This window comes from Roseomonas marmotae (genome assembly GCF_017654485.1).
GTDB lineage: Bacteria > Pseudomonadota > Alphaproteobacteria > Acetobacterales > Acetobacteraceae > Pseudoroseomonas > Pseudoroseomonas marmotae.
In genome coordinates this window covers 1,596,454-1,650,780 of record NZ_CP061091.1, presented here as the reverse complement: position 1 = coordinate 1,650,780, position 54,327 = coordinate 1,596,454, and the positions used below count along the sequence as shown (strand labels likewise).

Below are 54,327 nucleotides of genomic sequence, written 5' to 3'. Positions count from 1 at the left end.
TGCCGGCGCAGAAGGGCAGCCGGGAATGAGCGGCGCTCCCTCCCCCCTCGCGGCCCTGCTGGCGCGCGAGGAAGGGCTGCGCCTGACCGTCTATGACGACGCCACCGGCAAGCCCCTGGTCCCCGGCATGGCGCTGCGGGGCCACCCCACCATCGGCATCGGCCGCTGCCTGGACCGCAAGGGCATCACCCGGGCCGAAGCCCTGGGCCTGCTGGAGAACGACCTGTCGGAGGTGCGCGCCCAGGTGGCAGGGGCGCTGCCCTGGGCCGGCGGGCTAAGCGAGGCGCGGCAGGTGGTGCTGCAGGCCATGGCCTTCCAGCTCGGCCTCGCCGGGCTGCTGGGCTTCAAGGGCACGCTGGCCGCCATGCGGCGCGGCGACTGGCCTGCGGCGGCGGAGGGGATGCTGGCCTCACTCTGGGCCCGCCAGACCCCGGCGCGGGCCGCGCGCATGGCGGCGATGATGCGCGCGGGCTGAGCCACTGCGTGGAGCAGGGCCGCGGCGGGGAGTATGCCAAGCCACCTCTCACCGAGGCACGGGCGGCGCTGGAGGAGCGGATGATCGCCCTCTCCCGCACCCCCTGCACCTTGCTGGACCCGCAGTTCAAGACGCCGGGATTCACGAGGTGGTCGGCCGGACTCTGCTGCCGCATGACAATGGCAGGCAGTTCCAGATTGGCAGCCCGCCGCTGCACCTTTCCTCCCGCTGCATTCTGGCCCTGATCCTGGCGCTGGACGAGTTGGCGACCAATGCCGCCAAACACGGCGCCCTGTCCGCCGATCCCGGCCGCGCGGAACTCACCTGCCGCATCCTGCCAGCGGTAGAAGGAGAGGAAGCGAGCTTCCGCCTGTCCCGGCGGGAAACCGGCGGCTCGGCGACCAGCCGCCGCAGCACACGGACTTCGGCAGCTCATGGTTCAGCGCGCCCTGCCCGGCTATTTCGACGGCAGCGCCCATATCGAATACCGGCCGGGCGGGCGGGCTGTTCTATGAGCTGGCGGGTGCGAGCGGCACCAGGGCTGACTGCCCCGCACGGAACCCTCCCCCACCGCCCCGCGTTCTCCTCCCACAGCAGAGGAGGCGATGCGCCATGTCCGAATCCGACAAGCAGAAGCAGGGCGGCCAGAACCAGCAGCCCGCGCCCGCCGAGAAGCCGGTGGACGAGAAAGCCCAGGAAGACGCGGCGAAGGAGCGGGAGAAGACGGGCGGCTACCAGTAACGGCTCAGCCTGATCTGCCCCGGGGGCGGGCGTGGCACGACGCGGCGCTTACACCAGCACGGTGTCGGAGCCGCCCTCCCCCAAAATGAAGAAGGGCACGCCTTCGCCGGGACCAAAATCGGTAACGGGAACCAAGACAGTACCGCCGGGTACGGCGACGCCCCGCCCCGGTCCGCTGTTGGCGCTGGTGACTTGGAGGAGTCCGAACCCTGCTGCAGGGTCCTCTGCAGGGAGAGGATCGGCGCCCTCACCGGCAAGGGCGAATGACGCAGGCTGATTCGGAGCGGAGCCAGCGGCCGCCAGATCGGCCAGGCCGGTGCCTCCCACGATCAAGTCGAGTTCAGCGCAGCTGAGAGACTTCAGGGTCGGCATGGCGCTCCCGATCGCGTGATGTTGCGGCGCCATAACAGCTTATCCTCCTTCTGGCGAGGTTCAGGGCGCTTCCGGGTTATTTCCAGACCCCTGCTGCTCGCCGGCCCCGCTCTCCCAGGCGGGGACCTGGCGGCAGGACCGGTCGGGGTTCAGCCTTGCCGAAGCTCAAGATGGAGAAGGGATAGCCGGGCATGGCTCCGGCTGAGCCGCCCTGCCCCCGATGCCTGCGGCGCACCCTGACGAGAGCTGGCAGCCATGCTGGCTCCGGCCCGTCCCACTTACGGTAAGGCAGGTATCATGACCGCAGGTCCGCTGGATGGCAGAAATCGGCTCGCCCGCCCCCCTCCCGGCGCGTTTTCGTTCAGAATGGGTCTTGCGCGGCGCCGCGCCGCCCCCTAGGAACCGCCTCGCTTTCGCGGCGTAAGCTGCTGTAGCTCAGCGGTAGAGCACTCCCTTGGTAAGGGAGAGGTCCAGGGTTCGATTCCCTGCAGCAGCACCATCACCAACGGCCTTTCCGTGCATCGGCAAGATCCATCGCCCGGATGACCAAGTCTTCAGGTTCAGCCCCCCCGGCTACCCCCGCACAGCGTCGCGCCGCTGAGGCGCAGGCGCGCCTCGCCGCCGCGCTGCGCGAGAACCTGCGTCGCCGCAAGGCCCAGTCCCGCGCCCGCGAGGCCGTCCAGCCCCCCGCCCCCGGAGACGTCCCTCCAGGCGAGACTGAGCAGGGCTAGCCCTATCCCGCCATCAGTTGCGGCTACGGCGGCGCTGCGGTAGACCCCGGCGCCCCTCCGCGTGCGCTCCCTTGCCGGCGCGCGCCCTCTCCTGCACAGACGCCACGGAAGAGCCTGCCCATGTCCATCATGCCCGATCACTGGATCCGTCGGATGGCCACCGAGCAAGGCATGATCGAACCCTTCGTGGAGAACCAGCGGCGGGAGGGCGTGATCTCCTACGGCCTCTCCTCCTACGGCTACGACGCCCGGCTGGCCGACGAGTTCAAGATCTTCACCAATGTCGACAACGCGCTGGTGGATCCCAAAAATTTCGCCGAGGGCAGCTTCGTCACCCGCCGGGGCGATACCTGCATCATCCCGCCCAATTCCTTCGCGCTGGCCCATACGGTCGAATATTTCCGCGTGCCGCGCGACGTGCTGGTCATCTGCCTGGGCAAGTCCACCTACGCCCGCTGCGGCCTGATCGTGAATGTCACGCCCCTGGAGCCGGAATGGGAGGGACAGGTGACGATCGAGATCAGCAACACCACCCCCCTGCCCGCCCGCATCTACGCGAATGAGGGCATCTGCCAGTTCCTCTTCCTCCAGGGCTCGGCGCCGCCGGATGTCTCCTATGCTGACCGCAAGGGGAAGTACATGGGGCAGCGCGGCGTCGCCTTGCCGCGGCTGTAAGGGGGAGACGAGTCCATGGATCGCATCCGCATCCGGGGTGGCCGCACCCTGAAGGGCAGCATCGCCATCGGGGGGGCCAAGAACGCCGCCCTGCCGCTGATGGCGACCGCCCTGCTCACCGGGGAGGGCGTGACCCTCACCAATGCTCCGGCCCTGTCCGACGTGGTGACCATGGCGGCCCTGCTGGCCCAGCACGGGCTGCGGGTGGAGCATGACCGGGCCGGCCGCCACATCCGCCTGGAAGGCGAGGCCACCAATCTCGAGGCCCCCTACGACCTCGTGCGCAAGATGCGCGCCTCCATCCTGGTGCTGGGCCCGCTGCTGGCCCGCTACCGCGAGGCCCGCGTCTCCCTGCCCGGCGGCTGCGCCATCGGCACCCGCCCAGTGGACCTCCACCTGAAGGGGCTGGAGGCCATGGGCGCGCGCATCGACCTCGAGGGCGGCTATGTCCATGCCAGCGCGCCGGAAGGGCTGAAGGGCGCCCGCATCCTCTTCCCGCAGGTCTCCGTCGGCGCCACCGAGAATCTGCTGATGGCCGCGACCCTGGCGCGCGGCACCACCACCCTGGTCAATGCGGCGCGCGAGCCGGAGATCTGCGACCTCGCCACCTGCCTGGTGGCCATGGGCGCCAATATCGAGGGCATCGGCAGTGACCGCCTCGTGATCGAGGGGGTGGAGAGCCTGCACGGCACCACCCACCCCATCCTGCCCGACCGCATCGAGGCCGGCACCTTCGCCTGCGCCGCCGCCATCACGGGCGGCGAGGTGCTGCTGAAAGGCGTGCGGCAGGAGATCTTCGGCGCCTGCGCCGCCAATCTGCGCGAGGCCGGCGTGGAGCTGACGCAGGAGGATGCCGGGCTGCGCGTCGCCCGCGTCGACGGGCTGCGCGGCGTGGATGCCATCACCGAGCCCTTCCCCGGCTTCGCCACGGACATGCAGGCCCAGTTCATGGCGCTGATGGCGGTGGCCGAGGGCGCCTCGATGATCACCGAGACGATCTTCGAGAACCGCTTCATGCATGTGCCGGAGCTGACCCGGATGGGCGCGCGCATCAACGCCCATGGCTCCTCCGCCATCGTGCGCGGCGTCTCCCGCCTGACCGGCGCGCCGGTCATGGCGACCGACCTTCGCGCCTCCGTCTCCCTCATCATCGCGGGCCTCGCGGCGCAGGGGGACACGGTGGTCAACCGCGTCTATCACCTGGACCGCGGCTATGAGCAGGTGGAGCAGAAGCTGGCGGGCGTCGGCGCCGACATCGAACGTCTGCGTGAGTGACATGACTCCGCAATCTGCCGGGTGGTAAAATTCCCCATGGACCTGCCCATCAACGAAAAAACCGGCCTCGACCAGGCCGCCCAGCCCCTCGTCCTGGCGCTGCCCAAGGGGCGGATCCTGAAGGAACTGGGGCCGGTGCTGGCCCGCAGCGGCATCGTCCCCGCCGCCGACTTCAACGACGAGGGCAGCCGACGCCTGCGTTTCGAGACCAACAACCCCGCGCTGGACGTGGTGCGGGTGCGGAGCTTCGACGTCGCCACCTTCGTGGCCTTCGGCGCGGCGCAGATCGGCATCTGCGGCGCCGATGTGCTGATGGAATTCGACTATCCCGAGATCTACGCGCCACTCGACCTCGGCATCGGCAGGTGCCGCGTCAGCGTGGCCGAGCCCGTCGGCCAGCGGGCGGCCGACCGCGCCCGCCTCTCCCGCGTCGCCGTCGCCACCAAATACCCCAATATCGCCCGCCGCCACTTCGCGGCGCGCGGCATCCAGGCGGAAGTGGTGCACTTGAACGGGGCGATGGAACTGGCGCCCGCCATGGGCCTGTCCAACCTCATCGTCGACCTCGTGCAGACCGGCTCCACCCTGAAGGCCAATGGGCTGGTGGAGACGGAGGTGATCGCCCAGGTCACCTCCCGCCTGATCGTCAACCGCACGGCGCTGAAGACCCAGCCGGAGGCCATCGGCGCCTGGCTGGCCCGCTTCCGCGCGGCGCTGGAGGCCGCATGATCCGCCTGGATACCCGCGAGGCCGGTTTCGAGGCCGGCTTTGCCGCGCTGCTGGACATGGCGCGGGACACCACCGCGCGGGTCGATGCCGCCGTCGCCGGGATCATTGCCCAGGTGCGGCGGGAGGGCGATGCCGCCCTGCTGGAGCTGACCGCGCGCTTCGACCGCTGGACCCCCGCCGGCCCCGCCGCCTTGAAGGTGACGGCGGCCGAGATCGAGGCGGCCGTGGCGGCCTGCGACCCCGCCCTGATCGCGGCGCTGGACCATGCCGCCACGCGCATCGAGGCCTTTCACCGCGCGCAGCTGCCGCGGGACCTGGAGCTGGACGATCCGGCCGGGCTCACGCTGGGCATGCGCTGGAACGCCATCGACGCCGTCGGCATCTATGTCCCCGGCGGCAAGGCGGCCTATCCCTCCTCCGTGCTCATGAACGCCATCCCGGCGCGGGTGGCAGGTGTCGCGCGGGTCGCCATGTGCGTCCCCACCCCCGACGGCGTGCTGAACCCGCTGGTGCTGGCCGCCGCCCGCCGTGCCGGCGTGACCGAGATCTGGCGCATCGGCGGCGCCCAGGCCATCGCCGCCCTGGCCTGGGGTACCGCCTCCATCGCGCCCGTGGACCGCGTGGCCGGCCCCGGCAATGCCTATGTGGCCGAGGCCAAGCGGCAGGTCTTCGGCCGCGTCGGCATCGATTCCATCGCCGGCCCCTCCGAGGTCGTCGTCATCGCCGATGCGGCGCAGGACCCGGCGCGGGTCGCCATGGACCTGCTGGCCCAGGCCGAGCATGACGAGAGCGCCCAGTCCATCCTGATCACCGACAGCCCCACCCTGGCCGATGCCGTGGCCCTGGCCGTGGAGGATGCGCTGAGAAGCCTGCCCCGCGCCGCCATCGCCGGGGAAAGCTGGGCCCGCAACGGCGCCATCATCGTCACCCGCGACCTTGAGGAGGCGGCAAGCCTCTCCGACCGCCTGGCGCCGGAGCATCTGGAACTGCTGGTGGCCGAGCCCCGCGCGCTCTTCGCCCGCATCCGCCATGCCGGCGCCGCCTTCCTGGGCGGCTTCTGCCCGGAGGCGCTGGGCGACTACATCGCCGGTCCCAACCACGTCCTGCCCACCGGCCGCACGGCGCGCTTCGCCTCCGGCCTCTCGGTCTTCGACTTCCTCAAGCGCACCACCTGGATCGAGCCGCAGGAGCGTGGATTGCGCGCCATCGGCCCCGACGCGGTGCGCCTGGCCGAGGCCGAGGGCCTGGATGCCCATGCCCGCAGCATCGCCATGCGGTTGTGAGGAAGAGCCTGTCCTTGACCGGCGCCTTTCGCGCCATCATGTTCCGGCGGTGAATCTCCGGCACCTGCCAGCGGCGGGCGCCACCGCATGCCTGAATGGCCTGCACAACTCCAATGCCCCGCTTCCGGCGATAATAGAGGTCTGATGTCGAAAGAAGATATGATCGAGTTCAGCGGCCAAGTCGTTGAACTGCTGCCCAACGCGATGTTCCGCGTCAAGCTGGACAACGAGCACATGGTCCTGGCCCATACCAGCGGGAAGATGCGGAAGAACCGCATCCGCGTGCTGGCCGGCGACCGCGTGAATGTCGAGATGACGCCATACGACCTCACCAAGGGCCGCATCACCTTCCGGTTCAAGTAATTGTCCGGACGGACTGAAGTAAGGACGTAAGGTGGCTGCTGCGACCCGCCCGCCCCTGGTGCTGGCCAGTGGTAGCCCGCGCCGTGTGGACCTGTTGGCGCGGATCGGCATCACGCCCGACCGCATCCTGGTCTCCGAGATCGACGAAACGCCGCTGAAGGACGAGCTGCCGCGTCAGTTGGCCGCCCGCCTTTCCCGTGCCAAGGCCGCGGCGGTGGCGCCGCAGGTCCCCGACTGCCTGGTGCTGGCCGCCGATACGGTGGTGGGCGTCGGGCGCCGCATCCTGCCCAAGGCGGAGACCGAGCGGGAGGCGCGTGACTGCCTCGGCCTGCTCTCCGGCCGCCGGCACCGCGTCACCACGGGGGTGGCGCTGGCGCTGCCCGATGGCCGCGTGCTGACCCGGCTGGTGGAGAGCATCGTCACCTTTCAGCGGCTGACCCAGCAGCAGGTCGATGCCTACATCGCCTCGGGCGAATGGAAGGGTAAAGCCGGCGGCTATACCATCCAGGAATCGGCCGAGATGTTCGTGCGCTTCCTCGCCGGCAGCCATTCCAACGTGATCGGCCTGCCGTTGTTCGAAACGGCGCAGCTGCTGCGGGGCATTGGCTGGCTGCGCCCATGACGGGCCCGGTGCTGATCTTCGTCAGCACCTCCCCCGGCGAGCAGCGCACGGCACTGCTGCGGAATGACCGGCTGGAGGCCGCCTTCATCGAGCGCCCGGCCCGGCCGGACGGCATCGGCGACCTGCATGTCGGGCGCCTCGCCGCCCGCGCGCCCGCCATGGCCGGGGCCTTCGTGGCCCTGGCGGGCGGCGAGACCGGCTTCCTGCCGGATTCGGAGGGCGCCAGAGGCCGCACGGAGGGCGAATGGCTGCGCGTGGCCATCACCCGCGCCGCCCAAGGCGGCAAGGGCCCGCGCCTCGCCCTGCGCCCGCCGCCGGAGCCGGTGACAGGACCGCTTCGCCTGCTCGCCCGCGGGCCGGACGCACCGCTGCGGCTGGCGGCGCAATACCCCGATGCCCCGCTGCGCGCCGACAGCGCCGCCACCGTCGCGCGGCTGCGCGCGGCGCTGGGCGCGGCGCGCGTCACCCTCTCCCCCACCCCGGCCTTCGACGATGCGCTGGAGGGCGAGTTCGAGGAACTCTCCGGCCCCGATGTGGCGCTGCCCGGCGGCGGCCGGCTGCGCATCCATCCCACCCCCGCCCTGGTCGCCATCGATGTCGATGCCGGCACCCAGGCCGGCAGCCGGGACGCGGGGGCCCATCTGGCCCTGAACCGCGCCGCCCTGGCCGAGGTGGCGCGGCAGATCCGCCTGCGCCACCTGGCCGGCGCCATCCTGGTGGATATGGCCGGGCTGCCCATGGCCCGTCGCAAGGCGCTGCTGCCGGCGATGCAGGAGGCCGCGGGTGCCGACCCGGACCTGCGCGTGGTCGGCGTCACCGGCCTCGGGCTGATCGAGCTGCAACGCCGGCGGGTGCTGCCCCCCTTGCACGAGGTCCTCGGCCATCCACCTTCTGCCCTGACACGCGGACTGGCGGCGCTGCGGCGCGGCCTGCGGCAGGCGGCGGCGCGGCCAGGGGCCAGGCTGGTGCTGACCGCACAGCCCGCCATCTGCGCCGCCCTGCGGGACTGGCCGGGCGCGTTGCAGGACTTCGCCACGCAGGCTGGCCCGCTGAGCCTGCGCCCCGACCCTCTCTGCCCCCCGGGACAGGAAGACATCCATGCCGAATAAGCCCAAACCCTCCCTGGCCCGCTGCCCCATCTGCGGCAAGCCTTCCGACCCGCAGCAGCGCCCCTTCTGCTCCGCCCGCTGCCGGCAGGTCGATCTCGGCCGCTGGCTGAACGAGGCCTATGTCATCCCCGGCCCGCCGGTGCCACAGGAAGACGAGACGCGGGATTAATTGGCGGCGCGGCCGAAATATCCGGCAGAGGTGGCTGGACAGCCCCCCGGCCATCGTCTATTTCGGGCGCACTCTACAGACGGTGACGGCAACGCCACCGCCGCTATGGGCCCAGATAGCTCAGTTGGTAGAGCATGCGACTGAAAATCGCAGTGTCGGTGGTTCGATTCCACTTCTGGGCACCATCCTCTCTCATCCCCGATACCGACAGCGCCGCCGGCATCACGCGCGGCCCATGGCCGTGGCTGCCCCGGGCAGTCCGCGCCTTACCACCGTGTCATCCCCTCCCCACTTGCATGCCCTCATGATCCACGCCAGCCTGCGGTAGCCGGACGAGCCGCCCCAGGCGGCCGCAGCCAGGTCAAAGCCAAAGCCGCAAAGGCGGGCAGGAAACGATCGAGAGGGTGAATCCCATGGCCGCGCCGCGCCTGTGGACCGGTTGCCTGCCGGCATGAACTACGCCTTCGAATTCGGCCAGGTTTTCGCCTCCTGGGATGAACTCATGGCCGGGGCCTTGCGCACCCTCTGGCTATCGGCGGCCGCCATGGCCATCGGCATGGTCGTGGCCGTGCTGGGGGCACTGGGCAAGACCGGCGGGCCGAGGCCGCTGCGCTGGATCATCGACGCCTATATCGAGCTGATCCGCAACACGCCCTTCCTGATCCAGATCTTCATCATCTTCTTCGGCCTGCCTGCGATCGGCATCCGGCTGGAGGCCGACCAGGCCTCCCTGCTGGCCCTGGTGGTCAATGTCGGCGCCTACGGCATCGAGATCATCCGGGCCGGCATTGAGAGCATCGCCAAAGGCCAGATCGAGGCCGGGCGGGCGCTGGGCCTGAAGCCGCTGCAGATCTTCCGCCTGATCGTGCTGAAGCCCGCCATCCAGGCCATCTACCCGGCGCTGACCAGCCAGTTCATCCTGCTGATGCTGAATTCCAGCGTCTGCTCCGCCATCGCGGCCAATGAGCTGACGGGCGCGGCCAATGACATCCAGGCGCGGACCTTCCGCAGTTTCGAGGTCTATTTCGTCGTCACCGGCATCTACTTCGTCCTTTCCCTGACATTCTGGGGCATTTTCGCACTGATCGAACGCGCCTTCCTGCGCCAGCCCGCCACACGCTGAGGAGGACGGCAGCATGCGTAGCCTCGGCCCCAACGAGATCCTCTTCATCCTGGCGGCGGTGCGCTGGACCATCCTGCTCTCGGTCTGCGCCTTCATTGGCGGCAGCATCGGCGGCCTGGCCATCGCGCTGATGCGCAGCGGCAAAATCCGGGTGCTGCGCTGGTTCGCCTTCGGCTACATCAAGGTCTTCCAGGGAACGCCGCTGTTGATGCAGCTGTTCCTGGCCTTCTTCGTGCCGGGCCTCTTCGGCTTCGATGTCGATCCCTGGGGCGCTGCCACGCTTGGCCTGTCGCTGCATGCCAGCGCCTTCCTGGGCGAGATCTGGCGCGGCAGCATCGAGGTCGTGCCGCGCGGCCAGTGGGAGGCATCCAGCGCGCTGGGCCTGCGCTACTGGCACCAGATGCGGCTGATCGTGCTGCCGCAGGCCGTACGCATCGCCCTCCCGCCCACGGTCGGCTTCCTCGTGCAGCTGATCAAGGCGACCTCGCTGACCTCGATGATCGGCTTCGTGGAGCTGACCCGCGCGGCGCAGGTGATCAACAACGCGGTCTTCCATCCCTTCACCATCTTCGGGCTGGTGGGACTGGTCTATTTCATCCTCTGCTGGCCGCTCTCCATCTACAGCCGGCGCATGGAGCAGAAACTGGCCCTCGCCAGCCGCTGAGGCGGCGGCGCATGGTCCGGGAAACGAACACCAGGGAGAAGACTGACATGACAGCCTATCCGATCGGACGCCGGGCCCTGGGGGCGCTGGCCATCGGCGCCTCGGCCGCCATGCTGCCGGGCCTGACGCGCCCCGCCGCGGCGGCCACGCCGGATGAGATCAAGAAGGCCGGGAAGATCTCCATCGGCATCCTGACCGACTACCCGCCCTTCGGCGGCATCGACGAGAATCAGAAGCCCGCCGGCTATGACGCGGATGTCTCGGCCCTGCTGGCCAAGGCGCTGGGCGTGCAGCTGCAGCTGGTGCCCGTCACCGGCCCCAACCGCATCCCCTTCCTGCTGACCAACAAGGTGGACATGCTGGTCGCCACCTTCGGCATCACGGAGGAGCGGTCGAAGCAGGTGCTCTTCTCCAACCCCTACAGCGCCTTCACGACCTATATCCTGGCGCCGAAGAGCACCAAAATCAGCGGGCCGGACGACCTGAAGGGCGTGCGCGTCGGCGTTGCCCGCGCCAGCACGCAGGATTCGGCGGTCATGGCCGTGGCGCCGAAGGAGATCCGCATCATGCGCTTCGACGATGATGCGACGACCACGCAGTCCATCATCTCGGGCCAGGTGCAGGCCATCGGCGCCAGCAGCACCGTGCTGGCGCAGCTGACCACCAATTATCCCAAGCTGGAGATCGAGCCGAAATTCACGCTGCGCGCGCAGGCCAATGGCATGGCCTTCCGGAAGCAGGACGCGGCACTGCGAGACTGGTGCAACAGCTTCATCGCCGAGCTTGTGCAGAACGGGGAGCTGGACCGCATCCACCAGCGCTGGTTCAAGACGCCGATGGAGCCGCTGCCGCCGATGCCGGCCTTCGCGGCCGGCTGAGGCCATCGCCTTCCGCGCGGGCTGGCCCCGCGCGGAAGGCCGGGCCGCTTAGCGCGAAACCGCGCCGATCACCGCACCGCCGGCGCCACCCACCAGCGCGCCGGTCAGCAGCGAGCCACCGGCGATGGCCGATACCGCCGTGCCGGCCGCCGCGCCGATGGCGCCGCCGGAAAGCGCGCGCTGCTGCGACCGCGACATGTTGTCGCAGCCCATCAGCGCCAGCGCCATGGTGCCGACCACCGCGATGCGGGACAGAGTCTTCATGACAGTCTCATCTCCTGTAATTGCCACAACCTCGACCTTAGTAGTTTCCCGAACGTGGCGGCGCTGTGGCAGTTCCGTGGTTGATGAAGCCGCTGACATATAATTGATCTGTCAGTAAATGGCCGGGCGGCAGGAGCCGAGACACGGCGCCGCCTGCGCCCGCCACCCAGCGCTCAGTCACCGAAGCGCAGGTCCAGGCCCTTTTCCTTCCATCCGGCCTCGACCGCGGCACGGTCGATGGTGCCGGAGGGATTGGCCTTGCGCGGCCCCGTCGCCAGCCCCGGCGCGCGCGTGACGCGCCAGAGGCCCAGCAGCCGCCGCAGCTCCACCAGCGGCTCTGCATGGTCGTCGACACGCAGGTCGAGGTCGGGGAAGTCCTCGGTCGTCACCACCTGCATGGCGGCGGACTGCCGGCCCCGGCGGTCGCCGCCCGCGGCCTCTCCGGCATCCATGGCCAGCAGCATCCGCTCCGGCAGCGGCAGGTCGGACGGCGCGCGCAGGCTGGCCAGGGTCTGCCCCACCACCTCCGGCCCGGCCAGCATGTTGCCGGCCACGCTGAGATGCGGCGCGGAGGCCGAACCCGCCCAGATCACGCAGCTGCTTCCTGTCCAGGCGGCGCTGCGGCCGTGGCGGTCCAGGGCATGGACCTGCCGATAGGCGCGGTTGGCATCTCCCGCCAGGGCAGCCTCGATGGCGTCCTGCGGCGGAAGGCCGCGCTCCATGGCATCCAGCACCGCCGGGCCCAGATAGCGGTTGGTGAAGGACTGCGTGGATACCGCGCCCACCCCGGCACGGAGAAAGGGGCAGGAGGCGCCGACGGCGAAGGCGCAGGTCGCCACCGCCACGCCGAAGGCGCCGCTCTCGGGGTCATGGGCCAGGATCGACCAGGTCATCAGAGGTTCCTCGTGCTTGCCGACCCATGCTCGCGATGAAGGGGCCGGCGCACAAGCCAACGCTCAGGCGCGCACCTTCTCCCGCAGCAGCGCGGCGGCGTGGGTGGCCAGTTCATCCGCCGGGATCGGCTTGCGGAGCAGCATGAAGGGTCCGCCCTGCTCGGCCTCCTGCAAGGCACCGCTGCTGTCCTCGTCCATATAACCGGTCACCAGCATGGCGGGCAGGCCGGGGCGGCGGCGCCGCGCCTCGGCCAGCAGGGCCAGGCCATTCATGCCGGGCATGGCGAGGTCGGTCACCAGCAGGTCCAGCGGCGCGGCGCCGATCCGCTCCAGGGCAGCCAGGGCATCCGCCGCCTCGGTGACATGCCAGCCGCGCGCGGCCAGGTCGGCGGCGATGGCGGCGCGCACCGCGGGCTCGTCATCCACCACCAGCACCGCGGGCATCCCGCCTCCCTCGCCCGGCCGGACCTGGAGCGCCTGGGAATGGGGCAGCGGACGGGAGGCACGCATCTCCTCCATCCTGCCACGCGGCAGCCAGAGCGTGACGCAGGTGCCCTCCCCCGGCCAGCTCTCGATGCCGAAGCCGCCGCCGGACTGCTCGGCGAAGCCCTTGGCCATCGCCAGCCCCAGCCCGGTGCCCTTGCCCAGCGGCTTGGTGGTGAAGAAGGGCTCGGTGGCCCGCGCCAGCACCGCCGCATCCATCCCGCCGCCGGTGTCCCGGACGGACAGCCGCAGATAGGTGCCGGGCGCCAGCTCCACCGGGCCCGGCGCATCCTCCGTCACCTCCTCGGCCGAGGCGGAAAGCTGCAGCCGCCCGCCGCCGGCCATGGCATCGCGCGCATTGGTGGCGAGGTTGACGAGCACCGCCTCCAGCTGCCCGCGGTCGACCAGCAGCGGCGGCAGCTCGGGCGAGGCCTCGATCCGCACCTCGATGCCCGGGCCGAGCGTGTGCTTGAAGACGGCGGCCAGGTCGTCCAGCAGCGCCGCCGCGTCCACCGGCTCCACCCGCAGCTCGCCGCGCCGGGCGAAGGTCAGCAGCCGCCGGGTGATGGAGGCGCCTCGCTCGGCGGCCTCGGTGGCCATGCCCGCCAGCTTGCGGACCCGGGCGGCGTCCTCGGCGCGCTGGCTGATCAGGGCCAGCCCGCTAGTGATGGCCTGCAGCACGTTGTTGAAGTCATGCGCGATGCCGCCGGCAAGCTGCCCCAGCGCCTCCATCTTCTGCGCCTGGGAGAGGCGGGACTGTGCTTCCTCGCGCGCCACAACCTCCGCCCGCAGCCGGGCATTCGCATCCTCCAGCTCCTGCGTGCGCTCGGCGACGCGGCGTTCCAGCGCCTCGGTGGCGCGGCTGGCCTCGCGGAACAGCCGGGCATTGTCGACGGCGATGGCCGCCTGCGCCGCCACGCCCGCCACCAACCGCTCCGACCGCGCGGTGAAGACGCCGGGCTCGGGATGGCCGAAGAAAAGGCCGCCGATCACCTCGCCGGAGCGGGAGACCACAGGCACCGCCAGATAGGAACGCAGCGGCGGCTGGCCTTCCGGCCCTCCATCCCCCCGGCCCCAGCGGTAGCGCGGGTGCTGCGTCAGATCGGCGATCCGCAGGATGCCATCCCCCCGGAAGGTGGGGGCGAAGAGTGCCGTGAAGCGCGACAGCGGGAAGCGGGAGAAGAGGTCCTGCTCGCTGCCGGAAAGGGCGTAGTGGGTGGAGGATCCGGCCTGCGGGTCCGGCCCGCTATAGAAGAAGGCGCCCATCCGCGCGCCGCTCAGTTCGGTGGCCGCATCGGTCACGGCCTGGATCAGGCGGTCGAGGTCCAGCTCCGCCGCCAGCAGGGAGCCGATGCGGTTCAGCGTCTCCAGCGACCGGCTCTCTTCCCGCAGCGCCTCCTCCGCCCGGTCGCGGCCCAGGGCGCGTTCCCGCAGGTCATGGGCGGCGGCGCCGATGGCCTCGCTCACCGAGTCAACTTCGCGGATGCCGCTGGCGGGGGGCGAGACTTCCCCGGCCTGGCCGATGCGGCGCGCGGCATTGGCCAGCTGGTGGATGCCCCCGGAGATGCTGCGCCCGACCCAGAAGGCCAGCAGCGCCGAAACCAGGAGTGCGCTGGCCGAGAGCAGACCCAGCGCCAGCAGGGAATTCCGCAGCGGCTCGCGCATCACCGCCACCGGGACCCCCACCGCCGCGCGCCAGCCGGAGAGCTGGGAGCGTCGATAGGCCGCCACCACCGGCTCCCCCATCGCCGTGGTGCCGGTCCAGACGCCGGATTCGCCCACGGCATTGCGGCGCAGATCCTCAGTGGCCAGACTGCCGCGGAACTGCACGCTGCGGTCGGAGCGGGCGATGATCCGCCCGTCGCCGCCGACATAGGAGGAGGTCCAACCTTCCGGCAGCGGCTCGGCCTTCAGGACCCACTGCGCCGTCTCGGCCGGCAGCACCAGGCTGAGCAGGAAGGGCGGATCGGCATCCGGCAGCCGCACGGGCATGACGATGTTAAAGGTGCTCGCCTTGCCATCCTGGCTCACGCGCAGGTCGGAGACGGCCGGCCTTCCGGCCGCCAGGGCCCGCCGGTCGGTTTCGGTCAGCTGCGCGTGGGTCGGCTGGAGGATACCCCAGGGGCGGCTGGTATCGATGACCGGATTGCCGGAGGCGTCGCGCAACAGGACGTAGAAGCCTTCTGCCCGGCCAAGCTCTGCGGCCTGTGCGTGGAAGCCACGCAGATCCCCGCTCCGCAGATAGGGCGAGAGCGAGAGCGCGCGCAGGGCGAGGAACTGCCCCTCCAGCTTGCGGTCCAGCGTCTCCGCCAGATAGGCGGCGCTCCCCCGCACCTCGTTCTCCAGGCGAAGCTGCTCGGACTCCGCGAAGCGCCAGAGCAGGATGCCGCTCAGAAGCAGGGTGGGAAGCAGGAGCGCGGCGGCAAAGATCAGTAACCGCTGGGCGAGCGACAGACCGGGCCGGCGCCGCTCGGCCGGACTACCCGACAAGGAGGCCGAGGGCGAAGAGGCATGCATGCCTCCTCTCTTCCTGCTCAGAGGCGCCGGGTCAAGAATAGTTGACTTCGCGGAACCGGCCCCGTCCGCGCCGGGGCAGCACGCTCAGGCCTTGCGAAGCCCCGGCTGACGCGGGGCACGCTGCCGCCGGGCCGTGGCCAGATCTTCCCGCAGCAATTCGTTGTTGATGGCGAATGCTGCCTGGCTGCCCTGGGCCGAGGCGATCAACACCATCTGCAGCCCCGCCCCATTGTCCCCGGCGACATAGAGGCCGGGGATGCTGGTAGCGCCATGGTGGTCGGCGCGGATGCCGCCATGGCGGGTCAGCCCACAGCCCAGTTGCTGCGCCAGATCCGAACGCTGCCGGCGCGGCATGGCCAGGAAGAGGCCATCCGTTGGCAAGAAGCCGCCATCAGCGAAGTTCAGGCCACGCATCTGCGTCCCCTCACGCGCCAGACCGCTCACCGGCTCCTCCCGCAGGCCGATATCCAGCGCGACCAGTTGCCCGCGCTCCCGCCCCGTCAGGCGTGCGCCGCCGGTGCAGACGGTCAGCTGGCGGCTCCAGCCTGTCAGCTCCTTTGCTAGCCGCACCACCTCCATGCCCGCGCCATGGACAGCCAGGGGGCGGCCGGCATTCTCGAAGCCGTCGCAATAGGGGCAGTGCCAGGCGGAATGGCCGTAGATCTCCCGAAGCCCCGGCAGGTCCGGCAGCTCGTCCTCCAGCCCGGTGGCCAGCAGCAGCTTGCGTGCCTGGAGGTCACGTGGCTGCTGCTTCCCCTCCGGCAGCAGGGAGAGGGTGAAGCCCTGCTCCGTCCGGCCCGCCTCCCGCGCCCGCCCGGCGAGGAACTGCACGGTTGGATAGGCCGACAGCTCGGCCCGGGCGATCTCACGGAATTCGGCGGGGCTGGTGCCGTCCCGCGTCGGGAAGCCATGCATGGCGGGGGATGGGGCATTGCGGTACTCGCCGGAATCGCAGACCAGCACCCGCCGCCGCGCCCGCCCCAGCAGCAGCGCGGCCGCCAGGCCGGCCGCCCCGCCGCCGACGATGATCACGTCCCAAGGCTCGGCCATGGCGCCTCCGGCGTTTCGGAAGAGGGGTCGCCGTCCGGCCTGGACGGCTCCGGCACAACGGGTGGCCCCGGCTGGAGTTCCAGGCCCCAGCGGTTGCCCCTGCCCCTTTCCCGCAGCTACACCCCCGCCTTCGACTGGGTGCGGAGCAGCACAGGATGGATGAATACGATGCCGTCGTGCTGGGGGCCGGCGCGGCGGGACTGATGGCGGCCATGGCGGCCGGCCGGGGCGGCCGCCGCGTGCTGGTGCTGGACCATGCGCCACATGCGGGCGCCAAGATCCTGATTTCCGGCGGCGGGCGCTGCAACTTCACCAATACCGGCACGGTTCCGGAACGCTTCCTCTCCGCCAATCCGCATTTCGCCCGCTCCGCTCTGGCGCGCTTCACGCCGCGCCATTTCCTCGACCTGGTCGAGAAGCACCGCATTCCCTGGCACGAGAAGACGCTTGGGCAGTTGTTCTGCGACCGCTCGGCCCGCGACATCGTCGCCATGCTGCTGGATGAATGCGCGGCGGCGGGAGTGGAGCTGCGCACGGGCACCCGCGTGATCGAGGTGACGAAGTCCGACCGCTTCCGGGTGGAGACCTCGCGCGGCACCGTCCTGGCGCGGGCGCTGGTGCTGGCCACCGGCGGGCTCTCCATCCCGAAGATGGGCGCCACCGGCTTCTCGCTGGATCTGGCGCGCCGCTTCGGGCTGCGGCTGACCGAGACGCGCCCGGGGCTGGTGCCACTGACCTTCGAGGGCGAGGCCCTGGCGCTGATGCGCCCCCTCTCCGGCGTGGCGCTGCCGGCGGTGGCGCGGACGGGAAAGGCGGCATTCCCGGAAGCCGTGCTCTTCACCCATCGCGGCCTCTCCGGCCCGGCCATCCTGCAGATCTCCTCCTACTGGCGGCCCGGCGAGGCCATCAGCCTGGACCTGCTGCCCGGCCAGGACCCCGCCGCCCTGCTGCTGGAGCGCAAGAAGGCCCGCCCCCGCGCCGAGCCGCGCACCGTGCTGGCCGAGTTCCTGCCGCAGCGCCTGGCCCAGGCCCTGGCCGAGGCCTGGCTGCCGGACGCCGAGATGGCCAACCAGACCGACAAGGCCTTGCGCGGCGTGGCGGAGCGGCTGAGAGCGCTCCCTCTCACCCCCTCCGGCACCGAGGGCTATGCCAAGGCCGAGGTGATGCTGGGGGGCGTGGATACGCGCGACCTCTCCTCCCGCAGCCTGGAGGCCAAGGCGGTGCCAGGGCTGTTCGTGGTGGGCGAGGCGGTGGACGTGACGGGCTGGCTGGGCGGCTATAACTTCCAATGGGCCTGGGCCAGCGGCTGGTGCGCGGGAGAGGCGATCGCAACGCGGGACTGAGCCGTGGCAACTCCCGCCCGGTCTCCACACTTTATTTTTCAGTGATGTTTTCGGCCGAACATTCCCTCGCTGGGGAGGCACGGGCCCGTTACCTTGACCCCGGCGGCAGGATTGTGGCCCAAAGCTTGGTAGTTTTCCCGTGCCGGGTGGCGCGGGGCAGAGGGTGGCCCAGGCCGCTCAGAAAGGCTTCGGTGGATGTACTATCAGTTTTACCAGAACCAGGCCGATCTCATGGCTCCGCTTCGCGCCGCCGCGCGCGGGATGGGAGGTGTGCTGCGTCAGTTCGACAATGGCAGGCCCGAGACCTTCGGCATCCGGCAATGGACGGCGGCGCTGGAACTGCTGGCCGGCACCAGCATCACCCATCTGCGCCCGCCTTTCGGCTTCACCACCGTCCAGGTCGGCAACCAGGAAGTGAAGGTCGAGGAGGAGGTCGTCGCCTCCACCCCCTTCGGCCAGCTGCTGCATTTCAAGAAGGATACGGCGCTACCGCAGCCCAAGGTGATGGTGGTGGCGCCCATGTCCGGCCACTTCGCCACCCTGCTGCGCGGCACGGTGCAGGTGCTGCTGCCGGAGAATGACGTCTATATCACCGACTGGGCCAATGCCCGGGACGTCCCGGTCTCCGCCGGCCGTTTCGGGATGGATGAGTTCATCGACCACGTCATCGCCTATCAGCGGCACCTGGGGCCGGGCGGGCACGTGCTGGCGGTCTGCCAGCCTGCGGTGCCGGTGTTGGCCGCCGTGGCCCTGATGGCCGAGGACAAGGACCCCGCCACCCCCGCCAGCATGACGCTGATGGCCGGGCCCATAGACACCCGCATCCGCCCGACCGAGGTCAACCGGCTGGCGATGGAACACGACATCGGCTGGTTCGAGCGGCACCTGATCGACACCGTCCCCTGGCGGTTCCAGGGCGCCGGGCGGCGGGTCTATCCCGGCATCGCCCAGCTCAGTGCCTTCGTCTCCATGAACCTGGACCGGCATGTGAAGGCGCATGTCGACTACTACCGCAACGTGATGGGCGGCGATTCCATCCGCGCCAACGCGCACCGGAAGTTCTACGACGAATACCTGGCCGTGATGGACCTGCCGGCGGAATTCTACCTGGAGACGGTCAAGGGAGTCTTCCAGGACCATGAGCTGGCGCTGGGCACCATGACCTGGCGGGGACGCCCGGTGCGGCCGGGGGCCATCACCAATACGCATCTGCTGACGGTGGAGGCCGGGCGCGATGATATCTGCTCCGTCGGGCAGACGGAGGCCGCGGCCACCCTCTGCACCGGCCTGCCGGCGGCGATGAAGCATCACCACCTGCAAGCCGATGTCGGCCATTACGGCGTCTTCAACGGCCGCCGCTGGGCCAATGAGATCTATCCGCTGGTGCGGAGCGTGATCATGGGGGAAGAGGCCACCGCGACGGCGGCCTGACCCCCGCCACCCTCAGGCCGTGGCGCCCAGCATGTGGTAGCCGCGGCCCCAGTACATCAGGGCGGAGCCGGGCTCGGCCACCCGCAGCGCGCTGATATGCGCGAAGAACACGCTGTGCGTGCCCTTCTCCAGCACCTCATCCACCACGCAGTCCAGCACGACGGCCGCGCCGACCAGGGTGGGGCAGCCGGTTTCCATCGTATCCCAGGTGCCGGTCTTGAAGCGTTCCTCCGTCGTGCAGCCGGTGGAGCCGGCGAAGACGTTGGAAACCTCCTGCTGCCCGGCCGAGAGGACGTTCACGCAGAGCACGCCATTGGCCTTGATGATGGCGTTGTTGTCGCTGTTGCGGTTGACGCAGACCAGAACGGTCGCGGGCTCATCTGTCACGCTGCAGACGGCGCTGGCGGTCATGCCCGCCAGGCCACCGGGGCCGGCGCTGGTGATGACGTTCACAGCGGCGCCGAGGCGAGCCATGGCTTCGCGGAACTGCTGGCGGGTAACAGTCATGGACATCGGCCTCCGGCGACTCTGCACCCGACATAGACCGGGATGACTTTCTTGAAAACCGGCGGAGGGAATGGGCTGGCGACGGCGCCGGGCCGGCCTATCCTGCGTCGCCCCGAGGGGAGGAGAGCCCGATCCATGCCTGAGATCACCATCCCCGCCACCGATGGCAGCGGCAGCTTCAGCGCCTATCTGGCCATGCCCCGCCAGGTGCCGGCCGGCGCCGTGGTCATGATCCAGGAGATCTTCGGCGTGAACCACGCCATGCGCGCCCTATCCGACTGGGTCGCCGACATGGGCTTCATCGCCATCTCCCCCGACCTGTTCTGGCGGCTGGAGCCTGGGGTGCAGCTGACCGACTCGAGCGAGGCTGAGTGGCAGCGCGCCTTCGACCTGATGAACCGCTTCGACCAAGCCAAGGGGGTCGAGGACCTGAAGGCCACGCTGCAGACGGCGCGCGGCCTGCCGGGCTGCAACGGCAAGGCAGGCACCATGGGCTTCTGCCTGGGCGGACGGCTGGCCTTCATGATGGCCACCCAGTCCGATGCCGATGTGAATATCTCCTATTACGGGGTCGGTATTGATGGCCTCCTGGGGGATGCAGGGAAGATCCGCGCGCCGCTGCTGCTGCATATCGCCGAGCGCGACCGCTTCGTGCCGGCCGAGGCGCGCGAGAAGATCGTCGCCGGCCTGGCCGACAAGCCGGATGTGGCGGTGCATGTCTATCCGGGCGTGGACCATGCCTTCGCGCGGATGGGCGGCCATTCCTGGGACGGCCGCGCCGCCACCATCGCCAATGGCCGCACGGCCGAGCTGCTGGCGCGCGTGCTGGGCTGAGGCCCCGGAAGACCGGCTGCGGGGCTAGTGCCTCGCAGCCGGCCTGCTGGCCACGAAGAGCGAGATGAGGATCGCCAGATCCTGCGGCTGCCGCCCCTGGAAACGGTGGTTCAGCGGCAGGTGGCACAGGTCCCGCAGGCATTGCTCATCCGGCGTGCCCTGGGCTGTATCGATGGTGAAGCCCGCCTGCTGCATCAGCGTGATATAATCCTGGTGCCGCAGCCGGTTCTGGAAACCCTGAGGATTCAGCTGGCTGATCTTCCAGAAGATCCCCTTGTCGTCGAAGCGGAGGAAATTGACGCGGCTGAGCGCCCTGTCCTTGTGCTGCCAGTGGTCGGAGTTGTCCACCAGATGGCTCATCGCCCCGCCCGGCCGCAGGATGCGGAAGAACTGACCGAAGAAGAATTCCAGCTGCTGAAGGGGAACATGCTCCAGCGTCGCCCGGGAGAAGATGAGGTCGGCGCTTCCGGCCGGGTGGGAGGCCGCGTCCCAGGGCACCAGATAGTCGAAGCGCAGTGGCTGTTCGAGCTGCGCCAGCAGCGTGCTCTCCGGCTGCAGCAGCGCCCCGGCAATGTCCTGGATACGGGTGCGGAGGATGACGCGCGCGCGCTCGATCGTCTGCTCGTCCATCAACCGGTCGATATCTGTCAGGATCAGGCGCCCAGCCCCGGCGAGCTGGAACAGCCAGGGGATCAGCGGCAGCCAGCCCGAGCCGAATTCCAGCACCGTCTTGCCGCGCACCTCGAATCCTGACTCGCGGAAGGCGACGATCTGCTCCAGCCCGTTGGTGATGCAGTAGCCGGAATTACCGGGGTCGTCCTGATAGGGACGAATCATCCGTTTGACCCGCCGTAGCGTCCTGCGGAAAGGCACCACATGGCGCCCCGCCGTCTTCAGCACATCGGTCACTTTGACGCCGCCAATCTGCATCACCTGCCTCGAACGGGACTTCCTCACATATTATTGCGCATAATTATCATTATGATATCGGAATATTTTGATCCGGGAGTTCACAGATCCGTGATCATCTCCTAAACGTGACGCATTCGCAGCCGGGCCCATCCCCGCGCGTCTTCTGGCCGGTCAGGGCCCTTGGCAGGCCCCTCAGTCCCCGCCCAGGCGCGCGTCGATCCAGTCACGCCGGCCGATGCGGTAGAGCAGCTGCCGCCGCATCGGGTGGCCTTCGGGCAGGCGCGGATGCTCGAAGCTGCCATCCCGCGTCATACCCAGCCGCTCCATCAGGCCCCAGGAGCGAGTATTGGCTGAGACAGTGAAGGCGACGATCTCCGGTAGCGCCAGCGGGCCAAAGCCATGGGCCAGGGCGATGCGCGCCGCTTCCTCGGCATAGCCCTGGCGCTGATGGGCCGTGGCAAAGCGCCAGCCGATTTCCACCGCCGGGGTGAAACGCGCCTCCCAGGGGATGCGGGACAAGCCGCAAAGGCCGATGGCCCCTGGCGTGTCATGCCGCTCCACCGCCCAGAAGCCGAATCCTTCCGCCGCCATATGGGCCGTGATGCGGTCCATGAAGGCGTCGGACCCCGCCCGGTCCAGCGGATTCGGGAAATACCGCATCACCTCGGGGTCCGCATTCATGGCGGCGAAGGCATCGCGGTCCTCCTCCCGCCAGGGGCGGAGGCGGATGCGGGGACCTTGCAGGACGGGGGGTTCAGCACTCATCCCCCCATGGATACCGATAATCGCCGCCGGTTCAATCACGCTGCGTGGGGAACGAATGGCCATCCCCCCCTCGCCTGCACGGCAGATGGCACTATGCTGGCGGCAGGAGGACCCAGACCAATGCCCGATACCCCGCTGCCATCCCACGCCGCCGAAGGAAAGGGCCTTGCCCGCTCACCTGGGGCGCTGGCGGGGCTGAAGGTTGTCGATCTGACCCGCGTTCTGGGCGGCCCCTATTGCACCATGATCCTGGCCGACCACGGCGCCGAGGTCATCAAGATCGAGCCGCCGCAGGGCGACGAGGTGCGGGAATGGGGCCCGCCCTTCCTGCCGCATGAGGGCGAGCGCGGCGACGCCAGCTACTTCATCGGCGTCAACCGCAACAAGCAGTCCATCGCCCTCGATCTCTCCCAGCCCGCAGGCCGCGAGGTGCTGCTGCGGCTGCTGGAAGATGCCGACGTGCTGGTGGAAAACTTCAAGCCCGGCGCCATGGAGAAATGGGGCCTGGGTTATGAGGAGGTTCTACGCCACCGCTTCCCGACCCTGGTGCATTGCCGCGTCTCCGGCTTCGGCGCCACCGGGCCGCGCGGCGGGTTGCCGGGCTATGACGCCATCATCCAAGCCATGGTCGGGCTGATGTCCATCAATGGCACGCCGGAAAGCGGGCCCACCCGCATGGCGACGCCGATCGTCGATCTCGCCACCGGGCTTTATTCCGTCATCGGCATCCTGATGGCCTTGCAGGAGCGCGCGCGATCCGGCCAAGGGCAGTATGTCGACATGACGCTGCATGACTGCGGCATGGCGCTGCTGCACCCGCAGGCCGCCAACTTCCTGCTGAACAACAAGCGCCCCAAGGCCACGGGCAACCCGCACCCGAATATCTCGCCCTATTCCGCCTTCCGCACCGCCACCTGCCAGATTTTTGTCGCCTGCGGCAATGACCCGGCCTTCCGCAAGTTCTGCGCCTATCTGGACCTCCCGGACCTGCCCGTTGACCCGCGCTTCCGCAGCAATGGCGACCGCGTCACCAACCGCGACGCGCTGACCGCCATCCTGGAGGAGAAGCTGGTGACGCGGGATGGGCATGCGCTCTGCGACGAGCTGCTGGCCATCGGCCTGCCTGCCGGACCGGTGCTGCATGTGGATGAGGCTCTGGCCGAGCCGCATACCGCGCACCGCGAGATGGTGACGGAACTGGGGGAGTTCCGCGCGCTCGGCACGCCGATCAAACTCTCCCGCACTCCCGGCGGCACCCGCTCGGCGCCGCCGCGCTTCAACCAGCATGGCGACGAGGTGCTGGCCCGGCACGGCTACACGCCCGAGCAGATCGAGGCGCTGAAGCATGAGGGCGTTCTGGTGGAAAAGCGGCGCTGAGGCGAAGCCTGGCCGGGTGGAACAGCCCGGCCAAGTGACGATGCCCGCCGCAATCCTCTAGGCCGCGCGTACCAAGTTCAGGAAGCGGTCCACCCGTGCGCGCAGGCCATTGGCCTGATCGTTCAACTCTCGGGATGCTTCCCGCACCTCCCGCGCGGCATCCCCGCTGGCGCCGGCGGAATCCCGCACCACCGCCGTCTCCCGCGAGACGGTGGAGGCGGCCTCCGCCGTGCCGGCGATATTGCGGGCGATTTCCTGCGTCGCGGCACCCTGCTGCTCCACTGCGGCTGCAATGGCGGCGGCGGTCTGGTCGATCTCGGCCACCACCAGCCCGATGCTGCGGATGGCCTCCACCGCCTGCCCCGTTGCGCCCTGGATGGCGCCCACCTGCTGGCCGATCTCCTCCGTCGCGCGCGCTGTCTGGCTGGCGAGAGATTTCACCTCGCTGGCGACGACGGCGAAGCCCTTGCCTGCCTCGCCCGCCCGCGCCGCCTCGATGGTGGCGTTCAGGGCCAGCAGATTGGTCTGCCCGGCGATATCGGCGATCAGCCGCACCACATCGCCGATCTTGCTGGCGGTCTCAGCCAGGTCGCGCACCGTGCGATCCGTGCGCTCGGCCTCCGCCACGGCACGGCGTGACACCTCGGCCGAGCGGCCGACCTGCCGGGTGATCTCGCCAATCGAGGATGCGAGTTCCTCCGTCGCCGCGGCGGCGGTCTGCGCATTGCCCGACGCGCCTTCGGACGCGGTGGAGAGTGCCTCGGTCAGCCGTGCGCCTTCCTCCGCCGCCTGGCCCATGCGGCTGGCGGTGCCGTTCAGCCGCTCGGCGGCCTGGCGCACGCCATCCAGCATGCCGCGCGTCTCCTCACCGAAGGCGCATACCAGCTCATCCAGCTTCTGCGCTCGCTGGGACTGGGCGACGTCCATCTCCGCCTGCTCTCGTGCCAGCCGCTCGCCATCCCGCACCCTGGCGCGGAAGACTTCCAGCGCGCGCGCCATGCTGCCGATCTCGTCGGCGCGCTCCTGATCCGTCACTACCGCTTCCAGCTCTCCACGCGTCATGCGGTCCATGACGCCGGCCAGGCGCAGCAGCGGCGAGGTCACGCTGGCGGCCAGGTTCAACGCGATGCCCAGGGAGAGCAGGGCGCCGAGCAGCACGGCACCCAGGATCAGCCAGTAAGCCGTGTCGTAGGTCCGGTGAGAATGCTGCACCACCGCCTGCATGGCCGACAGCATATGCTTGCTCAGCTGGTCCCGCGCCCGTTCAAAACGCGCGAAGGCCTCCCGTTCCTCATTGTTCAGTTGCTCCCGCGTGCTGGCCGGGCGGCCCGGCGGTTGGGCGGCGGGCATCAGGCCGATATAGGCACGCCAGGCCTGGGCAAGCTGCACGAAGCCCCGGCTCTCCATCTCATCCGCGCCAACCGGCCTGTAGCTGTCGAGGAGGCGCGTGACCTCCGCCCGCTGACTGGCGATGGTGGCCTCATCCTGCGCGCGCAAGCTGTCATCCTGCCGCATTCCTGCCAGCAGCACTGCGTTGCGATAGCGATGGGAGCCATCGGCCAGTTCCGACAGCAGGTGCATGCTGCCACTGGCATGCGCGGCGATGCCATCCGATGCCTGCCGCACCTTGCCCAGCCGATCCAGCGCGAAGCCGCCGAGGCCGAGGAAGCTGAGGAACAGAATGGCAAGGGACGCGACGATGCGGCGGCGCAGGGTCATGGTTCGGCATTCTCCGGCTAGGACCTGTTCGCGACATCCTCGCCCAGACCCGTGAAGATTCCGTTTCGCGCGCCACGGACACCGCCGTGAGGCACCGCGCGTCACCCTTTCTTCACGTCACTCCGCTGAAATGCCCAGGCGACGGCAAAAGGACGTGGCAATGGCCAATCCGGTGGCAACGGGCGTGGTGCCCGGCACTATCCTGGAGAACAACCGCCCGGGAGACTGGGTGGCCAGCCTGACGCTGACCGGCGCAGAGGGCGTGACGGCGGTTGCGCTGACAGGCGCCGGCGCGGCGCATTTCACCGCCGTGCTGGACGCGGCGCGGGGCATCGTGACCATCGTGCCCGCCACGGCCTTCGACCGGGAGGCATATCCCGCAGAGAGCGACCCGGTCTTCACCTTCGGTCTCTCTCTGCACTTCGCCAGCGGATGGCGAGATACCGGCCAATCCTGGCCGGTGGTGCTGCAGGGGGTGGACGATACGCCGCCACAGAGTCTCGGCTTCTCCTCCGGCGGCGTGGTGCTGGAGAACGATGTCGGCGCCACGATCGGCGTGTTGCAGGCCACCGATCCGGACACGCCGGCGAACGCGCTGGAATACAGCGTGGCCTGGCCGGATTCCGCCTGGTTCGAGGTGGTGGATCGCACCCTGAAGCTGCGCGACGGCGTGGACCTGCTGCGGGAAGGTGGCACCGACCGCAGCGTGATGATCGAGGTCTCGGACGGCCGGCAAAGCGCCGCCTTCGCCGTGACGGTGAAGGTGCTGAACGTGACGAGCGAGGACGATCTGCCCGCGCCACCACCGGTCTCGCCACCGCCACCGCCACCGGTCTCGCCACCGCCGCCACCACCGGTCTCGCCACCGCCGCCACCACCGGTCTCGCCGCCGCCGCCACCACCGGTCTCGCCACCGCCGCCACCACCGGTCTCGCCGCCGCCGCCACCGCCGGTCTCGCCACCGCCGGTCTCGCCACCGCCGCCACCACCGGTCTCGCCGCCGCCGCCACCGCCGGTCTCGCCGCCGCCGCCACCGCCGGTCTCGCCACCGCCGCCACCACCGGTCTCGCCGCCACCGCCGGTCTCACCACCACCACCACCGGTCTCGCCGCCGCCGCCACCACCGGTCTCGCCGCCGCCGCCACCGCCGGTCTCGCCGCCGCCGCCACCGCCGGTCTCGCCACCGCCGGTCTCGCCACCGCCGCCACCACCGGTCTCGCCGCCACCGCCGGTCTCACCACCACCCACCACCGGTCTCGCCGCCGCCGCCACCACCGGTCTCGCCGCCGCCGCCACCGCCGGTCTCGCCGCCGCCGCCACCGGCGGTCTCGCCACCGCCGGTCTCGCCACCGCCGCCACCACCGGTCTCGCCGCCACCGCCGGTCTCACCACCACCACCACCGGTCTCGCCACCGCCGCCACCGCCGGTCTCGCCGCCGCCGCCACCGCCGCCACCGCCGGTCTCGCCACCGCCGCCACCGCCGGTCTCGCCGCCGCCACCGGTCTCGCCGCCACCGCCGCCAGTCTCGCCACCGTCGCCACCACCGCTCACGCTGGGCGAAACGCACCATGGCTTCACCAAGGTCTCGCCGGATCTCGTCACCTCACTGCGCCTGGTCTGGGAGGCGGAGCGCATTGTCACGGGCCCTGACCACGTCACGCAGATCGTGTTGAACACGGGCGACATCGTCCGGATCGGACCGGTTTCCCGCATCGCCTTCGCCAATGGCGTGATCGACTTCTCCGGTGCCTCGCACGCGGCCGAGGTGGTGCGTCTCTACGCCACCATCCTGGGGCGGGAGCCGGATGAGGCCGGCATGATCAACTGGAACGACCACATGGCGCATGGCATGAGCCTGGCGCAGGTCGCGGAGGGTTTCTTCAGCAGCAACGAGTTCATCACCCGCTTCGGCGGCCTCACCAACGAGGCCCTGGTGGTGAACCTCTATTGGGAGTCACTCGGGCGGTTGCCGGACACCGCGGGGATGGCCGTGCAGCTCGGGGCCCTTGATGCCGGTCTCAGCCGTGCACAGCTGATCGCGAATTTCGTCCAGAGCCCGGAGGCCGCCAGGAAATTCGAGGCCAGCCATCCCGGCGGCCTCTGGGTGCGGGACAGCAACGCGACGGTGGTGGGCATGGCCTATGACGCCGTCTTCGACCGCACGCCGGATGCCGTCGGGCTGGCCTTCTGGACCGGCAAGCTGGCGCGCGGCGAGTTGACCGCGCGACAGTTGGTGGAAGCCATCGCCGATAGCGACGAGTTCCGCGCCCACCACGCGCACCAGGACGATGTCGCCTATGTCACCTCCATCTACCGCAGCACGCTGGAGCGGGAGCCGGACCCGGAAGGGCTGGCCCATTGGGTGGACCATCTGGCGCAGCAGCGGATGGACCGTATCGACGTGGTGCTGCTGATCGGCATGTCGGACGAGCAGCGGGAGCAGTTCATGCAGCACCCGCATGGCGACGCCTTCCTGGGCTAGGGCGGCGCGGACATGAAAAAGGGGGCCGCGAGGCCCCCTTCCCGTCCACCAGATGCCGTGGCGCTCAGGCGCGCGGCAGGATCTGCGCCGGGCCGGGCTGCCAGGCGACCTCGCCGGCCGTGCCGCAGGCATCGCAGACCGGCACCCATTGCGCGTGCAGCTTGCCGCAATGGCCACAGCGCCAGCGCGGCTCCGAAGGCGCGGCCGTGGCGGCGCGCAGCCAGCGGGCCTCGGCGGCGCGGGCCACGGCGCTCTCACCATGCTCCACCTGCTCCAGCTCCACCAGCGCAAGATAGGCGCGGGTATCGGCGGTGCCTTCCTGCACCAGGGCCTCCAGTTCCTGCCGCGCGCGGCCGGTCAGGGACGCGGCCAGGGCGGTACGGGCCAGCAGCAGGCGGCTCTCGGGATGGTTGCGGTTGGCATGGACCAGCGCCTCCGCCAGCTTCACCCGCTCCAGCGGATCGCTCTCCCGGTCCAGATAGGCGGCGGCGATGTCGGGATGCGGCATGGCGGCCCAGGCCTGCTCCAGCACGCCGCGCGCCTTGCGGTGGGAACCGGCCGCTTCCAGCCGCGCCGCATAGGCCACGGCGGCAGGGGCGAAGCCCGGATCGGCCTGGAAGGCCTGCCGCTCCAGCTCGGCCGCCTGGGCGGGGTCCTGTTCCTGCCGCGCGGCGGCCATGGCCAGCTGCGCCTTCGGGGCCTTGGGGGCAGCCAGGGCCAGTGCCTCGCGCCAGTCCCGCGTGCGCAGCGCCAGGGCGGCGCGCTCCTCGCGCAGCCAGGCGGCGCCGGGCTGGGCGGCCTCGGCCTCCCGCGCCAGCTGCTGGGCGGCGGGCCAGTCCTGCCGCTGGATGGCCTGGCGCAGCAATCCACGCAGGCCGAGGAACCTCGCATCCTCGCGTGCCGCCAGCGCCTGGAAAGCCTCGGTCGCCCCTTCCTCACTGCCATTAAGGCGCTCAGCCTCGGCCGAGAGCAGCAGCACCTGCGGCTTGTCGCCCAGCAGCTGCCGCGCGCGGCGCACTTCCAGCCGGGCGGTATCGGCCGTGCCGGCGGCCAGGGCCACCAGGGCGCGGGTCAGCGCGGCCTCGCCCTTCTCGCGGTCACGGGCCTCGCGCTTGGCGCGCATGCGGGCAGGCAGGCGGCGCAGGGCGCGCCAGCCGCTCAGCAGCCCGTGCAGCACCAGGAAGAGCACCGCAAGGATCAGCAGCACCACCGGCAGGTTGACGCCGATGAAGGTATCGCCGACGCGTACCTCCACCGTGCCGCCCATCCGCATCAGGAACCAGGCGACGCCGACGGTGACGAGGCAGAGCAGCAGCAGCCAGAGCGCGCGGCGCATCAGCCCTGCCCCCGCGGCGCCACCAGCTCGCCCAGCGCGGCGCGGGCGGCGATCAGCCCACGCGCCTGCTGCAGCCAGCCGTCCATCGGGGCGCGGGCAGGCTCGGGCAGCGCCTCCACCTTCTGCACGGCGGCGGCGAGGTCGCCGGCCTCCAGCGCCTGGCGGGCGCCTTCCAGTTCCCCGCTCACCCTGTCGCCCCAGACGGTCTGGTCGCCGCGGCGGATAGTGACGAGGTTGGACAGCCGCGTCGCCGCCGCCTCCAGCACGCCCTGGTCGCCGGTCGCGGGCTCGGAGGCCGCGCGGGCGGCCCGGGCCGCCTCGTCGAAGGAGAGGCGAAGCGAGGCCATGGTGGGCGGCGCGGCATTGGCATAGGCGGTGAGCGCCGGCGGCGCCGTGCCGGGCAGGGCAGCCAGGGCCTGGCTCAGCGGCTGGCCGGCTTCCAGCGCCGTGGTGAGGGCGGTGGAGGCGACCAGCCGGTTCAGCCGCTGCTCGGCGGCGGTGATGCGGGCCTCGCGCTGCTCCAGCGCCGTGAAGCGCGCATCCATCTCCTGCTTCTGGGCGGCGGCGGCCTGCTGCGCGGCCTGGGCGGCGGCTTCCAGCTGCTCCCGTGCCGTACGGCTGGCAGCCTCCTGCTGCTGCTGCGCGGTCCGCGCTGCGGCCTCAAGCTGCTGCCGCACCTGCTCCTGCATGGCGCCGAGGCGCTGCTGCTGCGCCTGGTCCAGCGCCTCCAGCCTCGGCGCCAGGGCGGCGGCCGCGGCATTCACCCGCTCCCCCAACTGCTCCTGCGCGGCGGTGAGGCGCTGGCTCAGGGCTTCCTCGGCCTGACGGACACGCGCGTCCAACTGGCCCTGCTGCGCGGCCACGGCCTGTTGCTGCTGCTGCAGCCCGTTACGCAGGGCCTCCAGCGCGGCGGGCGTCACCGATTCGCGTTCGCGCATCGCCGTCTCCAGCGCGCCCAGGCGCTGGTCGATGCGCTGCGTCACCGGGCCCAGCGCATCGGCGCGGGTCTCGGCCTGCTGCAGGCGGCCCTCCAGCGCGTCGATCCGCGCGGGATCGATCTGCGGCTGGTCTGGGCGGTTGGCCAGGGCCAGCACCACCGCCAGGACGGACAGCGCGACACCACCGGCGGCCAGCGGCAGGGCCAGTGAATCGCGCCGGCGCGGCACGGCGGGCGGCGGCGTCGCGGGGCCGGGCCGGCGCGGCGGCGGTTCCGGCGGGGGCGTGGCGGCCACGGGTTCCGCCTCGGCCACCGGCGTGGCGGCAGGCGGCGTCACCGGCTCCACAGTATCGGGCGCCGGCGGCGCCGCATCGGCTGCGGGCTGCGGCGCACGTTGCGGGGCCATGTTGCGCCCCTTGTCGCGCCGGCCGTCGCTGCTCCCCTTCGATGGGGTGCGGGCGGGGCTTTCCTTTGGCGTGTCAGACATTCTTCTCCTGCCCCTCGCGGTCGGGCCTCACGGCCGGGTGGTGCGCCGGGCCCAGAAGGGCCATCAGCGCCATCGGTTCGGGCGTGGGGGTAGCACGGATCGTCTGCCAGGACAGTCCCGCCAGTGCCGTGGCAATCCGCGCCGAAAGCGCCAACGCCGCCACGCTCCCCACGGTTTCCGCCAGCCCGGCCCGCCGCAGCAACGCCATGGTCACGCTGGCCGAGCGTGGCGAGAAAAACAGCGCCGCCCGCACCTCCCCCGCCCGCAGGGCCTCGGCGGCCTCGGCGGACAGCGAATCGGCGGGGCGGGCGGCATAGACCACCCGCCGCCGCACGGCGAAGCCATGGCCCCGCAACGAGGCCGCCAGCGCGTCGCTATAGCCGCGCCCCACTGCCAGCAGCAGCGGCCCGGCCCTGGGGTCCAGGCTGCGTGCGGCTTCTGCGGTCAAGGACACGGCATCGCCAGAGGCTGCGCTGACGCAGGTAAAACCGGCGGCGCGGGCCTCCTCGGCCGTGCCGGGGCCGACGGCGAGCACAGGCAGGTCGCGCCGCACCCCCGGCAGGGCGCGCGCGGCGGCACGGCTGGGCAGCAGCAGGGCCTGGGCGGGGGCCGTGAGGTCGGCGGGCGGCGGCAGCGGCGCCAGCACCAGCGCGGGCGCCAGCAGGGGGCGCCAGCCCAGCGCGGCCACGGCGGCGGCGGTTTCCGCCGCGCCGGGCTCGGGCCGGGTGACCAGGACGGCGGGCGCCGTCATCGGCTACTGGATGAAGATGTCGGCGGGGCTGTCGGCCCGCAGGCTGTCGCCCAGCTCCAGCCCGATCCGCTCGGCATCCGCCACGGCGCCATGCAGGCTGCGCTTCAGCAGGAAGGTGCCGTCGGGCCGCGCCACCAGCCCGGTCAGGTGCAGCTCGCCATTGGGCAGCAGCCGCGCATGGCCGCCGATAGGCGTGCGGCAGGAACCGTCCAGCGCCGCCAGCAGCGCCCGCTCGGCGCGGGAGACGGCGCGGGCCTCGCTGTCCTCGATGCCGGAGAGCAGCTCATGCAGCTCCAGATCCGCCGCCCGCACGGTGACGGCGACGATGCCCTGTCCGGCGGCCGGCACCATGGAATCGGCATCCAGGATGATGGAGGCGCGATCCGCCATCTCCAGCCGCTTCAGCCCGGCCAGGGCCAGCAGGGTGGCGTCGAATTCGCCGGCAGCCAGCTTGCCGAGGCGGGAGCCGACATTGCCGCGGATCATGCCGACCTGGAGGTCCGGGCGCGCGTGCAGCAGCTGCGCCTGCCGCCGCAGGCTGGCCGTGCCGACCCGCGCGCCGGCCGGCAGGGTGCCAAAGGGGTCGGCCGCGTCCAGCGCGCCGCAATGCGGGCCCAGCACCAGGCAGTCCCGCGAATCCTCCCGCTTCAGGGTGCAGGCGAGGACGATGCCCGGCGGCAGCTCGGTCTCCAGGTCCTTCAAACTATGGACGGCGAAGTCCACCCGCCCGTCGAGCAGCGCCTCATGGATCTCCTTGGCAAAGAGGCCCTTGCCGCCGATATCGGCCAGGCGCTTGTCCTGGATGCGGTCGCCCGAGGTGGCGATGACATGCTCCTCGAAGGCGTTGACATTGCGCAGCACCGGGCAGAAGCGCGTCACCAGGTCGAGGAAGGTGCGGGTCTGCCACAGGGCCAGCGGCGAGCCACGGGTGCCCACGCGCAGCGGCAATGCCCTGCGGTCATGCGGCTTCACGTGGGCGGCGACGGACCCGGCGCGCAGATCGGCAGGAGCGGCGCAGACATGCGGGTATGCGAAGGCGCCCGCCGCGGCAGACGGCGAAGCGGGGTGGGCAAGGGACATGGCGCGCGTCATAGAACCCCGGCACCCGATGGGGAAGGCAGAATAAGGATGCAGGGCGTGCTGATCAGGGGTCCGGTTCTGGGATTGGAGGCGAGTTGCGACGAAACCGCCGCCGCCGTGCTGGCGCCGGACGGCACCGTGCTGGCGGAAGCCGTGCGCAGCCAGCTGGCGGAACACACGCCTTTCGGCGGCGTGGTGCCGGAGATCGCGGCCCGCGCGCATCTGGCGCATCTGCCGGCGCTGACGGCCGATGTGCTGGCCCGCGCCGGGGTGAAGGCTGCGGATCTCGGCGGCATCGCCGCCACCTCCGGCCCCGGGCTGATCGGCGGGCTGATCGTCTGCGCCACCTTCGGCAAGGGCATGGCCATCGCCCATGACCTGCCCTTCGTGGCCGTGAACCACCTGGAGGGACATGCGCTGACGGCGCGGCTGCCGGGGTTGGTCGAGGGCGGGGCGAAGTTCCCCTACCTGCTGCTGCTGCTCTCCGGCGGGCATTGCCAGTGCGTGGCGGTGGAAGGGCTCGGCCAGTACCGCCGCCTCGGCTCCACGCTGGACGACGCCGTGGGCGAGGCCTTCGACAAATCCGCCAAGCTGATGGGCCTGCCCTGGCCCGGCGGCCCGGCGCTGGAGAGGCTGGCGCAGACGGGCGACCCCCACCGCTTCCCCCTGCCCCGGCCGATGCTGGGGCGGCCGGGCTGCGACTTCTCCTTCAGCGGCCTCAAGACCGCCGTGGCGCAGACCATCCCGAAGCTGCGGACCGGGCAGGACCGCGCCGACCTCGCCGCCACCTTCCAGCGCGTGGTGGCCGCCGTGCTGGCGGACCGGGCGAAGAACGCACTGGCCATGATGGACGGCCCCACCGCCATGGTGGTGGCCGGCGGCGTCGCGGCCAACCAGGCGGTGCGCGTCGCCCTGGCCGGGGTAGCGGAGAAGCACGGCCTGCCGCTGGTGGCGCCGCCCATCCGCCTCTGCACCGACAATGCCGTCATGATCGCCTGGGCCGGCATCGAGCGCCTGCGCGCCGGACTGACCGACCCGCTGGACCACGCCCCCCGCCCCCGCTGGCCGCTCGCGGAGCTTGCTGCATGAACTATCGTCACGCCTTCCATGCCGGCAATTTCGCCGACTGCATGAAGCACGCCCTGCTGCTGCGCCTGCTGCGGCGGCTGGAGGTGAAGGAAACCCCCTTCCGCGTGCTGGATACCCATGCCGGCATCGGCACCTATGACCTGACCGGCAGCGAGGCCGAGCGCACGGGCGAATGGCAGCGCGGCGTCGGCCGGCTGATGGAGATCACCGAGGGGCCGCTGGCGGAATGGCTGGCCCTGCTGCGCCGCGCCGGCTTCCCGCCCGTCTATCCCGGCAGCCCCAGCCTGACCCGCATGGTGCTGCGGCCCAATGACCGCCTCGTGCTCTGCGAGTTGCATGAGCAGGACCACGCCACGCTGCGCGCCCTGTTCCGGGGCGACCCGCAGGTGGCCGTCCATAAGCGCGACGGCTGGGAGGCGCTGACCGCCCTCACCCCCTTCCAGGAGAAGCGCGGGCTGGTGCTGATCGACCCGCCCTTCGAGGAGGAGGGCGAGTTCGAGCGGATGGCCGAGGGGATCGCCACCGTGGCGCACCGCTTCCGCGCCGGGGTGCAGGCTGCCTGGTATCCCATCAAGCACCGTGCCCCCGTGCGCGCCTTCCACACCGCCCTGTCCGACAGCGGGGTGCGGGATATCATCGCCTGCGAGATCTGGCTGCGGGAGCCGACGGACCCGCAGCGGCTGAATGGCTGCGGCCTGGTGGTGGTCAACCCGCCCTGGAAGTTCGGGGAGGAGGCCGAGGCCATCCTTGCCGCCCTGCTGGAGAAGCTGGGCGGGGGCGAGCGGGGCGAAGGCTTCGCCGTGACCCGGCTGGCCGAGGAATGAGCGGGACTGCCGGGGGCGGCCCGGCCAGGATCGCCGTCATCGGGGCCGGGGCCTGGGGCACCGCCCTGGCCATCCAGGCCATGCGCGCCGGGGCGGAGACCGTGCTCTGGGCCCGCGACCCCGCGCGCGCCGCCGCGATGCAGGCGACACGCGAGAATGCCGCCCATCTGCCGGGGCAGCCGCTGCCGGAAGGGCTGCGCGTCACCGCCGATGCCGGGGAGGCGCTGGAAGGCGCCGCGCTGGCATTGCTGGTGGTGCCGTCCCAGCATCTGGCCGGAGTGCTGGCGGGGCTACCGGCCCTGCCGCCCAGCCTGATCGCCGCCAAGGGCGTCGAGCTCGGCACGTTGCGCCTGCCGCTGGAAATCGTCACGGAGATGCGGCCGGGCCTGCCGGCGGGCGTGCTCTCCGGCCCCAATTTCGCGCGGGAGGTGGCGGCCGGGCTGCCGGCGGCCGCCGTCGTGGCCAGCACCGATGCCCGGCTGCGGGAGACGGCGGCGGGGCAGCTCTCCACCCCCTGCTTCCGCCTTTACGGGCAGGATGACCCGGTGGGGGTGGAAGTCGGCGGCGCGGCGAAGAACGTCATCGCCATCGCCGCCGGCGCGGTGATCGGCGCCGGACTGGGCGAGAATGCGCGCGCCGCGCTGGTCACGCGCGGGCTGGCGGAAATCGCCCGGCTGGCCGTGGCGCTGGGTGGGCGGGCGGATACGGTGGCCGGGCTCTCGGGCCTCGGCGACCTGCTGCTGACCTGCACGGGCGGCAGCAGCCGCAATTTCTCGCTGGGCCTGGCGCTCGGCCAGGGGCAGCGGCTGGAGGATATCCTGGCCGCGCGCAACAGCGTGACGGAGGGCGTGGCCACCGCCCCGGCCATGCTGGCACGGGCCGCGACGGTGGGGGTGGAAATGCCGATCACCGCCGCCGTGGCCGATGTGCTGAGCGGCCGGGCGGATGTGGCCGGCGCGGTGGAACAGCTCATGACCCGGCCGAGGCGGCGAGAGGTCTGATCCCCGAGAGACACGGGGGCAGATCCTTCAGGAAGTCTCCCCGCCGACGTGCGGTGACGGAGGTTCCCGCCGGTTCAGAGCGTCTCTAAGGGCCTGGACCTCATCCTCGCTCAGCGTGGTGATCCTGCTACCAGTCGGCAGCTCCGGGAGAGGCAGGATCACCGAGGAGCCCGTCGGCTCCGGTGGACTAGTGGGCACGGACAGGGTGGTCGTGTTGGTCCCGGCCTGGGGTGAGGCGGCAACAGGCACCAGGCCGAAGCCGTCATCCTCTGGCGGCGGGTTTCCGCTCACCACCTGGATCGGGGCGAGCACGTCTCGATGTTCTGTTCCGTCCGCGTCAATCCAGTGATTTCCCCCCGCGGTGCCGCCGGTCACATGCTCCAGCGCCGCGTCGTCCAGGGCCGCTGGCCCTTGTTTTTCCTGCATCATCTGCGTCTCTCCCACCACTGACGAAATCCGGCACAGGCTAAGCTTGAGCGGAGCCTCTGGCCATACCCTTGCGCGACCGATTCGAACGCCGGACGGGAATTAATCCGCCCGCAGCGCCGTGCTGGCCGCGGTGCCAGCGGCAGGGCGGCGGCGGTCAGCGCATCCAGCAGCAGGAAGGGCGCCAGGCTGCGCCATGCCACTGAACGGTTAGCCCTTCAGGGGTGCCGGATTCCCGCTTCTGTTCCGTGAGCGTCTTGCTCGCTGGCTTTCGGCCCCTGAGGCATCTGACCATCCGGGCCACTCATGCCCGAAAAACCCGGAGGGGGGACGAAGGATTGACCGGCCCCGGGTGGCACTATCACGGGCGCGGATATGGGCATTGGCGGACTCCCCGGGAACGGATGCGCGGACGAACTCACGGTGATCTGGCCATCGACGACGCGCATGAAGATGCCTGGGACGGCCCCGCCCGTTCCGCCGGCCACCAGGCCCAGCGTCGCATCATCCAGCATCACTGGCGCCGGCGGAGCCGGGTTCTCGTTCTGCGCCATCGGCGTGCCCCGTCCCTGTGCGGAGAGCCCAGGCCTCCCCTCACGCCCAGGCTAGGCGAGCGCCAACAGAACCGCCGGTTGTTTTGCATTCGATTCATTCCGCCCTGAGAGCCGCCCCGGCGGCCAGCGGTGCCAGCGGCAGGGCGGCGGCGGTCAGCGCGCCCAGCAGCAGCAGGAAGGGGTGCCAGGACACGCCGCTGGCCGCGGCCTCGATACCCGCGGCGCCGAAGATCATGGCGGGGATGGCCAGCGGCAGCACCAGCAGCGGCAGCAGCACCCCGCCGCGCCGCGCGCCCAGCGTCAGCGCCGCCCCTGCCGTGCCAAGCAGGGAGAGGAAGAGCGTCGCGAGCCCCAGCGCCAGCGCCGCCACTCCCCAGGCCGCCACCGGCAGGTTCAGCATGGCGGCGGCGACAGGGCTGGCCAGCAGCAGCGGCCCGCCGGTCGTCAGCCAGTGCGCCAGGGCCTTCACCGCCGCCAGCTGCGCGGGCGCGAGGCCGGAGAGCAGCAGCTGGTCCAGCGACCCGTCCTCGGCCTCCAGCGCGAAGAGGCGGTCCAGCGGCAGCAGTGCCGCCAGCAGCGCGGCCGCCAGCAGCGCGCCGGGGGCCAGACGCGCCAGCATCTCCGGCGCAGGGCCGACGCCGAAGGGAAACAGCGCGGTCACCAGCAGGAAGAAGAGCATCGCCGCGAGGGTATCGCCGGGGTGGCGAGCGGCGAGCAGCCATTCCCGCCGCAGCAGCGCGATCATGCGTCCTCTTCCGTCCAGGGGGTGAGCCGCAGCTCGCCGGCCCCGGGCAGGGGCAGGCCCACATGCGTCGCCGCGATCACCGCGCCCCCGGCCGCCCGGTGCGCCGCCAGCATGGCGCCGAAGAGTTCGATGGAGGCGCTGTCGAGCCCCACGCTGGGCTCGTCCAGCAGCCAGAGCGGCACCGGTGCCAGCGCCAGCCGCGCCAGCGCCGCCCGCCGCTTCTGCCCGGCGGAGAGCATGCGTGCCGGCAGATGCTCCAGTCCCCGCAGCCCGACCGCTTCCAGCGCCGTCCCCACATCCCCGCCCCAGAGGCGGGACCAGAACTGCAGGTTCTCCCGCAGCGTCAGGCCGGGCTTCAGCGCATCGGCATGGGCCAGATAGCGCAGCCGGGCCGAATGCGCGGGTCCATCGGCCAGGGCGTCACCGCCATTCCAGAGCAGACTGCCCTCGGCCGGCGGCACCAGCCCCGCCAACAGCCGCAGCAGTGTGGACTTCCCGGCGCCGTTCGGCCCTGTCAGCAGCAGGGCCTCCCCTGGGCCGCACCGGAAGGAAAGTCCGGCGAATATTATCCGCTCCCCGCGAACCACGGCCAGTTCCAGCGCTTCCAACATTGAACCCGTCAGTCCCCCTGCGCGTCCCAGGGCCGATGGACCGGGGAAAGAAGCCGTGTAATAAGCGGCAGCGTTCGCAGCAATATGACGTGGGAAGCTCCAACCATGCGCTTGATCGGGCAGGATAGCCTCAAGACCCGCCGCACCCTGGCGGTGGATGGCAAGACCTACCATTATTTCAGCCTGCCCGAAGCCGCCAAGAGCATCGGCGACATCTCGCGTCTCCCCTACAGCCTGAAGGTGCTGCTGGAGAACGTGCTGCGCTTCGAGGACGGGCGTTCCTACTTCGCCAAGGACGCGCAGGCGATCGCCGACTGGGTGAAGGAAGGCCGCAGCGACAAGGAAGTTCCGTTCCGTCCCGCGCGCATCCTGATGCAGGACTTCACGGGCGTGCCCGCGGTGGTGGACCTCGCCGCCATGCGCGACGGCATCCTGAAGCTGGGCGGCGACCCGCGCCGCGTGAACCCGCTGGTGCCCGTCGATCTGGTGATCGACCACTCCGTGATGGTCGATGTCTCCGGCAGCGCCTCCGCCCTGCAGAAGAACGTGGACATCGAGTTCGAGCGCAACGGCGAGCGCTATGAGTTCCTGCGCTGGGGCCAGGAAGCCTTCAACAACTTCCGCGTCGTCCCGCCCGGCACCGGCATCTGCCACCAGGTGAACCTGGAATACCTGGCCCAGGGCGTCTGGACCTCCACCGACGCCGGCGAGACCTTCGCCTACCCCGATAGCTGCTACGGCACCGACAGCCACACCACCATGGTGAACGGCCTGGGCGTGCTGGGCTGGGGCGTGGGCGGCATCGAGGCCGAGGCCGCCATGCTCGGCCAGCCGATCGCCATGCTCATCCCCGACGTCATCGGCTTCAAGCTCCATGGCAAGCTGCGTGAGGGCGTGACCGCCACCGACCTGGTGCTGACGGTGACGCAGATGCTCCGCAAGAAGGGCGTGGTCGGCAAGTTCGTCGAGTTCTACGGCCCGGGCCTTGCCGACATGGCGCTGGCGGACCGCGCCACCATCGGCAACATGGCCCCGGAATACGGCGCCACCTGCGGCATCTTCCCGGTCGATGAGGTGACGCTGGACTACCTGCGCCTCTCCGGCCGCGACGAGCACCGCATCAACCTGGTGCGCGAATACTACAAGGCCCAGGGCATGTTCCGCGAGGAAGGCCAGCCCGACCCCGTGTTCACCGACTCGCTGGAACTGGACATGGCCACGGTCGAGCCGTCGCTGGCCGGCCCGAAGCGTCCGCAGGACCGCGTGGCGCTGACCGGCGCCGCCCCGGCTTTCGCCAAGGAACTGGCTTCCGGCAACCTTGGCGTGCCCGGCGACAAGGCCGACCTGCGCGTGCCGGTGGCCGGCGCCAACTATGACCTCGGCCATGGCGACGTGGTGATCGCCGCCATCACCTCCTGCACCAACACCTCCAACCCCTATGTGCTGGTGGCCGCGGGCCTGGTGGCGAAGAAGGCCCATGAAAAGGGCCTGGCGCCGAAGCCCTGGGTGAAGACCTCGCTGGCCCCCGGCTCCCAGGTAGTGACGGACTACCTGGACAAGGCCGGCCTGACGCAGCACCTGGACGCGCTCGGCTTCCAGACCGTCGGCTATGGCTGCACCACCTGCATCGGCAATTCCGGCCCGCTGGCGGACCCGATCGTGGACGCGATCGAGGAGAACAAGCTGGTCGCGGTCTCCGTGCTCTCCGGCAACCGCAACTTCGAGGGCCGCGTGCACCAGAACGTGCGCGCCAACTACCTGGCCTCCCCGCCGCTGGTGGTGCTCTACGCGCTCGCCGGCTCCATCACCAAGGATGTGACCAAGGAGCCGATCGGCACGGGCAAGGACGGCCAGCCGGTCTATCTGAAGGACATCTGGCCGACGCAGAAGGAGGTGAACGACGTGGTCGCCTCCGTCGTGACGCGCGAGATGTTCCAGAGCCGCTATTCGGACGTCTTCAAGGGTCCGCAGCAGTGGCAGGCCATCCGCGTCGACGCGGGCAGCGACACCTATCGCTGGAACTCCGGCTCCACCTACGTGCAGAACCCGCCCTATTTCGAGGGCATGGAAGCCGAGCCGAAGCCGATCGCCTCCGTCGCCGGCGCGCGGGTGCTGGCGGTGCTGGGCGACAGCATCACCACCGACCACATCTCCCCGGCCGGCAACATCAAGAAGGCCTCGCCGGCGGGTGACTACCTGCTGAACCACCAGGTCCGTCAGGCCGACTTCAACAGCTACGGCGCCCGCCGCGGCAACCACGAAGTCATGATGCGCGGCACCTTTGCCAATATCCGCATCAAGAACGAGATGGTGCCGGGCATCGAGGGCGGCATCACCAGGCACTTCCCCTCGGGCGAGGTGATGCCGATCTATGACGCGGCCATGAAGTACAAGGCCGAGGGCCGCCCGCTGGTGATCTTCGGCGGCAAGGAATACGGCACCGGCTCCTCCCGCGACTGGGCGGCCAAGGGCACCTTCCTGCTGGGCGTGAAGGCCGTCATCACCGAGAGCTTCGAGCGCATCCACCGCTCCAACCTCGTCGGCATGGGCGTGCTGCCGCTGGTCTTCAAGCCGGGCGAGGATCGCAAGACCCTCGGCATCACCGGCGAGGAGATCGTGGACATCGAGGGCCTCGAGGAGCTGAAGGCCCGCATGGTGCTGGGCCTGGTGATCCACCGCCCGGATGGCAGCGTGACCCGCACCGATGTGCAGTGCCGCGTCGATACGGCCGACGAGGTCGAGTACTACAAGAACGGCGGCATCCTGCACTACGTGCTGCGCAGCATGGCCGGCACCAAGTCCGCCGCCTGAGACTGACCCAGGCCGGCCTCCGCAGGGGGCCGGCACGGAAAAAGGGCGCGGTCCTGGTGGGCCGCGCCCTTTTTTTCCCCTCCCGGATGAGCCGGACTTCCGGGACCTTAGCCCCTGCGCGGGGCGTGGCTGGGCAGGGTGCCGAAGAGTGGCGCCCCCCAGGGCAGCTCCACCAGTCCGGTGATCAGGCTGGTGGCGGTGATCGGGGCAGACTTGATCTCGTGGCGCATCGGGGTCTCTCTCTTTTTTTGTCCGGCCTGCTGATTATCGCTCCCGAGGGTGAAGGGGTCCTGAAGCGCCGTTAAATTGGGGGCCATGCACGCGACCGTGCGAATGCCCACCCTCGCCACCGGGGGGCAACCTGCCCCACAAGCGGCGCGTTGCGCGCCTGCGAGAGAACGGCGCCTGAATGGAATCCCGATGCGTGCTGCCCTGCTACTAAATCCGCGCGCCGGGACTCTGCTCGCCCGGCCAGAGTTGCTGACGCTGATCCCAGCCGCCTTGCGGGATGCCGGGCTGGAGGTACTGGAGGTGGAGGCCGGCGGCGACCTGGATACGCGGCTGGAGGCGGCGCTGGCCCTGCAGCCGGATGTGGTGGTGGTGGGCGGTGGCGACGGCACCATCCGCACCGCCGCCGCGCGGTTGGCAGGCGGTCCGGTGCCGATGGCGATATTGCCGCTGGGCACGCTGAACCTGCTGGCGCGCGACCTGGGCCTGCCCCTGGCGCCGGAGGAAGCGGCCGCCGCCCTGGCGCGGGCCACCCCGCGCCGCATCGATATCGGCCTGGTGAATGGCGAGGTCTTCCTCTGCCAGTCCGTCATCGGCCTGCCCAACCGCATGGGCCTGCACCGGGAGAAGGTGCGCGGACGCGGCGGGCTGGCGCCGCGCTGGCGGGTGGTGGTGGCGCTCGCCCGCGCGCTGCTGCACCACCCGCCGCTGCGGCTGGGGCTGCGGACGGGTGGCGGCGAGATGCGGCGGGTCTGGAGCCGCGCCATCTCCGTCGTGAACAACGCCTATGACGAAGCGCCCGGCCATTTCTTCCACCGGCCCCGGCTGGATACGGGGCGGCTGAGCTGGCATGTGGTGCGCCAGTTCGACCTGCTATGGATCGCCCGGATACTGACCTCCATGGCGCTGGGACGCTGGCGGAGCCAGCCCGGACTGATCTCCGGCGAGGCGGAGACCCTGGATATCCTGAGCCGCCGCAGCCACCTTCGGGTCATGAACGATGGTGAGGCGATGCTGCTGCGAACCCCTCTGCGTTATTCCATCCGCCCCCGTGCCCTGCTGGTGCTGGCATCGCCACAGCCCGCCATGGCTGCGCCGCCCCTGCCGATGGCGGCAGAGGGCCTGGCATGAGGGTGGTCGATCATATCTCCGACCTGCATTTCAACCTCATCGACCACAGGGCCGCCGAGGCGCTGGTGGAGGCGCTGAACGAGGACCCCGCGCATCTCGTGGTGGTCAGCGGCGACCTGACCATGCGGGCGCGGAACCGCGAATTCATCGCCGCCGCCGCCTTCCTTTCCCGCCTGAAGTCGCCGGTGCTGGCGGTGCCGGGCAATCACGACATCACCACCTTCTACCCCTGGGAACGCTTCCTGGACCCCTTCGGCCGCTGGCGCCGCCACGTCTCGCCGGAGACGGAGCCGCTCTGGCGGGATGAGGAACTGGCGGTGATCGGGCTGAACACCGTCATCCGCGGCGGCTGGCACCTCAACTGGGAAGGCGGCCGGGTGCCGCGCCATGGGCTGCGGAAGCTGCTGGGGCGGCTGGAGATGCTGCCGAAGAACCTCTTCCGCATCGTCGTCGCCCATCACCCCTTCCTGGCGCCGGAGGAGCGGCCGGATACGCCGCTCGCGCGCCATGCCGCCCCGGCGCTGGAGCGGCTGGCCAAGGCCGGCGTGCGGCTGATCCTCTCGGGCCATCTGCACCGGGACTATGTGCGGCTGCACCGCGGCGCGGCTGGCGAGCGCACGGGGCTGCTGCGCCGGCAGCAGCAGGACCTGCTGGTGGTGCAGGCGGGCTCGGCCATTTCCACGCGGCTGCGCGGCGACCCCAATGCCTATAACCGCATCATCGTGGAGAGGAACGTGGCGCGGATCGAACCACGCCGCTGGAATGGCGAAGGCTGGGTCGCCGCCCCTGCCCCGGCCTGGCCAAAGCAGCGCCTGACCGATATCGCGGCGCAGGAGGAGGCGGCGGAGGCCGCGTCTCAGGCGCCCTAGCGCGTCCGCGGCCAGGCCGATCTCCCGCACCGGCCGGGAAGGCGCGCCCCCCGGCCCGCGCCATTCCGCCGTTTCCATCCGTCCTGTGCTGATGTCCGCCTGTCAGTGGGCTGGCCGGCGCTGAGCGGCGCGGCGCGGCCGGGAGCGCGGAATTCGGCGCCTCACACCCTTGCCGCCGCCATGCCCCGGCGCCACCCTGGCCTTCAGGATCGCCAGGACCTGATTCAGATGCCCCCTGCCCCGCCCGCCCCAACCCCACCGGCGCCATGCTCCGGGGAGGCTTCTCTGGCGTGAGCGAATCACAGGCCCGGGGCAATCTCCGGGGCGCCGTGCTGATGGCGGCGGCAGCCTTCTGTTTCTGCGTGGAGGCGCTCTTCATCCGCTGGCTGACCGCCCGCGGCGTGCCGGTGACGACGCAGCTGCTGTTCCGCGCCGGCGGGCAGCTGGCCTGGGTGGTGCCGCTGCTGCTCTCGGCCGGGCCGGGGCTGCTGCGAAGCCGCCATATCCCTCTGCATGTACTGCGCGGCAGCTGCTCGCTGGTAACCTGGGGCCTCTACTACTTCTCCCTCACCCAGCTCGACCTCGCCTCCGCCACGGTGCTCTCCTTCACCAGCGTCATGATCACCACCATCCTGGCCGGCCCGCTGCTGAAGGAGAGGGTGGGCGCGGCGCGCTGGGCCGGCGTGCTGGCGGGCTTCGCCGGCGTCTGCCTGATGCTGCGCCCCTGGGAGGGCGCGGGGATGCTGATGGCCGCGCCGCTGGGTGTGGCGGCGGCATTGGCGGGGGCCGTTACCTGGTGCGGGCTGACGGTGACGACGCGGATGCTGACACGCACCGAGAGCACCGCGACCATCCTGACCTGGGTGGGCGTGGTGACCTTCCTGGGCGTGCTGCCGGCGGCCATCTGGGGCTGGCAGCCCATCGGCTGGCTGGAACTGCTGGCACTGCTGGCCTTCTCGGCCTTCACGCCCTCCATCATCCTGCTGGTGACGGAGGCCTTCCGCTTCGGCGAGGCCTCGGCCGTCGGGCCCTTCCAGTATCTGCGGCTGCCCATCGCCGCGCTCTTCGGCTGGGCGCTCTATGCCGAGGCGCCGGATGCCTGGGGCTGGGCGGGGTCACTGGTCATCCTGGCCGGGGCGACCCTGGTTTCCGTCGCCGAGGCCCGCGCGCGCGGATGAGCCCGATACAGCAGGCGGTTCTGCTGGCCGTCGCCGCGGCCTTTCTGTTCAACCTGGAAGCCAGCCTGACCAAGCTGATGGTGGGCGTGCCCGTGGAGACGATCCTGCTGGTGCGCTCCTTCGGCCAGCTGGTCTGGGTGGCGCCGCTGCTGCTGCGCACCGGGCCGGACCTGCTGCGCACGAAGCAGATGCCGATGCAGATGCTGCGCGGCCTGCTCTCCCTGATCAGCTGGGGGCTGTACTACATCGGCTTTCTGCACCTGACGCTGGCGACGGCGACGGTGCTCTCCTTCACCTCCGTGCTCTTCATCACGGCGCTGGCGGGCCCATTGCTGAAGGAGGAAGTCGGCTGGCGGCGCTGGGCGGCGACGCTGGTGGGCTTCGCGGGCGTGCTGCTGGTGGTGCGCCCGGGGATGCTGCCGATGAGCTGGCCGCTGGCGGCCTCCCTGCTCTCGGCCTTCTTCGGCGCGGGCATCGCGCTGACCACCCGCAGCCTGGCGCGCACCGAGCGCACCGGCACCATCATGCTCTATATCGGCATCTTCACCACCGTCGGCGCCCTGCCCTTCGCCTGGGGCGGGCTGGCCTGGCCGGGCTGGACCAATGCGCTGCTGCTGGCGGGCATGGGGCTGCTGGGCCCGGCGGGGATGTATCTCTGGATCGGCGCGCTGCGGCTGGTCGATGCCTCGGCCATCGCGCCCGTCACCTATGTGCGGCTGGTCTTCGCCGCGGCGACAGGCGCGGTGCTGTTCCAGGAAGCCATCGACAACTGGCTGGTGGCGGGCGCGGCGCTGATCGTCGGCAGCGCGCTCTACATCACCCGCCAGGGCGCGGCGGGGCGGGTCAGCCCGCCTCCACCCCATGCTGTTCCCGGAAGTTCAGGAAGTGCAGCGCCGGATTCTCATCCTCGGAGCGCTTGCGACCCCAGTCGGAGGTGAAGAAGGCCACGGGCTGGTTGTCGTGGTCCTCGGCCATCTGGCTGGGGGCGGAGCGCAGGAAGCGGTCCAGCGCCGCGCGGCCCTGCGGCCCGTCCTCCTTCGGCGCCACCCAGCGCATGGTGGACCAGGAGGTGCCCTCGAAGGTGATGTTGACGCCGTATTCGGCCTGAATGCGGCTGCTCAGCACGTCCAGCTGAAGCTGGCCGACCACGCCCACCACCGGCTGGCTGCCGTCCATGGGACGGAAGACCTGCACCACGCCCTCATCGGCCAGCTGGTCCAGCGCCTTGCGCAGCTTCTTGGCCAGCATCGGGTCATCGAGCCGCACGCGGCGCAGGATCTCCGGCGCGAAGCTGGGCACGCCACGGAAGTTCAGCTCCTCGCCATCCGTCAGCGTGTCGCCGATGCGGAGCACGCCGTGATTGGCGATGCCCACCACGTCGCCCGGCCAGGCTTCCTCGGCCACCTGCCGTTCCTTCGCGAAGAAGAACAGCGGCGCATTGACCGGGATGCTTTTGCCCGTCCGCACCTGCTTCAGCCGCGCACCCTTGCGCAGGCGGCCGGAGCAGATGCGCAGGAAGGCCACGCGGTCACGGTGGTTCAGGTCGGTATTGGCCTGGATCTTGAAGACGAAGCCCGAGAGCTTCTCCTCCTCCGGCTGCACCGTGCGGACATCGGCCTCACGGGCGGAAGGCGGGGGCGCGAAGGCAGCCAGGCCGTCCAGCAGGTGCTTCACGCCGAAGCCCCGCAGCGCCGAGCCGAAATAGATCGGCGTCAGATGGCCCTCGCGGAACTTCTCCAGCTCGAATTCCGGATAGACGGAGGCGATCTCCGCCCCCTCCCGCAGATGCTGGGCCCGCTCCTCGCCCACCAGGGCGTCGATGCGCGGGTCCTCCAGGCCGGAGACGGGCTCGTCCCGCTCCCCTTCCTCGCCCAGCAGGCGCAGGGTGCTATGGGCCATGTCATAGACGCCGGCGAACTGCCGGCCGGAGCTGATCGGCCAGGTGGCGGGCGTCACGTCGAGCGCGAGGGTCTTCTCGATCTCGTCCAGCAGCTCCAGCGGCTCCCGCGCCTCGCGGTCCATCTTGTTGATGAAGGTGACGATGGGAATGTCGCGCATCCGGCAGACTTCAAACAGCTTGCGGGTCTGCGCCTCGATGCCCTTGGCGGCGTCGATCACCATCACCGCCGCGTCCACGGCGGAAAGGGTGCGGTAGGTATCCTCGGAAAAGTCCTCGTGGCCCGGCGTGTCCAGCAGGTTGAAGACCTGCCCGGCATATTCGAAGGTCATGACCGAGGTCGCGACGGAAATGCCGCGGTCCTGCTCGATCTTCATCCAGTCCGAGCGCGTGCGGCGCCGCTCGCCCTTGGCGCGCACGGCGCCGGCGATCTGGATGGCGCCGCCGAGCAGCAGCAACTGCTCCGTCAGCGTCGTCTTGCCGGCGTCTGGGTGGGCGATGATGGCGAAGGTGCGGCGGCGATGGGCTTCGGTGGCCGTTTCGCTCAACGGGGGCTGGTTATGGCCCGCAGAGGGAGGGGCATCAGGCGTCTCAAGGTTCTGCAAAACTGTGCTCCGCGGGCGCGTCGTCTTTTCGGGTGCGCTGCCATATAGCGTGCCGGGGGCCGCAAACCCAGGGTTGCCGCGGCAGGGCTGGGTTGCCCCCAGGCGCGGAAATCTGTTGCCGCCCTGTCACATCCGGCACCGCTGCCTCGTCCTGAGGGTATCAACCCCTACAGGAGCGCCGCCATGACCCCTCGCCTCGACTATTTCGCCACCGCCCCCAGGATGCTGCAGCCCATGCTGGCGCTGGAGCGCGCCGTCGCCACCAGCGGGATGGAGCACAGCCTGATCCATCTGGTGAAGACCCGCGCCTCCCAGATCAACGGCTGCGCCTTCTGCATCGAGATGCATAGCCGGGACGCCATGGCCGCCGGGGAAAGCCCCGCCCGCCTCTTCCTGCTGGATGCCTGGCGGGAAGCGCCGCACTACACGGAGCGGGAGCGCGCGGCGCTGGCCTGGACGGAGGCGCTGACCCTGGTCTCCACCACCGGGGCGCCGGATGCCGATTACGACGGCCTGCGCCCGCATTTCTCGGATGAGGAGATCGTGAAGCTCTCGTTGCTGATCGCCACGATCAATGCCTGGAACCGGCTGTCCGTCGGCTTCCGCAGCGTGCCCGGCAGCGCGCCGGCCAGGGCGGCCTGACCATGGCGGGCGAGCCCGATGCCGCCGAGAGCTTCATGCCGCTGCGGGCGGAGCTGATCGGGCTCGCCTACCGCATGACCGGCTCCCTGGCCACGGCGGAGGATATCGCGCAGGACGCCTTCCTGCGCTGGAGCACCGCCGACCGCGCGGCCATCGAGCTGCCCCGCGCCTGGCTGTTGAAGGTCACCGCGCGGCTGAGCCTGGACCATCTGAAATCCGCCCGCCACCGCCGGGAGACATATGTCGGCCCCTGGCTGCCCGAGCCCCTGCTGACGACCGCCGGGCCGCCGCAGCAGGCGGCGTGGGAGCGGGCGCAGGATATTTCCGTGGCCTTCCTGCTGACGCTGCAACGCCTCTCCCCGGCGGAGCGCGCGGTCTTCATCCTGCATGACCTGTTCGAGACGCCCTTCGCCGAGATCGCCGCCCTGCTCGGCCGCACGGAGGCCGCCTGCCGCAAGCTGGCCACCCGCGCCCGAGCCCATCTGGGCGAGCCAGAGCCGCGCCAGGCGGTGAGCGAGGCCGAGGCGCAGCGCATTGCCCGCGCCTTCCTGGCCGCCAGCCGCAGCGGGGACGAGGCCGCCCTGCGCGACCTGCTGGCGCGGGACGTGGTGCTGCATACCGATGGCGGCGGCATCCGCCCCGCCGCGCTCAACCCCATCCTGGGTGCCGGGGAGGTCAGCCGCTTCTTCGCCGGCTTGGCCCGCAAGTATCCGGCGCCGATCCCGCCCCTGCTGCATCTCGGCCATATCAACGCCCTGCCCGGTTATGTGACGCTGGAAGCCGATGGCCTGCCCCAGACCACGGCGCTGGAACTGCGGGAGGATGGGCGCATCGGCGCCATCTACGTCGTCCGCAATCCGGAGAAGCTGACCGCCGTGCGGGCGGCGCTGGCCGGCGGCTAGCCAGGGCGGCGGAAACCCCGGCCCGCCCGGCCAGTTTCCCGAGGGCCGCATGAAGGAGCCCCGAGGGATGAGATCGCGTCTTTCGCTGAAGCTGCTGGCCGCCCTGGCCCTGCTGGGCACCGCCCCGGCCCTGGCGCAGAATGCCCCGGCCGCCGGTGGTGGCACCACCAGCCCGCCGGGCACACCCGCCGCCCCCGCCGCCAACGCGGATGTCGTCTCCCTGGACAAGTCCCGCTGGCAGGCCAGCAACCTGATGGGGCAGAAGCTCTATGCCTCCACCAATGAGACGATCGGCGAGATCGAAGACCTGATCTTCACGCCGGAGGGCGGGCTGACCGTGGTCGTCGAGGTCGGCGGCTTCCTGGGCAGCGGCAAGAAGCAGGTGGCGGTGCCTTACGACCAGTTGCAGCACAGCGAGCGCTGGCTGCTGCCCGGCGCCACCAAGGCCATGGTCGAGGCCATGCCCGAATACAAACCCGGCTAGCCGCCGAAGTCGAATTCCTGCTGGTGCTCCCGGAAGGGGTCCAGCGGGTCCTCGGCGCTGCGGGCCTCGTCACGGTTCAGGCCCAGGGCATCCAGCTGGGCGCCGGTGACGGGGGTGAATTCCACCCCCGCCTCCCGTAGCATCTCGATGGCCAGCAGCCCCACCTTGTCCCAGTAGGAATCGGTGTTCGGGCGCGGCGCGGCCGCCACCACCCTGCGGACGCCGGATTGGATCAGCAGGGTGGCGCAGACATTGCAGACCGGCTTGCCGACCACATAGGCGTCGCAGCCCCGGGCGGCATGGCCGGCATTCAGCAAGGCGTTCTGCTCGGCATGCAGGATCATCTGCAGCTTGCGGGCCTTGTTCTCCAGCCGCTCCACGCTGTCCTCGACATTGGCGGGGAAGCCGTTGAAGCCGGTGGCGACGATGCGGGCATGCGGCTGGTTCACCAGCACCGCCCCCACCTTGGCGCGCGGGTCCTTGGACCACTGCGCGATGTGATGCGCCAGGCCGATATAGCGGGAATCCCACCTGGCGCGCTTTTCCGGCCGGTTGTCGAAGCTGTTGGGATTGGTCATCGCAGGCGGCACGCGTCTCCAGGAGGCCTCCCGCACCGGACCGGGTCGCCCGGCCGGCCGCAGGTCAGCGAAGGATCATTGACCGAAACCACGGGCCATGCAGCAATCCGTTTCGGAGCCGTCACCATAAGATGGCCCGCAGGGATAATCGCTGGTTCAATACCCCGGAGACGCTCATGCCCCGCCTACCCACCGACCTCCGACGCCGCAGCCTCCTGGCCCTTCCCGCCGCCGCGCTGCTGGCCGGGCAGTTGCCGGCCTCCCCCGCACGGGCGCAGGGCCAGAACCTGACCCTGGCGGTCGCGGCCCCGCCGACCTCGCTGGACCCGCACTACCACACGCTCTCGCCCAACAATATGGTGGCGGAGCACTTCTTCGACAGGCTGGTGGGGCGCAACAATGCCGCCCAGCTGGAGCCCGGCCTGGCGGAATCCTGGAAGCTGGTGGATGACACCACCTGGGAATTCAAGCTGCGGAAGGGCGTGAAATTCTCCAACGGAGATGAATTCACGGCCGAGGACGTGGTGGCCACGCTGAAGCGCGTGCCATCCGTCACGAACAGCCCCGGCCCCTTCACCGTCTACATGCGGGCGGTCACGGGCCATGAGGTCGTGGACCCCTATACCATCCGCCTCAAGACGGCCGAGGTCTATCCGCTGCTGCCGCAGGACCTCACCCAGATCTACATCATCCACCGCTCGATGGTGGAGGCGCCGACGGGCGACTTCAACAACGGCAAGGCGGTCATCGGCACCGGACCCTTCCGCCTGCAGTCCTTCACGCCCGACGACCGCGTGGTGATGACGCGCAACGACCAGTACTGGGGCAACAAGCCGGACTGGGCCACCGTCACCTACCGCTTCGTGCCCAATGACGGCGTGCGGGTGGCGGCGCTGCTCTCCGGCGACGTGCAGATGATCGACGTGGTGCCGCCCGCCGATACGCCGCGCCTGAAGAGCACACAGGGCATCAGCTTCTCCGAGATCCCGAGCCTGCGCTGCATCTACCTGAAGCTGGACGAGGCGCACGACAGCTCCCCCTACATCACCGACAATGCCGGCAAGAAGCTGGACAAGAACCCCCTGCGGGACCTGCGGGTGCGGAAGGCGCTGAGCATGGCGATCAACCGCCAGGCCATGGTGGACCGGGTGATGCAGGGCGCGGCCTTCCCGTCCGGGCAGATGATGCCGCCCGGCGCCAATGGCCATGACGAGACCATCCCGGTCCAGAAATTCGACCTGGAGGGCGCCAAGAAGCTGCTGGCGGAGGCGGGCTATCCGCAGGGCTTCAAGATCACGCTGCTCGGCCCCAACAACCGCTATGTCAACGACGCGCAGATCATCCAGGCCGTCGCGCAGATGTGGCAGCGCGTCGGCGTGCAGACCGCCGTGGACGCCGTGCCCTTCTCCGTGCTGGCGCAGCGGCAGGCGCGCAACGACCTCTCCGTCATGCTGATCGGCTGGGCGACGAGCGGCGAGCCCTCCACCGCGCTGAAGAGCGTGCTGATGACGCGGAACAACGAGAAGGGCTTCGGCAGCACCAACTTCAGCGGCTATTCCAACGAAGAGGTGGACAAGCTGGTGATCGAGGGCCTGCGCACCGCCGATGACGAGAAGCGCGAGAGCATCTTCAAGCAGGCCATGAAGGTGGCCATGGAGGATGTGGGCGTGATCCCGCTGCACATGCAGAAGAACATCTGGGCGCTGCGCGGCGCGCTGACATACGAGCCGCGGGCGGATGAATATACCGTCGCGATGAATGTGAAGCGGGGGTGATGCCCCGGGGCTGGCGCCGCGACGGCGGCGCCGCTCCCTTCAGGTCATCTGGCCGAACATGCCGTGCATACGGCCGAGGAAGCTCCTGAGCCGCTCGCTCTCGGGATTGCCGAAGACTTCCTTCGGCGGCCCCGCCTGCGCCACGCGCCCGCCATCGAGGAAGAGCACGTGGTGCGAGACGTCGCGGACGAAGAGCATCTCGTGGCTCACCAGCAGCATGGTCATGCCGCTTTCGGCCAGCTTCTGCATCACGCCCAGCACTTCCGCCACCAGTTCCGGATCCAGCGCGCTCGTCACCTCGTCGAACAGCAGCAGGCGGGGCTGCATGGCCACCGCGCGGGCGATCGCCACCCGCTGCTGCTGCCCGCCGGAGAGCTGGTAGGGGTGGTGGCCCCGGCGTTCCGCCAGCCCGACGCGCTCCAGCCAGTGGCCGGCGATGTCGCGCGCCTCGGCCCTGCCCTTGCCCAGCACCTTGGTCAGGCCAAGCATCACATTGCCTTCCGCCGTCAGGTGCGGAAACAGGTTGAACTGCTGGAAGACCATGCCGATCCGCGCCCGCTGGGCGGAGATCCTGACCTCGCTCAACCGGCGGCGCCTGCCCCCGTCCATGCGGTACCCGATGGGGTCGCCGTCCAGCAGGATCTCCCCGCCGTCATGCTCTTCCAGCAGGTTCACGCAGCGCAGGAAGGTGGTCTTGCCGGAGCCGGAAGCGCCGATCAGCGAGACCACCTGCCCCTGCCGCACATCCAGGTCGATGCCCTTCAGCACCTCGACATCGCCAAAGCTCTTGCGCACGCCGCGCGCCTTCAGCAGCACTTGATCGCTCATGCGTGCCATCCTCAATAGCGGATATAGGAGAAGCGCCGCTCCAGCAGCGCGCCGAGCTGCGCGATGCAGAAGTTGACGACCAGGTAGATGCCGCAGGCCAGCAGGTAGAAATCGATCACCATGTAGTTGCGGGCGATCACCTGCTGGCTGGCCAGAAGCAGTTCCACCACGCCGATGACGGAGAGCAGCGTGGTGCCCTTCACGATCTCCAGGCAGGTATTCACCCAGGGCGGCAGCATGCGCCGGACGGCCTGCGGGATGATCACGTAATAGAGCCGCTTCGGGAAGTTCAGGCCGATGGCCTTGGCCGCCTCCATCTGCCCGGCCGGCACGGATTGCACGGCGCCGCGCAGGTTCTCCGCCACATGCGAGGTGGCGAAGGCCGAGAGGGCGATGATCCCGGCCCAGAAGGGCGGCACGTTGATCTTGAAGATCGCCAGCCCGTAATAGGTGAAGAGGATCAGGACCAGCAGCGGCATGCCGCGCATGAAGTCCACGTAGAGCCGCACCAGCAGCCGCAGCGGCCACCAGCCATAGGTCAGCGCCACGCCGAGCAGGATGCCCGCCACCGTGGCGAGGAAGATGCTGATGGTGGATGTCGTGACCATGGCCCAGAGGCCGCGCGCGAGCGCGAAGCGGGCGGTCCAGGCCTCGAACAGGAAGGTGCCGGGTTCCAGCTCCATATCGCCCCTCCTCTCAGCGGATGCTGGCGTAGCGGCGTTCAAGCAGCCGCAGCCCGGTGGCGATGACATAGCAGGTGCCGAGATAGAGGAGGCTGGCCGTCAGCCAGGCCTCCATCACCCGGAAGGTATTGGCGTTGATCTGCCGTGCCACGAAGGTCAGTTCCGGAATGGCGATGGCCGCCGCCAGGGAGGTGTCCTTGAACAGGGAGATGAGGTTGTTGCTGAAGGCCGGCAGGGTGATGCGGAACATCACCGGCAGAGCGACATATCTTTGCCGCTGCCAGGGCCGCATGCCGATGGCCTTTGCCGCTTCCATATACTGCTTGGGGATGGAGGCGAGGCCGGCGCGGAACACTTCGGTCATATAGGCGCCCGCGTAAAGCGAGAGGGCCAGCACGAAGCTCTGCGTCTTGTCGAGGTAGCTGATATCCAGCTCCGGCAGGCCGAAATAGACGAAGAAGACCAGCAGCAGCAGCGGCGTGTTGCGGATGAACTCCACATAAAGCCAGACGGGCCAGGAGAGCCAGCGCGGCCCATGGACCCGCGCCATGGCGCAGGCCAGGCCGATGACGCTGCCGATGAAGAGGGAGATCACCGCCAGCGTCAGCCCGAGGCCGAGCGCCGACATGAAGCGGTCCCAGTTCCGCCAGATCACGGACCAGTCGAAATAGTATTGAATCATGCACCCAGCCTGTCGCGATCGGAGGAGACGGCGCCGCGCGTCATGCGGGGCGCCGTGGCCTGCGTCAGGCGAATTCGGTGGGGAAGCCCACCTTCGGCGTCGGCAGCTCGATCCCGAACCACTTCTTGTAGGAGGCGGCGAAGTAATCGAAGTCCACGCCCATCATGGCTTCCTTGTAGACGGTGTTCACCCAGTTCAGCCACACCGGGTCGCCGGGCTTCACGGCGGAGGCATAGGAATTGGGCAGCCAGCCATAGCCGGAATCGATGAAGCGGCCGGGAGCCTGCTGCATCAGCCAGCGGGCGGCGGACTGGTCGGCCAGATAGGCATCGACGCGGCGGGCGTTCAGCGCCTGCAGGGTGGCGTCCGGGCTCTCGAAGGCATCGACCTTCGCCTCGGGCAGCGCCTTGCGGACCCAGTCCTCCAGGAAGACGTTCTGCGTGCCACCGATGGTCACGCTGCTCCCGGCGGCCTTGATCTCGTCGAACTTCTTGTACTTCCCGCCGCGTGCCAGCACCAGCAGGGCGACACCCTCACGGTAATAGGGGACGGTGAACTCCACCTGCTGGGCGCGGCCCGCGGTCACGGTCATCCACTGGATGACGATATCCACCTTGTCCGTGATCAGGCTGGGGATGCGGGCGTCGGAGCCCTGCAGGACGAATTCGACCTTGGTGGGGTCGTCGAAGAGGTTCTTGGCCAGCAGGCGGGCCAAGTCGATATCCATGCCCTGGAGCTGGCCATTGGCATCCTCGAAATGCCAGGGCGGGTTGGTGCTGCCGGTGCCGACGATCAGCCGCCCCCGCTCCTTGATCAGCTGCAGCCGGCTCTTGCCCAAGGTCTGCGCCATGGCGCCGCGCGGCGCCAGCAGGCCCAGGCCGCCACTGGCCGCGGCACCCACCGCCGCCCCCACGGCGGAGGCACCGAACAACCCGCGCCGGACCAAACCGGATCGGCCCTTGCTCTCTTCCATTTCGTCAGTCCCCCTGATTGTTGCGCTAACGGGCGCATGGCGGAAAAGAGCAAGATTTCGCCCGGAGGTCACTCCCTCTTACGTGATGCTCAAAAAAATTATGCCGCTGCTTCCGCCGGCCGTCCCGCCATCAGCCCGGCCAGCCGGCGGCCGGAGCCTGCGGCCATGGTCCAGCCGGTATGGCCATGGCCGGTATTGGTCCAGAGGCCGGGGACGCGCGTGGGCCCGATGCGCGGCTGCGCGTCCGGCACCATCGGCCGCAGCCCGGCCCAGGAGACGGCGCCCGGCATGTCCTCGCAATGGGCCAGGTTGGGGAAAAGCTCCGCCACCTTCCGCGTCAGGGCGCTGACACGCACCGGAGAGGGCTCGGTGCTCTGGTCCCCCACCTCAGCCGAGCCGACGATGCGGTAGCGGTCGCCCAACGGGGTCAGCG

The 54,327-nt window shown here is 70.2% G+C and carries 56 protein-coding genes and 2 tRNA genes (2 of these 58 cut by a window edge); 34 read left to right on the top strand and 24 right to left on the bottom strand.

What is annotated here, in order from left to right; all coding sequences use genetic code 11:
• From IAI58_RS07815 to IAI58_RS23270, 3 genes are all read left to right on the top strand, one after another.
• On the top strand, positions 1-29 hold the end of the coding sequence (locus IAI58_RS07815; RefSeq protein ID WP_207446719.1) for a hypothetical protein. It extends 154 nt beyond the left edge of the window; the window shows 29 of its 183 coding nt (coding positions 155-183); its start codon lies beyond the left edge, outside the window; it ends in the stop codon at positions 27-29.
• Positions 26-475 (top strand): glycoside hydrolase family protein, encoded by a 450-nt coding sequence (locus tag IAI58_RS07810; RefSeq protein WP_207446720.1) that lies wholly within the window; start codon positions 26-28, stop codon positions 473-475. Before IAI58_RS07815 ends, IAI58_RS07810 begins: the two co-directional genes overlap by 4 nt.
• 612 nt (positions 476-1,087) lie before the next feature.
• Complete coding sequence (locus IAI58_RS23270; RefSeq protein ID WP_272874828.1) at positions 1,088-1,216, top strand: hypothetical protein; 129 nt, start codon at positions 1,088-1,090, stop codon at positions 1,214-1,216.
• A 48-nt stretch (positions 1,217-1,264) separates the two neighbouring features.
• Here IAI58_RS23270 and IAI58_RS07805 read toward each other — a convergent pair whose 3' ends face one another.
• Complete coding sequence (locus IAI58_RS07805; RefSeq protein ID WP_207446721.1) at positions 1,265-1,621, bottom strand: hypothetical protein; 357 nt, start codon at positions 1,619-1,621, stop codon at positions 1,265-1,267.
• Between the two features lie 391 nt (positions 1,622-2,012).
• On the opposite strand from IAI58_RS07805, the gene IAI58_RS07800 reads away from it, so the two are divergent.
• From IAI58_RS07800 to IAI58_RS07740, 13 genes are all read left to right on the top strand, one after another.
• A tRNA-Thr gene (locus IAI58_RS07800) sits at positions 2,013-2,087 on the top strand.
• Positions 2,088-2,439: 352 nt separating this feature from the next.
• Entirely contained in the window at positions 2,440-2,994 is a 555-nt protein-coding gene (gene dcd, locus IAI58_RS07795) for a dCTP deaminase (RefSeq protein ID WP_207446723.1), read from the top strand.
• A gap of 15 nt (positions 2,995-3,009) precedes the next feature.
• Positions 3,010-4,269 (top strand): UDP-N-acetylglucosamine 1-carboxyvinyltransferase, encoded by a 1,260-nt coding sequence (gene murA, locus IAI58_RS07790; RefSeq protein ID WP_207446724.1) that lies wholly within the window; start codon positions 3,010-3,012, stop codon positions 4,267-4,269.
• Between the two features lie 36 nt (positions 4,270-4,305).
• Positions 4,306-4,998, top strand: coding sequence for an ATP phosphoribosyltransferase (gene hisG / locus IAI58_RS07785; protein WP_207446725.1), 693 nt, complete (start codon positions 4,306-4,308; stop codon positions 4,996-4,998).
• Positions 4,995-6,281: a histidinol dehydrogenase gene (gene hisD / locus IAI58_RS07780; RefSeq protein ID WP_207446726.1), complete on the top strand. Its 1,287-nt coding sequence runs from the start codon at positions 4,995-4,997 to the stop codon at positions 6,279-6,281. Before hisG ends, hisD begins: the two co-directional genes overlap by 4 nt.
• Positions 6,282-6,425: 144 nt before the next feature.
• Positions 6,426-6,644, top strand: a complete 219-nt coding sequence (infA, locus tag IAI58_RS07775; protein ID WP_007003972.1) for a translation initiation factor IF-1 — start codon at positions 6,426-6,428, stop codon at positions 6,642-6,644.
• A 31-nt stretch (positions 6,645-6,675) separates the two neighbouring features.
• Positions 6,676-7,266 (top strand): Maf family protein, encoded by a 591-nt coding sequence (locus IAI58_RS07770; RefSeq protein WP_207446728.1) that lies wholly within the window; start codon positions 6,676-6,678, stop codon positions 7,264-7,266.
• Positions 7,263-8,375, top strand: coding sequence for a ribonuclease E/G (locus tag IAI58_RS07765; protein ID WP_207446730.1), 1,113 nt, complete (start codon positions 7,263-7,265; stop codon positions 8,373-8,375). The genes IAI58_RS07770 and IAI58_RS07765 overlap by 4 nt, the downstream gene beginning before the upstream one ends.
• Positions 8,365-8,544 carry a DNA gyrase inhibitor YacG gene (yacG, locus tag IAI58_RS07760; protein ID WP_207446732.1) on the top strand — a complete coding sequence of 60 codons (180 nt, stop codon included), beginning with the start codon at positions 8,365-8,367 and terminating at the stop codon, positions 8,542-8,544. Before IAI58_RS07765 ends, yacG begins: the two co-directional genes overlap by 11 nt.
• A 109-nt stretch (positions 8,545-8,653) precedes the next feature.
• Positions 8,654-8,729 (top strand) — tRNA-Phe (locus tag IAI58_RS07755).
• A gap of 266 nt (positions 8,730-8,995) precedes the next feature.
• Positions 8,996-9,667 (top strand): amino acid ABC transporter permease, encoded by a 672-nt coding sequence (locus IAI58_RS07750; protein WP_207446734.1) that lies wholly within the window; start codon positions 8,996-8,998, stop codon positions 9,665-9,667.
• 13 nt (positions 9,668-9,680) lie between these two features.
• Positions 9,681-10,331: an amino acid ABC transporter permease gene (locus IAI58_RS07745; protein ID WP_207446736.1), complete on the top strand. Its 651-nt coding sequence runs from the start codon at positions 9,681-9,683 to the stop codon at positions 10,329-10,331.
• Between the two features lie 47 nt (positions 10,332-10,378).
• The gene (locus IAI58_RS07740) at positions 10,379-11,209 is read left to right on the top strand and encodes a transporter substrate-binding domain-containing protein (RefSeq protein ID WP_207446738.1); all 831 of its coding nucleotides are present in this window, start codon (positions 10,379-10,381) and stop codon (positions 11,207-11,209) included.
• Between the two features lie 48 nt (positions 11,210-11,257).
• On the opposite strand, the gene IAI58_RS07735 is transcribed toward IAI58_RS07740, so the two are convergent.
• The 4 genes from IAI58_RS07735 to IAI58_RS07720 form a co-directional block, all read right to left on the bottom strand.
• Positions 11,258-11,473 (bottom strand): hypothetical protein, encoded by a 216-nt coding sequence (locus IAI58_RS07735; RefSeq protein WP_207446740.1) that lies wholly within the window; start codon positions 11,471-11,473, stop codon positions 11,258-11,260.
• A gap of 173 nt (positions 11,474-11,646) precedes the next feature.
• Positions 11,647-12,366: a DUF1028 domain-containing protein gene (locus tag IAI58_RS07730; protein WP_207446742.1), complete on the bottom strand. Its 720-nt coding sequence runs from the start codon at positions 12,364-12,366 to the stop codon at positions 11,647-11,649.
• A 63-nt stretch (positions 12,367-12,429) separates the two neighbouring features.
• A complete protein-coding gene (locus tag IAI58_RS07725) occupies positions 12,430-15,366 on the bottom strand; it encodes a response regulator (protein ID WP_207446744.1) in 2,937 nt (978 codons plus the stop codon).
• Positions 15,367-15,450: 84 nt separating this feature from the next.
• On the bottom strand, positions 15,451-16,416 hold the full coding sequence (locus tag IAI58_RS07720) for an NAD(P)/FAD-dependent oxidoreductase (RefSeq protein WP_207446746.1): 966 nt from the start codon (positions 16,414-16,416) through the stop codon (positions 15,451-15,453).
• A gap of 155 nt (positions 16,417-16,571) precedes the next feature.
• On the opposite strand from IAI58_RS07720, the gene IAI58_RS07715 reads away from it, so the two are divergent.
• Together IAI58_RS07715 and IAI58_RS07710 are read left to right on the top strand one after the other, a co-directional pair.
• The gene (locus tag IAI58_RS07715; protein ID WP_207446748.1) at positions 16,572-17,759 is read left to right on the top strand and encodes a BaiN/RdsA family NAD(P)/FAD-dependent oxidoreductase; all 1,188 of its coding nucleotides are present in this window, start codon (positions 16,572-16,574) and stop codon (positions 17,757-17,759) included.
• A 195-nt stretch (positions 17,760-17,954) separates the two neighbouring features.
• Positions 17,955-19,190: a polyhydroxyalkanoate depolymerase gene (locus IAI58_RS07710; RefSeq protein ID WP_207446750.1), complete on the top strand. Its 1,236-nt coding sequence runs from the start codon at positions 17,955-17,957 to the stop codon at positions 19,188-19,190.
• A gap of 12 nt (positions 19,191-19,202) precedes the next feature.
• On the opposite strand, the gene IAI58_RS07705 is transcribed toward IAI58_RS07710, so the two are convergent.
• The gene (locus IAI58_RS07705; protein ID WP_237182354.1) at positions 19,203-19,697 is read right to left on the bottom strand and encodes a flavin reductase; all 495 of its coding nucleotides are present in this window, start codon (positions 19,695-19,697) and stop codon (positions 19,203-19,205) included.
• A gap of 135 nt (positions 19,698-19,832) precedes the next feature.
• On the opposite strand from IAI58_RS07705, the gene IAI58_RS07700 reads away from it, so the two are divergent.
• Positions 19,833-20,531: a dienelactone hydrolase family protein gene (locus IAI58_RS07700; RefSeq protein WP_207446753.1), complete on the top strand. Its 699-nt coding sequence runs from the start codon at positions 19,833-19,835 to the stop codon at positions 20,529-20,531.
• Positions 20,532-20,555: 24 nt separating this feature from the next.
• Here IAI58_RS07700 and IAI58_RS07695 read toward each other — a convergent pair whose 3' ends face one another.
• Both IAI58_RS07695 and IAI58_RS07690 read right to left on the bottom strand, forming a co-directional pair.
• Positions 20,556-21,461, bottom strand: coding sequence for a class I SAM-dependent methyltransferase (locus tag IAI58_RS07695; RefSeq protein WP_207446758.1), 906 nt, complete (start codon positions 21,459-21,461; stop codon positions 20,556-20,558).
• 174 nt (positions 21,462-21,635) lie between these two features.
• Positions 21,636-22,208, bottom strand: coding sequence for a GNAT family N-acetyltransferase (locus IAI58_RS07690; RefSeq protein WP_207446759.1), 573 nt, complete (start codon positions 22,206-22,208; stop codon positions 21,636-21,638).
• 120 nt (positions 22,209-22,328) lie between these two features.
• On the opposite strand from IAI58_RS07690, the gene IAI58_RS07685 reads away from it, so the two are divergent.
• On the top strand, positions 22,329-23,585 hold the full coding sequence (locus tag IAI58_RS07685) for a CaiB/BaiF CoA transferase family protein (protein WP_207446761.1): 1,257 nt from the start codon (positions 22,329-22,331) through the stop codon (positions 23,583-23,585).
• Between the two features lie 57 nt (positions 23,586-23,642).
• On the opposite strand, the gene IAI58_RS07680 is transcribed toward IAI58_RS07685, so the two are convergent.
• Complete coding sequence (locus tag IAI58_RS07680) at positions 23,643-25,304, bottom strand: methyl-accepting chemotaxis protein (protein ID WP_207446763.1); 1,662 nt, start codon at positions 25,302-25,304, stop codon at positions 23,643-23,645.
• A 160-nt stretch (positions 25,305-25,464) separates the two neighbouring features.
• Here IAI58_RS07680 and IAI58_RS07675 point away from each other — a divergent pair, with 160 nt between their 5' ends.
• Together IAI58_RS07675 and IAI58_RS07670 are read left to right on the top strand one after the other, a co-directional pair.
• Positions 25,465-26,955 carry a cadherin repeat domain-containing protein gene (locus IAI58_RS07675; RefSeq protein ID WP_208776052.1) on the top strand — a complete coding sequence of 497 codons (1,491 nt, stop codon included), beginning with the start codon at positions 25,465-25,467 and terminating at the stop codon, positions 26,953-26,955.
• A 19-nt stretch (positions 26,956-26,974) separates the two neighbouring features.
• Positions 26,975-27,787, top strand: coding sequence for a DUF4214 domain-containing protein (locus IAI58_RS07670; RefSeq protein ID WP_207449266.1), 813 nt, complete (start codon positions 26,975-26,977; stop codon positions 27,785-27,787).
• 64 nt (positions 27,788-27,851) lie between these two features.
• On the opposite strand, the gene IAI58_RS07665 is transcribed toward IAI58_RS07670, so the two are convergent.
• Genes IAI58_RS07665 through hemC form a run of 4 tightly spaced genes read right to left on the bottom strand, consistent with a single transcriptional unit; the run spans position 27,852 to position 32,378 of the window.
• Positions 27,852-29,123 (bottom strand): heme biosynthesis HemY N-terminal domain-containing protein, encoded by a 1,272-nt coding sequence (locus IAI58_RS07665; RefSeq protein ID WP_207449264.1) that lies wholly within the window; start codon positions 29,121-29,123, stop codon positions 27,852-27,854.
• Positions 29,123-30,547, bottom strand: a complete 1,425-nt coding sequence (locus tag IAI58_RS07660) for a hypothetical protein (RefSeq protein ID WP_207449263.1) — start codon at positions 30,545-30,547, stop codon at positions 29,123-29,125. Before IAI58_RS07660 ends, IAI58_RS07665 begins: the two co-directional genes overlap by 1 nt.
• Positions 30,540-31,298, bottom strand: a complete 759-nt coding sequence (locus tag IAI58_RS07655) for a uroporphyrinogen-III synthase (protein WP_207449261.1) — start codon at positions 31,296-31,298, stop codon at positions 30,540-30,542. Before IAI58_RS07655 ends, IAI58_RS07660 begins: the two co-directional genes overlap by 8 nt.
• Before the next feature lie 3 nt (positions 31,299-31,301).
• Positions 31,302-32,378 (bottom strand): hydroxymethylbilane synthase, encoded by a 1,077-nt coding sequence (gene hemC, locus IAI58_RS07650; protein ID WP_207449259.1) that lies wholly within the window; start codon positions 32,376-32,378, stop codon positions 31,302-31,304.
• A gap of 57 nt (positions 32,379-32,435) precedes the next feature.
• Between hemC and tsaD the strand changes: the two genes are divergently transcribed.
• From tsaD to IAI58_RS07635, 3 genes are read left to right on the top strand one after another with little or no spacing between them, the layout of a single operon-like run.
• Positions 32,436-33,467 (top strand): tRNA (adenosine(37)-N6)-threonylcarbamoyltransferase complex transferase subunit TsaD, encoded by a 1,032-nt coding sequence (gene tsaD / locus IAI58_RS07645; protein ID WP_237182932.1) that lies wholly within the window; start codon positions 32,436-32,438, stop codon positions 33,465-33,467.
• A complete protein-coding gene (locus tag IAI58_RS07640; RefSeq protein ID WP_207449256.1) occupies positions 33,464-34,291 on the top strand; it encodes a 23S rRNA (adenine(2030)-N(6))-methyltransferase RlmJ in 828 nt (275 codons plus the stop codon). Before tsaD ends, IAI58_RS07640 begins: the two co-directional genes overlap by 4 nt.
• The gene (locus IAI58_RS07635; protein WP_207449254.1) at positions 34,288-35,292 is read left to right on the top strand and encodes an NAD(P)H-dependent glycerol-3-phosphate dehydrogenase; all 1,005 of its coding nucleotides are present in this window, start codon (positions 34,288-34,290) and stop codon (positions 35,290-35,292) included. The genes IAI58_RS07640 and IAI58_RS07635 overlap by 4 nt, the downstream gene beginning before the upstream one ends.
• A gap of 27 nt (positions 35,293-35,319) precedes the next feature.
• Here IAI58_RS07635 and IAI58_RS07630 read toward each other — a convergent pair whose 3' ends face one another.
• From IAI58_RS07630 to ccmA, 3 genes are all read right to left on the bottom strand, one after another.
• Complete coding sequence (locus tag IAI58_RS07630) at positions 35,320-35,721, bottom strand: hypothetical protein (RefSeq protein ID WP_207449252.1); 402 nt, start codon at positions 35,719-35,721, stop codon at positions 35,320-35,322.
• A gap of 645 nt (positions 35,722-36,366) precedes the next feature.
• The gene (gene ccmB / locus IAI58_RS07625) at positions 36,367-37,017 is read right to left on the bottom strand and encodes a heme exporter protein CcmB (protein WP_207449250.1); all 651 of its coding nucleotides are present in this window, start codon (positions 37,015-37,017) and stop codon (positions 36,367-36,369) included.
• Positions 37,014-37,628, bottom strand: a complete 615-nt coding sequence (gene ccmA / locus IAI58_RS07620; protein ID WP_207449248.1) for a heme ABC exporter ATP-binding protein CcmA — start codon at positions 37,626-37,628, stop codon at positions 37,014-37,016. The genes ccmB and ccmA overlap by 4 nt, the downstream gene beginning before the upstream one ends.
• Positions 37,629-37,733: 105 nt before the next feature.
• Here ccmA and acnA point away from each other — a divergent pair, with 105 nt between their 5' ends.
• Complete coding sequence (gene acnA, locus IAI58_RS07615; RefSeq protein ID WP_207449246.1) at positions 37,734-40,439, top strand: aconitate hydratase AcnA; 2,706 nt, start codon at positions 37,734-37,736, stop codon at positions 40,437-40,439.
• A gap of 107 nt (positions 40,440-40,546) precedes the next feature.
• Here acnA and IAI58_RS23265 read toward each other — a convergent pair whose 3' ends face one another.
• Positions 40,547-40,669 (bottom strand): hypothetical protein, encoded by a 123-nt coding sequence (locus IAI58_RS23265; protein WP_272874867.1) that lies wholly within the window; start codon positions 40,667-40,669, stop codon positions 40,547-40,549.
• A 190-nt stretch (positions 40,670-40,859) separates the two neighbouring features.
• On the opposite strand from IAI58_RS23265, the gene IAI58_RS07610 reads away from it, so the two are divergent.
• From IAI58_RS07610 to IAI58_RS07595, 4 genes are all read left to right on the top strand, one after another.
• A complete protein-coding gene (locus tag IAI58_RS07610; protein ID WP_207449244.1) occupies positions 40,860-41,798 on the top strand; it encodes a diacylglycerol/lipid kinase family protein in 939 nt (312 codons plus the stop codon).
• Complete coding sequence (locus tag IAI58_RS07605; RefSeq protein ID WP_207449242.1) at positions 41,795-42,667, top strand: metallophosphoesterase family protein; 873 nt, start codon at positions 41,795-41,797, stop codon at positions 42,665-42,667. The genes IAI58_RS07610 and IAI58_RS07605 overlap by 4 nt, the downstream gene beginning before the upstream one ends.
• 290 nt (positions 42,668-42,957) lie before the next feature.
• Positions 42,958-43,845, top strand: coding sequence for a DMT family transporter (locus IAI58_RS07600; RefSeq protein WP_237182931.1), 888 nt, complete (start codon positions 42,958-42,960; stop codon positions 43,843-43,845).
• Positions 43,842-44,783, top strand: a complete 942-nt coding sequence (locus IAI58_RS07595; RefSeq protein WP_207449240.1) for a DMT family transporter — start codon at positions 43,842-43,844, stop codon at positions 44,781-44,783. The genes IAI58_RS07600 and IAI58_RS07595 overlap by 4 nt, the downstream gene beginning before the upstream one ends.
• Here the strand turns inward: IAI58_RS07595 and IAI58_RS07590 are convergent.
• Positions 44,689-46,290: a peptide chain release factor 3 gene (locus IAI58_RS07590; RefSeq protein ID WP_207449238.1), complete on the bottom strand. Its 1,602-nt coding sequence runs from the start codon at positions 46,288-46,290 to the stop codon at positions 44,689-44,691. The two genes, IAI58_RS07595 and IAI58_RS07590, sit on opposite strands and share 95 nt — an antisense overlap.
• 240 nt (positions 46,291-46,530) lie before the next feature.
• On the opposite strand from IAI58_RS07590, the gene IAI58_RS07585 reads away from it, so the two are divergent.
• The 3 genes from IAI58_RS07585 (at position 46,531) to IAI58_RS07575 (ending at position 48,375) form a co-directional block, all read left to right on the top strand.
• Complete coding sequence (locus IAI58_RS07585; RefSeq protein WP_207449236.1) at positions 46,531-46,989, top strand: carboxymuconolactone decarboxylase family protein; 459 nt, start codon at positions 46,531-46,533, stop codon at positions 46,987-46,989.
• 2 nt (positions 46,990-46,991) lie between these two features.
• Positions 46,992-47,891, top strand: a complete 900-nt coding sequence (locus tag IAI58_RS07580; protein ID WP_207449234.1) for a sigma-70 family RNA polymerase sigma factor — start codon at positions 46,992-46,994, stop codon at positions 47,889-47,891.
• 67 nt (positions 47,892-47,958) lie between these two features.
• Positions 47,959-48,375, top strand: coding sequence for a PRC-barrel domain-containing protein (locus IAI58_RS07575; protein ID WP_207449232.1), 417 nt, complete (start codon positions 47,959-47,961; stop codon positions 48,373-48,375).
• On the opposite strand, the gene IAI58_RS07570 is transcribed toward IAI58_RS07575, so the two are convergent.
• Positions 48,372-48,965 carry a deoxycytidylate deaminase gene (locus tag IAI58_RS07570; protein ID WP_237182930.1) on the bottom strand — a complete coding sequence of 198 codons (594 nt, stop codon included), beginning with the start codon at positions 48,963-48,965 and terminating at the stop codon, positions 48,372-48,374. The genes IAI58_RS07575 and IAI58_RS07570 overlap by 4 nt on opposite strands.
• A gap of 164 nt (positions 48,966-49,129) precedes the next feature.
• On the opposite strand from IAI58_RS07570, the gene IAI58_RS07565 reads away from it, so the two are divergent.
• Positions 49,130-50,728, top strand: a complete 1,599-nt coding sequence (locus tag IAI58_RS07565; RefSeq protein ID WP_207449230.1) for an ABC transporter substrate-binding protein — start codon at positions 49,130-49,132, stop codon at positions 50,726-50,728.
• A gap of 39 nt (positions 50,729-50,767) precedes the next feature.
• On the opposite strand, the gene IAI58_RS07560 is transcribed toward IAI58_RS07565, so the two are convergent.
• The 5 genes from IAI58_RS07560 to IAI58_RS07540 all read right to left on the bottom strand — a co-directional run.
• Positions 50,768-51,556, bottom strand: coding sequence for an amino acid ABC transporter ATP-binding protein (locus tag IAI58_RS07560; protein ID WP_207449228.1), 789 nt, complete (start codon positions 51,554-51,556; stop codon positions 50,768-50,770).
• Positions 51,557-51,567: 11 nt separating this feature from the next.
• On the bottom strand, positions 51,568-52,239 hold the full coding sequence (locus IAI58_RS07555) for an amino acid ABC transporter permease (protein WP_207449226.1): 672 nt from the start codon (positions 52,237-52,239) through the stop codon (positions 51,568-51,570).
• A 13-nt stretch (positions 52,240-52,252) separates the two neighbouring features.
• Positions 52,253-52,921 carry an amino acid ABC transporter permease gene (locus tag IAI58_RS07550; protein WP_208776050.1) on the bottom strand — a complete coding sequence of 223 codons (669 nt, stop codon included), beginning with the start codon at positions 52,919-52,921 and terminating at the stop codon, positions 52,253-52,255.
• Positions 52,922-52,985: 64 nt separating this feature from the next.
• Positions 52,986-53,894: a transporter substrate-binding domain-containing protein gene (locus IAI58_RS07545; protein WP_207449224.1), complete on the bottom strand. Its 909-nt coding sequence runs from the start codon at positions 53,892-53,894 to the stop codon at positions 52,986-52,988.
• 98 nt (positions 53,895-53,992) lie between these two features.
• On the bottom strand, positions 53,993-54,327 hold the 3' portion of the coding sequence (locus IAI58_RS07540; protein WP_207449222.1) for a D-amino acid dehydrogenase. It continues 913 nt past the right edge of the window; 335 of the gene's 1,248 nt are visible here — the last part of the coding sequence; the start codon falls outside the window, past its right edge — the gene reads right to left on this strand; the stop codon is at positions 53,993-53,995.

Bases quoted from the DNA above. Each gene is read 5' to 3' on its own strand.
- IAI58_RS07810 (WP_207446720.1), top strand. From the start codon at position 26: ATGAGCGGCGCTCCCTCCCCCCTCGCGGCCCTGCTGGCGCGCGAGGAA.
- IAI58_RS23270 (WP_272874828.1), top strand. From the start codon at position 1,088: ATGTCCGAATCCGACAAGCAGAAGCAGGGCGGCCAGAACCAGCAGCCC.
- IAI58_RS07805 (WP_207446721.1), bottom strand. From the start codon at position 1,621: ATGGCGCCGCAACATCACGCGATCGGGAGCGCCATGCCGACCCTGAAG.
- dcd (WP_207446723.1), top strand. From the start codon at position 2,440: ATGTCCATCATGCCCGATCACTGGATCCGTCGGATGGCCACCGAGCAA.
- murA (WP_207446724.1), top strand. From the start codon at position 3,010: ATGGATCGCATCCGCATCCGGGGTGGCCGCACCCTGAAGGGCAGCATC.
- hisG (WP_207446725.1), top strand. From the start codon at position 4,306: ATGGACCTGCCCATCAACGAAAAAACCGGCCTCGACCAGGCCGCCCAG.
- hisD (WP_207446726.1), top strand. From the start codon at position 4,995: ATGATCCGCCTGGATACCCGCGAGGCCGGTTTCGAGGCCGGCTTTGCC.
- infA (WP_007003972.1), top strand. From the start codon at position 6,426: ATGTCGAAAGAAGATATGATCGAGTTCAGCGGCCAAGTCGTTGAACTG.
- IAI58_RS07765 (WP_207446730.1), top strand. From the start codon at position 7,263: ATGACGGGCCCGGTGCTGATCTTCGTCAGCACCTCCCCCGGCGAGCAG.
- yacG (WP_207446732.1), top strand. From the start codon at position 8,365: ATGCCGAATAAGCCCAAACCCTCCCTGGCCCGCTGCCCCATCTGCGGC.
- IAI58_RS07750 (WP_207446734.1), top strand. From the start codon at position 8,996: ATGAACTACGCCTTCGAATTCGGCCAGGTTTTCGCCTCCTGGGATGAA.
- IAI58_RS07745 (WP_207446736.1), top strand. From the start codon at position 9,681: ATGCGTAGCCTCGGCCCCAACGAGATCCTCTTCATCCTGGCGGCGGTG.
- IAI58_RS07740 (WP_207446738.1), top strand. From the start codon at position 10,379: ATGACAGCCTATCCGATCGGACGCCGGGCCCTGGGGGCGCTGGCCATC.
- IAI58_RS07735 (WP_207446740.1), bottom strand. From the start codon at position 11,473: ATGAAGACTCTGTCCCGCATCGCGGTGGTCGGCACCATGGCGCTGGCG.
- IAI58_RS07730 (WP_207446742.1), bottom strand. From the start codon at position 12,366: ATGACCTGGTCGATCCTGGCCCATGACCCCGAGAGCGGCGCCTTCGGC.
- IAI58_RS07725 (WP_207446744.1), bottom strand. From the start codon at position 15,366: ATGCATGCCTCTTCGCCCTCGGCCTCCTTGTCGGGTAGTCCGGCCGAG.
- IAI58_RS07720 (WP_207446746.1), bottom strand. From the start codon at position 16,416: ATGGCCGAGCCTTGGGACGTGATCATCGTCGGCGGCGGGGCGGCCGGC.
- IAI58_RS07715 (WP_207446748.1), top strand. From the start codon at position 16,572: ATGGATGAATACGATGCCGTCGTGCTGGGGGCCGGCGCGGCGGGACTG.
- IAI58_RS07710 (WP_207446750.1), top strand. From the start codon at position 17,955: ATGTACTATCAGTTTTACCAGAACCAGGCCGATCTCATGGCTCCGCTT.
- IAI58_RS07705 (WP_237182354.1), bottom strand. From the start codon at position 19,697: ATGACTGTTACCCGCCAGCAGTTCCGCGAAGCCATGGCTCGCCTCGGC.
- IAI58_RS07700 (WP_207446753.1), top strand. From the start codon at position 19,833: ATGCCTGAGATCACCATCCCCGCCACCGATGGCAGCGGCAGCTTCAGC.
- IAI58_RS07695 (WP_207446758.1), bottom strand. From the start codon at position 21,461: ATGCAGATTGGCGGCGTCAAAGTGACCGATGTGCTGAAGACGGCGGGG.
- IAI58_RS07690 (WP_207446759.1), bottom strand. From the start codon at position 22,208: ATGAGTGCTGAACCCCCCGTCCTGCAAGGTCCCCGCATCCGCCTCCGC.
- IAI58_RS07685 (WP_207446761.1), top strand. From the start codon at position 22,329: ATGCCCGATACCCCGCTGCCATCCCACGCCGCCGAAGGAAAGGGCCTT.
- IAI58_RS07680 (WP_207446763.1), bottom strand. From the start codon at position 25,304: ATGACCCTGCGCCGCCGCATCGTCGCGTCCCTTGCCATTCTGTTCCTC.
- IAI58_RS07675 (WP_208776052.1), top strand. From the start codon at position 25,465: ATGGCCAATCCGGTGGCAACGGGCGTGGTGCCCGGCACTATCCTGGAG.
- IAI58_RS07665 (WP_207449264.1), bottom strand. From the start codon at position 29,123: ATGCGCCGCGCGCTCTGGCTGCTGCTGCTCTGCCTCGTCACCGTCGGC.
- IAI58_RS07660 (WP_207449263.1), bottom strand. From the start codon at position 30,547: ATGTCTGACACGCCAAAGGAAAGCCCCGCCCGCACCCCATCGAAGGGG.
- IAI58_RS07655 (WP_207449261.1), bottom strand. From the start codon at position 31,298: ATGACGGCGCCCGCCGTCCTGGTCACCCGGCCCGAGCCCGGCGCGGCG.
- hemC (WP_207449259.1), bottom strand. From the start codon at position 32,378: ATGTCCCTTGCCCACCCCGCTTCGCCGTCTGCCGCGGCGGGCGCCTTC.
- IAI58_RS07640 (WP_207449256.1), top strand. From the start codon at position 33,464: ATGAACTATCGTCACGCCTTCCATGCCGGCAATTTCGCCGACTGCATG.
- IAI58_RS07635 (WP_207449254.1), top strand. From the start codon at position 34,288: ATGAGCGGGACTGCCGGGGGCGGCCCGGCCAGGATCGCCGTCATCGGG.
- IAI58_RS07630 (WP_207449252.1), bottom strand. From the start codon at position 35,721: ATGATGCAGGAAAAACAAGGGCCAGCGGCCCTGGACGACGCGGCGCTG.
- ccmB (WP_207449250.1), bottom strand. From the start codon at position 37,017: ATGATCGCGCTGCTGCGGCGGGAATGGCTGCTCGCCGCTCGCCACCCC.
- ccmA (WP_207449248.1), bottom strand. From the start codon at position 37,628: ATGTTGGAAGCGCTGGAACTGGCCGTGGTTCGCGGGGAGCGGATAATA.
- acnA (WP_207449246.1), top strand. From the start codon at position 37,734: ATGCGCTTGATCGGGCAGGATAGCCTCAAGACCCGCCGCACCCTGGCG.
- IAI58_RS23265 (WP_272874867.1), bottom strand. From the start codon at position 40,669: ATGCGCCACGAGATCAAGTCTGCCCCGATCACCGCCACCAGCCTGATC.
- IAI58_RS07610 (WP_207449244.1), top strand. From the start codon at position 40,860: ATGCGTGCTGCCCTGCTACTAAATCCGCGCGCCGGGACTCTGCTCGCC.
- IAI58_RS07605 (WP_207449242.1), top strand. From the start codon at position 41,795: ATGAGGGTGGTCGATCATATCTCCGACCTGCATTTCAACCTCATCGAC.
- IAI58_RS07595 (WP_207449240.1), top strand. From the start codon at position 43,842: ATGAGCCCGATACAGCAGGCGGTTCTGCTGGCCGTCGCCGCGGCCTTT.
- IAI58_RS07585 (WP_207449236.1), top strand. From the start codon at position 46,531: ATGACCCCTCGCCTCGACTATTTCGCCACCGCCCCCAGGATGCTGCAG.
- IAI58_RS07580 (WP_207449234.1), top strand. From the start codon at position 46,992: ATGGCGGGCGAGCCCGATGCCGCCGAGAGCTTCATGCCGCTGCGGGCG.
- IAI58_RS07575 (WP_207449232.1), top strand. From the start codon at position 47,959: ATGAGATCGCGTCTTTCGCTGAAGCTGCTGGCCGCCCTGGCCCTGCTG.
- IAI58_RS07565 (WP_207449230.1), top strand. From the start codon at position 49,130: ATGCCCCGCCTACCCACCGACCTCCGACGCCGCAGCCTCCTGGCCCTT.
- IAI58_RS07560 (WP_207449228.1), bottom strand. From the start codon at position 51,556: ATGAGCGATCAAGTGCTGCTGAAGGCGCGCGGCGTGCGCAAGAGCTTT.
- IAI58_RS07555 (WP_207449226.1), bottom strand. From the start codon at position 52,239: ATGGAGCTGGAACCCGGCACCTTCCTGTTCGAGGCCTGGACCGCCCGC.
- IAI58_RS07550 (WP_208776050.1), bottom strand. From the start codon at position 52,921: ATGATTCAATACTATTTCGACTGGTCCGTGATCTGGCGGAACTGGGAC.
- IAI58_RS07545 (WP_207449224.1), bottom strand. From the start codon at position 53,894: ATGGAAGAGAGCAAGGGCCGATCCGGTTTGGTCCGGCGCGGGTTGTTC.